General features: G+C 33.9%; 55 protein-coding genes, 9 tRNA genes and 1 other annotated feature. Of the genes, 20 read left to right on the forward strand and 44 right to left on the reverse strand.

All coding sequences use genetic code 11. The features are described 5' to 3' along the window. The coding region (locus Q3907_RS02770; RefSeq protein WP_367881491.1) for an NTP transferase domain-containing protein at positions 1-208 on the reverse strand (208 nt) is incomplete at its 3' end. A 69-nt stretch (positions 209-277) separates the two neighbouring features. After that, on the reverse strand, positions 278-1,102 hold the full coding sequence (locus Q3907_RS02775) for a DegV family protein (protein ID WP_301897145.1): 825 nt from the start codon (positions 1,100-1,102) through the stop codon (positions 278-280). A 147-nt stretch (positions 1,103-1,249) separates the two neighbouring features. Here Q3907_RS02775 and Q3907_RS02780 point away from each other — a divergent pair. From Q3907_RS02780 to Q3907_RS02800, 5 genes are all read left to right on the forward strand, one after another. Further along, positions 1,250-1,325, forward strand: a tRNA-Glu gene (locus Q3907_RS02780). 143 nt (positions 1,326-1,468) lie between these two features. After that, positions 1,469-2,833 (forward strand): sodium-dependent transporter, encoded by a 1,365-nt coding sequence (locus Q3907_RS02785; protein WP_295647410.1) that lies wholly within the window; start codon positions 1,469-1,471, stop codon positions 2,831-2,833. Positions 2,834-2,898: 65 nt separating this feature from the next. Beyond that, complete coding sequence (locus tag Q3907_RS02790; RefSeq protein WP_295647411.1) at positions 2,899-3,441, forward strand: TIGR00730 family Rossman fold protein; 543 nt, start codon at positions 2,899-2,901, stop codon at positions 3,439-3,441. After that, positions 3,438-4,349, forward strand: coding sequence for a 1-phosphofructokinase (pfkB, locus tag Q3907_RS02795; protein ID WP_295647412.1), 912 nt, complete (start codon positions 3,438-3,440; stop codon positions 4,347-4,349). The genes Q3907_RS02790 and pfkB overlap by 4 nt, the downstream gene beginning before the upstream one ends. A gap of 103 nt (positions 4,350-4,452) precedes the next feature. After that, positions 4,453-4,528, forward strand: a tRNA-Glu gene (locus tag Q3907_RS02800). Positions 4,529-4,641: 113 nt separating this feature from the next. Here the strand turns inward: Q3907_RS02800 and Q3907_RS02805 are convergent. The 16 genes from Q3907_RS02805 to Q3907_RS02880 form a co-directional block, all read right to left on the reverse strand. Further along, entirely contained in the window at positions 4,642-6,006 is a 1,365-nt protein-coding gene (locus Q3907_RS02805) for an MATE family efflux transporter (protein WP_301897146.1), read from the reverse strand. A gap of 37 nt (positions 6,007-6,043) precedes the next feature. Continuing rightward, the gene (locus Q3907_RS02810) at positions 6,044-6,880 is read right to left on the reverse strand and encodes an ROK family protein (protein ID WP_295644374.1); all 837 of its coding nucleotides are present in this window, start codon (positions 6,878-6,880) and stop codon (positions 6,044-6,046) included. Continuing rightward, on the reverse strand, positions 6,877-7,599 hold the full coding sequence (locus Q3907_RS02815) for a GntR family transcriptional regulator (protein ID WP_295644376.1): 723 nt from the start codon (positions 7,597-7,599) through the stop codon (positions 6,877-6,879). Before Q3907_RS02815 ends, Q3907_RS02810 begins: the two co-directional genes overlap by 4 nt. Positions 7,600-7,629: 30 nt before the next feature. After that, complete coding sequence (locus tag Q3907_RS02820; RefSeq protein WP_301897147.1) at positions 7,630-8,250, reverse strand: metallophosphoesterase; 621 nt, start codon at positions 8,248-8,250, stop codon at positions 7,630-7,632. Positions 8,251-8,294: 44 nt separating this feature from the next. After that, positions 8,295-8,807, reverse strand: a complete 513-nt coding sequence (locus Q3907_RS02825) for a DUF1307 domain-containing protein (protein ID WP_295560454.1) — start codon at positions 8,805-8,807, stop codon at positions 8,295-8,297. Between the two features lie 28 nt (positions 8,808-8,835). After that, the gene (locus tag Q3907_RS02830) at positions 8,836-9,927 is read right to left on the reverse strand and encodes an aminotransferase class I/II-fold pyridoxal phosphate-dependent enzyme (protein ID WP_301897148.1); all 1,092 of its coding nucleotides are present in this window, start codon (positions 9,925-9,927) and stop codon (positions 8,836-8,838) included. Continuing rightward, positions 9,924-10,655: an amino acid ABC transporter ATP-binding protein gene (locus tag Q3907_RS02835; protein WP_295644383.1), complete on the reverse strand. Its 732-nt coding sequence runs from the start codon at positions 10,653-10,655 to the stop codon at positions 9,924-9,926. The genes Q3907_RS02830 and Q3907_RS02835 overlap by 4 nt, the downstream gene beginning before the upstream one ends. Then, on the reverse strand, positions 10,648-11,331 hold the full coding sequence (locus tag Q3907_RS02840; protein WP_295644385.1) for an amino acid ABC transporter permease: 684 nt from the start codon (positions 11,329-11,331) through the stop codon (positions 10,648-10,650). The genes Q3907_RS02835 and Q3907_RS02840 overlap by 8 nt, the downstream gene beginning before the upstream one ends. Positions 11,332-11,351: 20 nt before the next feature. Further along, a complete protein-coding gene (locus Q3907_RS02845) occupies positions 11,352-12,119 on the reverse strand; it encodes a transporter substrate-binding domain-containing protein (protein ID WP_295644386.1) in 768 nt (255 codons plus the stop codon). Positions 12,120-12,222: 103 nt separating this feature from the next. Then, positions 12,223-12,430, reverse strand: a binding site (T-box leader). 95 nt (positions 12,431-12,525) lie between these two features. Next, positions 12,526-12,876, reverse strand: coding sequence for an Hpt domain-containing protein (locus Q3907_RS02850; protein ID WP_301897149.1), 351 nt, complete (start codon positions 12,874-12,876; stop codon positions 12,526-12,528). Positions 12,877-13,008: 132 nt separating this feature from the next. Next, entirely contained in the window at positions 13,009-14,364 is a 1,356-nt protein-coding gene (locus Q3907_RS02855; RefSeq protein ID WP_295560439.1) for a PFL family protein, read from the reverse strand. Positions 14,365-14,376: 12 nt separating this feature from the next. Continuing rightward, positions 14,377-14,646 (reverse strand): ACT domain-containing protein, encoded by a 270-nt coding sequence (locus Q3907_RS02860; RefSeq protein ID WP_295644389.1) that lies wholly within the window; start codon positions 14,644-14,646, stop codon positions 14,377-14,379. 11 nt (positions 14,647-14,657) lie between these two features. Beyond that, complete coding sequence (locus Q3907_RS02865) at positions 14,658-15,143, reverse strand: hypothetical protein (RefSeq protein ID WP_295644392.1); 486 nt, start codon at positions 15,141-15,143, stop codon at positions 14,658-14,660. A 16-nt stretch (positions 15,144-15,159) separates the two neighbouring features. Beyond that, positions 15,160-16,506: an aldehyde dehydrogenase gene (locus Q3907_RS02870; RefSeq protein ID WP_301897150.1), complete on the reverse strand. Its 1,347-nt coding sequence runs from the start codon at positions 16,504-16,506 to the stop codon at positions 15,160-15,162. A 2-nt stretch (positions 16,507-16,508) separates the two neighbouring features. Then, positions 16,509-17,711, reverse strand: coding sequence for an iron-containing alcohol dehydrogenase (locus Q3907_RS02875; RefSeq protein ID WP_301897151.1), 1,203 nt, complete (start codon positions 17,709-17,711; stop codon positions 16,509-16,511). Positions 17,712-17,804: 93 nt separating this feature from the next. Then, positions 17,805-18,698 carry an Rpn family recombination-promoting nuclease/putative transposase gene (locus Q3907_RS02880; RefSeq protein ID WP_301897152.1) on the reverse strand — a complete coding sequence of 298 codons (894 nt, stop codon included), beginning with the start codon at positions 18,696-18,698 and terminating at the stop codon, positions 17,805-17,807. Positions 18,699-19,014: 316 nt separating this feature from the next. Here Q3907_RS02880 and Q3907_RS02885 point away from each other — a divergent pair, with 316 nt between their 5' ends. The 3 genes from Q3907_RS02885 to Q3907_RS02895 are packed head-to-tail and all read left to right on the forward strand — an operon-like array spanning position 19,015 to position 20,824. Next, on the forward strand, positions 19,015-19,614 hold the full coding sequence (locus Q3907_RS02885; protein ID WP_301897153.1) for a YigZ family protein: 600 nt from the start codon (positions 19,015-19,017) through the stop codon (positions 19,612-19,614). Between the two features lie 47 nt (positions 19,615-19,661). Continuing rightward, positions 19,662-19,922, forward strand: coding sequence for a hypothetical protein (locus Q3907_RS02890; protein WP_301897154.1), 261 nt, complete (start codon positions 19,662-19,664; stop codon positions 19,920-19,922). Continuing rightward, positions 19,919-20,824, forward strand: a complete 906-nt coding sequence (locus tag Q3907_RS02895) for a GNAT family N-acetyltransferase (protein WP_301897155.1) — start codon at positions 19,919-19,921, stop codon at positions 20,822-20,824. The genes Q3907_RS02890 and Q3907_RS02895 overlap by 4 nt, the downstream gene beginning before the upstream one ends. 59 nt (positions 20,825-20,883) lie before the next feature. Here Q3907_RS02895 and bsh read toward each other — a convergent pair whose 3' ends face one another. The 4 genes from bsh to Q3907_RS02915 all read right to left on the reverse strand — a co-directional run bounded on the left by bsh (position 20,884) and on the right by Q3907_RS02915 (position 24,035). Further along, positions 20,884-21,834, reverse strand: coding sequence for a choloylglycine hydrolase (gene bsh, locus Q3907_RS02900; protein WP_301897156.1), 951 nt, complete (start codon positions 21,832-21,834; stop codon positions 20,884-20,886). A 291-nt stretch (positions 21,835-22,125) separates the two neighbouring features. Beyond that, positions 22,126-22,674 (reverse strand): chromate transporter, encoded by a 549-nt coding sequence (locus Q3907_RS02905; protein WP_301897157.1) that lies wholly within the window; start codon positions 22,672-22,674, stop codon positions 22,126-22,128. Continuing rightward, positions 22,667-23,215 carry a chromate transporter gene (locus Q3907_RS02910; protein ID WP_118011339.1) on the reverse strand — a complete coding sequence of 183 codons (549 nt, stop codon included), beginning with the start codon at positions 23,213-23,215 and terminating at the stop codon, positions 22,667-22,669. The genes Q3907_RS02905 and Q3907_RS02910 overlap by 8 nt, the downstream gene beginning before the upstream one ends. A 1-nt stretch (position 23,216) precedes the next feature. Beyond that, positions 23,217-24,035 carry a Cof-type HAD-IIB family hydrolase gene (locus Q3907_RS02915; protein ID WP_301897159.1) on the reverse strand — a complete coding sequence of 273 codons (819 nt, stop codon included), beginning with the start codon at positions 24,033-24,035 and terminating at the stop codon, positions 23,217-23,219. 311 nt (positions 24,036-24,346) lie between these two features. Between Q3907_RS02915 and Q3907_RS02920 the strand changes: the two genes are divergently transcribed. Further along, positions 24,347-25,531 (forward strand): IS110 family transposase, encoded by a 1,185-nt coding sequence (locus Q3907_RS02920; protein ID WP_217256933.1) that lies wholly within the window; start codon positions 24,347-24,349, stop codon positions 25,529-25,531. 242 nt (positions 25,532-25,773) lie between these two features. Here Q3907_RS02920 and feoB read toward each other — a convergent pair whose 3' ends face one another. Continuing rightward, on the reverse strand, positions 25,774-28,110 hold the full coding sequence (gene feoB / locus Q3907_RS02925) for a ferrous iron transport protein B (RefSeq protein WP_301897161.1): 2,337 nt from the start codon (positions 28,108-28,110) through the stop codon (positions 25,774-25,776). A gap of 144 nt (positions 28,111-28,254) precedes the next feature. Here feoB and Q3907_RS02930 point away from each other — a divergent pair, with 144 nt between their 5' ends. Then, a complete protein-coding gene (locus tag Q3907_RS02930; RefSeq protein WP_295561315.1) occupies positions 28,255-28,686 on the forward strand; it encodes a MarR family winged helix-turn-helix transcriptional regulator in 432 nt (143 codons plus the stop codon). Between the two features lies 1 nt (position 28,687). Next, positions 28,688-30,067, forward strand: a complete 1,380-nt coding sequence (locus tag Q3907_RS02935) for an MATE family efflux transporter (RefSeq protein WP_295646315.1) — start codon at positions 28,688-28,690, stop codon at positions 30,065-30,067. Here the strand turns inward: Q3907_RS02935 and Q3907_RS02940 are convergent. From Q3907_RS02940 to Q3907_RS02960, 5 genes are read right to left on the reverse strand one after another with little or no spacing between them, the layout of a single operon-like run. Next, on the reverse strand, positions 30,062-31,372 hold the full coding sequence (locus Q3907_RS02940; RefSeq protein ID WP_301897166.1) for a CCA tRNA nucleotidyltransferase: 1,311 nt from the start codon (positions 31,370-31,372) through the stop codon (positions 30,062-30,064). The two genes, Q3907_RS02935 and Q3907_RS02940, sit on opposite strands and share 6 nt — an antisense overlap. 41 nt (positions 31,373-31,413) lie before the next feature. Then, a complete protein-coding gene (locus Q3907_RS02945) occupies positions 31,414-32,187 on the reverse strand; it encodes an enhanced serine sensitivity protein SseB C-terminal domain-containing protein (RefSeq protein ID WP_295647385.1) in 774 nt (257 codons plus the stop codon). 2 nt (positions 32,188-32,189) lie between these two features. Further along, entirely contained in the window at positions 32,190-33,515 is a 1,326-nt protein-coding gene (locus Q3907_RS02950; RefSeq protein ID WP_301897169.1) for a TldD/PmbA family protein, read from the reverse strand. After that, positions 33,508-34,896 carry a TldD/PmbA family protein gene (locus Q3907_RS02955; RefSeq protein WP_301897170.1) on the reverse strand — a complete coding sequence of 463 codons (1,389 nt, stop codon included), beginning with the start codon at positions 34,894-34,896 and terminating at the stop codon, positions 33,508-33,510. Before Q3907_RS02955 ends, Q3907_RS02950 begins: the two co-directional genes overlap by 8 nt. Before the next feature lie 2 nt (positions 34,897-34,898). Then, the gene (locus tag Q3907_RS02960) at positions 34,899-35,588 is read right to left on the reverse strand and encodes an N-acetylmannosamine-6-phosphate 2-epimerase (RefSeq protein WP_295646887.1); all 690 of its coding nucleotides are present in this window, start codon (positions 35,586-35,588) and stop codon (positions 34,899-34,901) included. 179 nt (positions 35,589-35,767) lie between these two features. Here Q3907_RS02960 and Q3907_RS02965 point away from each other — a divergent pair. The 7 genes from Q3907_RS02965 to Q3907_RS02995 all read left to right on the forward strand — a co-directional run bounded on the left by Q3907_RS02965 (position 35,768) and on the right by Q3907_RS02995 (position 36,401). Further along, a tRNA-Arg gene (locus tag Q3907_RS02965) sits at positions 35,768-35,844 on the forward strand. A gap of 22 nt (positions 35,845-35,866) precedes the next feature. Beyond that, positions 35,867-35,943 (forward strand) — tRNA-Pro (locus tag Q3907_RS02970). Between the two features lie 16 nt (positions 35,944-35,959). Continuing rightward, positions 35,960-36,036 (forward strand) — tRNA-Met (locus tag Q3907_RS02975). Positions 36,037-36,049: 13 nt separating this feature from the next. Then, positions 36,050-36,126: transfer RNA gene (locus Q3907_RS02980), tRNA-Ile, on the forward strand. A gap of 11 nt (positions 36,127-36,137) precedes the next feature. After that, positions 36,138-36,228, forward strand: a tRNA-Ser gene (locus Q3907_RS02985). 17 nt (positions 36,229-36,245) lie between these two features. Next, positions 36,246-36,322, forward strand: a tRNA-Met gene (locus Q3907_RS02990). A gap of 3 nt (positions 36,323-36,325) precedes the next feature. Beyond that, positions 36,326-36,401 (forward strand) — tRNA-Phe (locus tag Q3907_RS02995). A 194-nt stretch (positions 36,402-36,595) separates the two neighbouring features. Here the strand turns inward: Q3907_RS02995 and Q3907_RS03000 are convergent. The 5 genes from Q3907_RS03000 to Q3907_RS03020 all read right to left on the reverse strand — a co-directional run bounded on the left by Q3907_RS03000 (position 36,596) and on the right by Q3907_RS03020 (position 40,674). Then, positions 36,596-38,107 carry a plasmid recombination protein gene (locus Q3907_RS03000; protein WP_301897171.1) on the reverse strand — a complete coding sequence of 504 codons (1,512 nt, stop codon included), beginning with the start codon at positions 38,105-38,107 and terminating at the stop codon, positions 36,596-36,598. Then, positions 38,100-38,420 carry a hypothetical protein gene (locus Q3907_RS03005; RefSeq protein WP_301897172.1) on the reverse strand — a complete coding sequence of 107 codons (321 nt, stop codon included), beginning with the start codon at positions 38,418-38,420 and terminating at the stop codon, positions 38,100-38,102. The genes Q3907_RS03000 and Q3907_RS03005 overlap by 8 nt, the downstream gene beginning before the upstream one ends. A gap of 148 nt (positions 38,421-38,568) precedes the next feature. Continuing rightward, complete coding sequence (locus Q3907_RS03010) at positions 38,569-39,681, reverse strand: site-specific integrase (protein WP_301897174.1); 1,113 nt, start codon at positions 39,679-39,681, stop codon at positions 38,569-38,571. A 3-nt stretch (positions 39,682-39,684) separates the two neighbouring features. Further along, positions 39,685-40,323 carry a hypothetical protein gene (locus Q3907_RS03015; protein WP_301897175.1) on the reverse strand — a complete coding sequence of 213 codons (639 nt, stop codon included), beginning with the start codon at positions 40,321-40,323 and terminating at the stop codon, positions 39,685-39,687. A 162-nt stretch (positions 40,324-40,485) separates the two neighbouring features. Continuing rightward, complete coding sequence (locus tag Q3907_RS03020; RefSeq protein ID WP_195233073.1) at positions 40,486-40,674, reverse strand: hypothetical protein; 189 nt, start codon at positions 40,672-40,674, stop codon at positions 40,486-40,488. Positions 40,675-40,840: 166 nt separating this feature from the next. Here Q3907_RS03020 and Q3907_RS03025 point away from each other — a divergent pair, with 166 nt between their 5' ends. Beyond that, positions 40,841-41,518 carry a hypothetical protein gene (locus tag Q3907_RS03025; protein ID WP_301897176.1) on the forward strand — a complete coding sequence of 226 codons (678 nt, stop codon included), beginning with the start codon at positions 40,841-40,843 and terminating at the stop codon, positions 41,516-41,518. Positions 41,519-41,612: 94 nt separating this feature from the next. Here the strand turns inward: Q3907_RS03025 and Q3907_RS03030 are convergent, their stop codons facing one another. The 11 genes from Q3907_RS03030 to Q3907_RS03080 form a co-directional block, all read right to left on the reverse strand. Next, on the reverse strand, positions 41,613-42,266 hold the full coding sequence (locus Q3907_RS03030) for a DUF975 family protein (RefSeq protein WP_301897177.1): 654 nt from the start codon (positions 42,264-42,266) through the stop codon (positions 41,613-41,615). A 72-nt stretch (positions 42,267-42,338) separates the two neighbouring features. Next, positions 42,339-42,581, reverse strand: a complete 243-nt coding sequence (locus Q3907_RS03035) for a hypothetical protein (RefSeq protein ID WP_301897178.1) — start codon at positions 42,579-42,581, stop codon at positions 42,339-42,341. Positions 42,582-42,647: 66 nt separating this feature from the next. After that, the gene (locus Q3907_RS03040; protein WP_301897179.1) at positions 42,648-43,004 is read right to left on the reverse strand and encodes a hypothetical protein; all 357 of its coding nucleotides are present in this window, start codon (positions 43,002-43,004) and stop codon (positions 42,648-42,650) included. 209 nt (positions 43,005-43,213) lie between these two features. Beyond that, positions 43,214-43,495, reverse strand: a complete 282-nt coding sequence (locus tag Q3907_RS03045; RefSeq protein WP_301897180.1) for a hypothetical protein — start codon at positions 43,493-43,495, stop codon at positions 43,214-43,216. 5 nt (positions 43,496-43,500) lie between these two features. Next, positions 43,501-43,779 carry a hypothetical protein gene (locus tag Q3907_RS03050; protein ID WP_301897182.1) on the reverse strand — a complete coding sequence of 93 codons (279 nt, stop codon included), beginning with the start codon at positions 43,777-43,779 and terminating at the stop codon, positions 43,501-43,503. A 1-nt stretch (position 43,780) separates the two neighbouring features. Next, positions 43,781-44,074, reverse strand: a complete 294-nt coding sequence (locus Q3907_RS03055) for a hypothetical protein (RefSeq protein WP_295759108.1) — start codon at positions 44,072-44,074, stop codon at positions 43,781-43,783. Then, positions 44,055-44,207 carry a hypothetical protein gene (locus Q3907_RS03060; protein WP_301897184.1) on the reverse strand — a complete coding sequence of 51 codons (153 nt, stop codon included), beginning with the start codon at positions 44,205-44,207 and terminating at the stop codon, positions 44,055-44,057. The genes Q3907_RS03055 and Q3907_RS03060 overlap by 20 nt, the downstream gene beginning before the upstream one ends. After that, on the reverse strand, positions 44,194-44,376 hold the full coding sequence (locus tag Q3907_RS03065; protein ID WP_118319957.1) for a hypothetical protein: 183 nt from the start codon (positions 44,374-44,376) through the stop codon (positions 44,194-44,196). Before Q3907_RS03065 ends, Q3907_RS03060 begins: the two co-directional genes overlap by 14 nt. A 4-nt stretch (positions 44,377-44,380) precedes the next feature. Further along, a complete protein-coding gene (locus Q3907_RS03070) occupies positions 44,381-44,512 on the reverse strand; it encodes a hypothetical protein (protein WP_256269302.1) in 132 nt (43 codons plus the stop codon). Positions 44,513-44,642: 130 nt separating this feature from the next. Next, positions 44,643-45,146: an antitoxin gene (locus Q3907_RS03075; protein ID WP_301897189.1), complete on the reverse strand. Its 504-nt coding sequence runs from the start codon at positions 45,144-45,146 to the stop codon at positions 44,643-44,645. A gap of 15 nt (positions 45,147-45,161) precedes the next feature. Next, the gene (locus Q3907_RS03080; RefSeq protein ID WP_301897190.1) at positions 45,162-46,016 is read right to left on the reverse strand and encodes a DUF3990 domain-containing protein; all 855 of its coding nucleotides are present in this window, start codon (positions 46,014-46,016) and stop codon (positions 45,162-45,164) included. Between the two features lie 170 nt (positions 46,017-46,186). On the opposite strand from Q3907_RS03080, the gene Q3907_RS03085 reads away from it, so the two are divergent. Then, on the forward strand, positions 46,187-47,284 hold the full coding sequence (locus tag Q3907_RS03085) for a hypothetical protein (protein WP_301897191.1): 1,098 nt from the start codon (positions 46,187-46,189) through the stop codon (positions 47,282-47,284). The last annotated feature ends 24 nt before the right edge of the window (positions 47,285-47,308 follow it).

Consider the following 47,308-nt stretch of genomic DNA (forward strand, 5'->3'; position numbering starts at 1 on the left):
GGATACGATTTCCAATAACTTCTTTGAATTCTTCTTCAATATCCTTACGAATAATAAATACGACTTTATCAAAGCCAGCTTCCTTGGCATCATAGATTGAATAATCCATAATGATTTCACCATTAGGACCCATCTTAGCCAACTGTTTGATTCCACCACCAAAACGCGAACCAATTCCAGCTGCCATAATAATTAATGTTGTTTTCATATTATCAAAAAATCTCCTTGTAAATCCGCATATCCATTATACTAAAATGTATGCGCCCTCACAAGTTAATTATAGTTTAGATACGAAACAAACCCCAAAAGCATTAGGCCCAATATGAACTCCAATTGTTGATCCAATACGAACACGATTCACATCTAAATCCAATTTTGATTCTAGTTTTTCAACATTCTCTAAACCATATGAATACAATGTATAAACTGGATACAATGTATCAACAATATCTGACTGCATCTTTTCACATACAACACTCGTTGCCTTATTTACACCACGTGTCTTACCAGCAACCACAACTTCTCCATGGTCTACACAAATAATTGGTTTAATACTTGCCAAAGTTCCAATAGCTGCTGCAGTCTTAGAAATTCTTCCACCTTTAGCTAAATATTCCAATGTATCTAAACCAGCATAAATATGCACATGCTCTTTTAGTTCTTCTAAACCAGACACAATACTCTCAACACTTCTATTTTCACCAATCCAGTTCATTGCCACTTCGCATAGTAAACGAATTCCTGCAACTGCTGTCAATGTATCAATGATAAAGATATTTTCATAACCCACCATATCTTTTGCCAGACAAGCACTTTGATAGGTTCCGCTCAATTTACTTGATAAAGATAAACATATTAATGTTTCTTGTTTTTCCTTCACTTTTTCAAAAATATCTAAAAATTCTTGTGGTGATGGTTGTGATGTTTTAAAAAATTCTTTTGAATTCATCATCTTCTCATAAAATGTTTCCTTATCAATATCAACACCATCCAAATAGTTCTTTCCTTCAATTTGAATTTGTAGTGGCACAAAATATAAATTTTTATTTTCAATCTCTTCTTGCGTATAATCACTTGCTGAATCTACTAATAATCGAATCATAATTTCCTCCGTTGTTAACTTTGTTAACTGTTCACATTATATACTATTAAAACAATCTGTCAAATTTTTAAAAAAATACTTGCATTAATTAAAATGTTGTAGTAATATAAATGAGCACTTGTCAAAGAAGACAAGTTTAATATACATGGCGCGTTGGAGAAACGGTTAACTCACATGCCTTTCACGCATGCATTCACGGGTTCGAATCCCGTACGCGTCACCATTTTTCAAATAAAGTCCGAAAGGACTTCTTTTTTTTGCTTATAATACTTTTTCAGAAAATTTAACACTTATTTTTTTCATTAATTTGCGTAAACCCTTTCACAAATGATATAATTTAGACCATTGAGGAAGGGTGTTTATATTATGCACAATAAACGTAGTACATTTTCTGGCAAATTAGGATTCGTCTTGTCTGCCGCTGGAGCCAGTGTTGGCCTTGGCAATATATGGAGATTTCCCTATTTAGCCGCTAAATACGGAGGAGGAATCTTCTTACTTATTTACATTGTACTTGCCTTAACTTTTGGTTATACAATGATCATAGCCGAAACAACACTAGGTAGAATGACAAAGAAAAGTCCAGTGGGAGCTTTTCATACTTTCGCAAAAACAAAGTTTGCGTCATTTTCCGGATGGATCAACGCCATTATTCCAATTTTGATTGTACCCTATTATTCTGTAATCGGAGGTTGGGTCATCAAGTATTTATTTGAGTATTTAAAAGGTGATGCAAAGTTACTGGCTACTGACACATATTTTTCAAACTTCATTTCAAACGGAGTATCTACAGAAATATGCTTTATACTCTTCACTTTCTTTACACTAGCTATTATCTATGCAGGTGTTCAAAACGGAATTGAAAGAGTATCTAAATTTATGATGCCAGTACTTGTCGTATTATCTATAATCATTGCGGGATATTCAATCAGTCGACCAGGTGCACTTGAAGGTGTTAAATATTTCTTGATTCCTAACTTTGACAACTTTTCATGGATGACTGTTGTTAGTGCTATGGGACAAATGTTCTATTCATTATCTATTGCGATGGGTATCTTGATCACATTTGGTTCTTATATGAAAAAAGACGTTTCTATTGAAGGCTCAACAGAAAATGTTGAAATCTTTGATACCGCCATTGCGATTATGGCAGGACTTATGATCATTCCAGCTGTATTCTCTTTTTCAGGTGGAGATATGGAAACATTAAAAGCCGGCCCATCCTTGATGTTCATTACAATTCCTAAAGTGTTCGCAAGTATGGGACTAGGCACAGGCATTGGTATCATTTTCTTCTTGTTGGTATTATTTGCAGCTATCACAAGTTCAATCGCACTAACAGAGAGTGCTGTATCTACATTTCAAGATGAATTACATTGGTCTAGAAAAAAATCTACAATCATTTTAGGTATTATTATGATTGGACTAGGAACACTTTCATGTTTAGGTTATGGCCCATTATCCAACGTAACAATCATCGGTATGCAATTTTTAGACTTCTTTGATTTCTTGACAAACTCCGTCATGATGCCAATTGCTGCGATCGCCATTTGTATTTTTGTTTCAAGAGTTGTTGGGTTAGAAAAAATCGAAGCAGAAATCACACAAGATGGAAATGCATTCAAGCGTAAGAAAATATTCAATTTCATGATTCAATACTTATGTCCAATTTTCGCATTCATTATTTTATTAAGTTCAATTGCGAACGCATTTGGATTTATTTCCATGTAAGCTTAGCTTGTGCTAAGCTTTTTTTGTGCACAATTTTAATGTAAACTAAGTACAGGAGGTAGTTTATGAACATTACAGTATATTTAGGTTCAACCTATGGAAATGATCCAGACTTTAAAACAAAAATAATAGAATTAGGAACATGGATTGCCAAAAACAATCATACATTAGTGTTCGGTGGATCTAAAACCGGATTAATGGGAGAACTAGCCAACAGCACCTTGAATGCAGGTGGCAAAGTAATTGGTGTAGAAGCACAAATGTTTGTGGATGAAGGTGTCCACATGGATAATCTTACCAAGCTATACATTGAAAAAAATATTGCCGATCGAAGAACAAGAATGATTGAACTTGGCGATGTCTTCATTGCCTTTCCTGGCGCAACTGGAACATTAGAAGAAGTCAGTGAAATCTTATCAAAACTTTCACTGTACCAACTTGAATGCCCATGCATTTTCTATAATGTGAATGGATATTACGATCATTTAAAAGCATTCTTACAGCACATGATTGATTGCGAGCTTTCTACTATAAAGAAACAACAATATGTATATTTCTTAGATTCATTAAATGAAATTAAAGAAGTGTTAAAGGAAGCACAATCATGATTTATACAATTACTTTTAACCCCTCATTAGACTACGTTATTCAAGTCGATCATTTTAAGCCTGGTATCATTAATAAAACAAAATTCGAAGAAATCCTTCCCGGAGGAAAAGGCATTAATGTTTCAATTGTCCTATCCAATCTCGGGCACGAAAGTACAGCCCTTGGTTTTATGGCAGGTTTTACTGGAGAAGAAATTGAGCATAAATTAGAAAGCTATGGAGCTAAAACCAATTTTATTCATGTAAAAAAGGGATTATCTAGAATCAATGTAAAGATGAAATCGGATGAAGAAACAGAAATCAATGGTATGGGTCCTGACATTCAACCAGAAGATATTCAAGAATTATTCAATCAATTAGATACACTAACAGAAAAAGATGTTCTCGTTATTTCAGGAAGTATTCCAAGCACTTTGCCTGATACTATGTACGAACAGATCATGGAACGAGTTCAGGAAAAGAAAATAAAAGTTGTTGTCGATGCGACAAACAACCTATTATTAAAAGTATTAAAATATAAACCTTTTTTAATTAAACCAAACAATCATGAGTTAGGTGAAATCTTCAATGTCGAATTAAACACTCGAGATGAAGTCATTCCTTACGCCAAAAAGCTACAGGAAATGGGCGCTCAAAACGTATTGATTTCTATGGCAGGACAGGGTGCCGTACTTGTAAGTGATAATAATGAAGTAATTCAAAGTAATGCACCAAAAGGAACCGTAGTAAATTCAGTTGGTGCTGGTGATTCTATGGTTGCAGGTTTTCTTGCAGGATATTTAGAAACAGGTAACTACGAAAAAGCCTTTATTAACGGTTTGTGTTGTGGTAGTGCAAGTGCCTTCCAAGTAGGTCTTGCCACAAAGGAAGATGTAGAAAACGTAAAGGAAACTCTTAGCGAAAACTAAGAGTTTCTACTTTTTAAAAAAAATTATTTTTTTACTTGCAATATTATAAATCTTATAGTATCATTAATTAGCACTTGTCAAAGAAGACAAGTTTAATATACATGGCGCGTTGGAGAAACGGTTAACTCACATGCCTTTCACGCATGCATTCACGGGTTCGAATCCCGTACGCGTCACCATTTTTCAAATAAAGTCTGAAAGGACTTCTTTTTTTTGCTCAAAATTATATTATAAATTACTTTACATAAAAAAAGGATCTCAGTTCATCCTATTACTGAAATCCTTTAGAACGCTATAATTCATTCACTATATTATGTACCCATATTCCTTTTTTAACCAATGTGATACCCAATATTGCCTTAGGAATATCCACACATTGAACTAATAAATACACATAAAATATTGGCAAACTTGTAAAACGAGTTAAACATAGCGCAACCATAAAAGTAAATATAAATGTATATCCACTGTCAAAGAAGAAAGTAAGTAATGTTTTTCCTCCTGCACGCATTGTAAAGTAACTGCTATAGTACAAAGAAATGATTGGAAGCATACAAGCCGAAACTCTTAATAAAGATGTTGCTAATGTCTTTACTTCTATAGACGTATTATAGATTTGAGGAATAAAAGATGAACATCCAAACAATGCCACACCAATGCATAAACACATCATAAAATTCATAAATACCATCTTTAAATCATAATCTTTGGCATACTCTATTTCACCAGCACCCAGTCTTTGCCCAACAATAATCGAAATCGAATTTCCCATTGCATAACAAATAATCATAAAGAAATTGGTTACAGTTGTCGCGATATTGATAGCTGCAACTGCTTCAAGTCCTCTTGTAGAATAACATTGAGAAATAAGTGCAATCGAAATCGACCATAATATTTCATTACACAATAGAGGCATCCCTCTTTTTACAACATTCATAAATATATCACCAGATATCTTATTCAAATGTATTGCATCCCTTAAATAACTATTCTTATAGCCAGCCGCTACATTTATGCCCATCTCTACAATCCTTGAAACAACCGTACCAATGGCCGCACCAATAACGTCAAGTTGAGGAAAGCCAAAGTGACCAAAAATCAAAATGTAGTTAATGCAAAAGTTCACAATAACCGCTATAACACTAGCCTTCATTGGTAAAACTGTATTTCCTGTTTCTCTTAATGAAGAAGAATACACTTGCGTAATCGCAAATGGAATCAATCCAATCAGCATAACATTCATATATTGCATACCATAATTCAACGTTGTCAAACTATCTGTTGGATTATCATTTAAATATAAAGATATCAATGAAGGACCAAGTAATTTAAAAACACAAATTGCCACTGTCGAAATCAAAACCCCAATAATCATTTTGATGCGAAAACAATTATGTACACCATCCCTGTTTCCACGTCCATAGAATTGTGCTAAAAATATACCAGCACCTGACATCGCACCAAAAACACTCACATTAAATACTTGAAACAACTGATTTGAAATAGATACACCACTCATAGATAACGTTCCAAGTTGTCCAATCATAATGTTATCTAATAAACTGGCAAGATTAGTAAACCCATTCTGTATCACAATCGGTATACACACAATCAAAACCATTCGATAAAACTTCTTATCACCAATTAACGATTTCATGCCCTTCCTCCCTCAATGTAAGAAATACCGAGAACATTTAATGATTCTCGGTATTTTTGTAGTAATACAATGCTCCTAATAAATTAGCATCATTGTTAAATTTACAAGCTTTGACAACCGGCATCTTTAATGTAGGAAACCATTGCTTCAAGCCTATCATATTTTCCTTGATACAATCAATTAATCTAGACTGTGCAGATATACCTCCGCCAATCAAAACTGTATCCACATCTAGAAGTAATTGAATATTACTTAACATCCAAGCAAGATTTTCACAATATACATTAAATCTAGCATTTACTTTTTCATCCTCCAAATTATCAAACAATTCTTTTCCAGTTAAACCAGTTATTTTTTCAATCCCGTCTTTTCCAAAATAAGCAGCCATTGTATTTTGAAATGTTTTCTTTGTATCCATATGTGCATCTGAATACTCACCCGCCAATAAATGTGAACCTTCATAAACTTTGTGATCAATCACAATGCCCATACCAATATATGTACCTAACACAACGACTATGGCATTTTTTGAATCTATCAGACTTCCAAATCCAAGCTCTGCCCACGTTGCACAACGACCATCATTTTCAATGGTCACTTTACATTTCTTGATTTCTTCCAACTTATCCTTTAATGGATAATTTGATAAAAATGAAAGTTTTCCTGTAATAAACGCCTTTGAGTGATCCTCATTCAATATTCCTGGCATACTAATCGCAATACCATTGTATTCAAATTGTAAATCACAAATAGATTGGACAATCCCTTCAGTCGTATCTAGAGTAGGATATTCTCCTTTTTGTTGAATATTTCCATTCTCATCACATAAGCCATATTTTATATTTGTTCCACCAATGTCTATAGTTAAAATCATAATTTATGAGATGTAGAAATGGTGTAACTATATAAATCACCACGATAGTAACACATTGTGTACTCCATTTCTTTTCCTTTTTTATCGAATGAAATACGCTTACGAGCTAGAACAGGCTGATCCTTCCGTATTTTCAATGCCAAACAAATCTCTTCACTCGGATTTATTGCTGAAAATTCCTCATCTATTCTTGTTGGTGCGCCAATCACCTCATAAATAGACTGTGTTTGTTCTTCCATATTTAAAGGAATATTTAAACTTAAAGGAAAATAAGAAACAAAATATACCAGCAATACATCATCTGCCGTACGAACACGTCGCACACAATACATCACTTCTTCGTTCAAGCCAAACAATTCTCTTGTGGCTTGATCCGGAATTTCTTTTGTTATATGAAAAGATCTAGTTCCAGGTGTTCTACCTAATGCCATCATTTCATCCGTAAAACTACGAATATGTGATAATTCTTCTTTGATTTTAGGCCTGTATGTCACAAACGTACCCTTGCCACGACCACGCTTCACCATACCTTCCTGTTCTAATTCAAGAATAGCTTGTCGAGCCGTAATTCTTGAAACATCATAAATCTGTTGAATTTCCATTTCACTATCAACGCGATCTCCTACAGCCAACACTCCATCATGGATATCCTTTTTATAAAATTCCTTTATTTGTTTATAGTAAGGAAGATGACCTGGCGTTGTATCCAATTTATGCATAATATGATCTCCTTATATTTGTTATAACAATTATAGGACACTTCTTCTTTTCTTGTCAATTTCAATCCACTCATCTAGTGTCATAGGTACATAATCACTATACATACAGAAGCAATTAATCAACTGACAAGGCACACTTTCCAATTGACCATCACTGATTCTTGGATGTTTTTGTTGATGAATATAATCTTGATAGACATCTAAAAATTGTTGATCTTGTGTTTTATGTATATGTCCATGCAACATAAATGTTTTGGGATTCCCATCTTCATCTCTTCTATACTGTCCGTTATAACACGCAATTGGATAATGCGATAATACCACTTTACGTTTGTTCTCATTTAACTCAGCATAATCTTTGATCCAAATAAATCTTGAAGCATCAAAATTTTTATCATCTAGAAAACGATCGTGATTTCCACGTATCAAATAAATCTTACCATTTAATTCATCCAGCACTTCAGTTGTTTCTTTCGCATTTCCCCATGAAAAATCGCCTAATACAACTACCTCATCATTTTTACGAACTTTACTATTCCATTGATCAATCATATAATCATTCATTTGCTCTATATCATCAAATCCTCTTTGATCCATCTTTTCATTCAATGAACGATGAAAAAAATGTGTATCCGCAATATAATAACGCATCTTTTTAACTCATCCTTTCAAACTAGAAAATAGCGGAAACTCCGCTATTTTGTTATACACGCATAGCCTTCATTTTTAAAAACATTCTGCGTCTTTTTTAAACTTACATAATCCGACTGTGCTTCTCCTTCGTCTAATAACTTATTTTCAATCAATGTATCTATATTTGCCTTTTTAAAATCCATTTCCAATGTCACTTCAACTTGTTGGTCACTAAGTTGAGTAGACACATGAACCCCTTCAATTGAATTATATTTATCATCCAATGAAGAATTGATTTTAGACTGAATTTGTTCAGAATTCATATCTTCTGTTATACCTAAATCAGAAAAACTCATCGTAAATTTTTGCGTCATCTTTTGAATTTTATCCCCTTTTGTTTCAAAAGTGACTTGCTGCGAAGAATCATTTTTACAATCTATAACCTTTATTTTATTCGTTTTTTTGGTTGTAGCCGGCGCTTTTTCAGGTGATTTGCTTTTTTGCTCTGTCAAATCACTTACCTTTGCACAACCACACAACAATAGACTTGCACACAATAAATATTGAATTCGCATAAGTATCCCCCCTATGCAACTCATTTTATCATGAAATTAAATGTTCATCCACAAAGTTTGAAAGTTCATCCAATCCATTTTTTAACTTGTTGCTATCTTGAGCTAAACCCAAGCGAAAATAATTTTCTTTATCAAAGCATGAGCCAGGTACAAAAAAAACACCTTTTTCTGCCAACAATAGTTTTGCAAATGTCTCACTCTTTAGATCAAATCCATATTTTAAAATACACACTGTTCCACCACTAGGCAATACACATTCAAAGCGAGGATTTTCTTTAAGCCATTCACGAACGATATTTTTATTTGTTGAAATAATATTCTTAGCCCTTAAAATCAATTCATCCTTATGTTTTAAAGCAAGCCTACCTAATGTATCCACTAAAGGACCTGTAGAAATCATAGAATAATCTCTTCTTACATTGATTTTATGAATCACATACTCATTGGCTTTGATCCATCCAAGGCGTAATCCAGCAAGAAAAAACACTTTACTTAAGCTTGATGTTGAAATTCCATTCTCATACATATCACTAATAGACACTTCGTGATTTAAGCCACGATACACTTCATCACAAAGAATATAAGTATCATATTGTTTGCATATTTCAATCAATTCATTTAGAAACTCATTAGAATATTCTGTTCCCGTTGGATTCGAGGGATTATTTAAAATAATCATTTTTGTTGAGGCATTCAGCATCTTTCTAAACTTTTTTACACCAACCTGCCAATCATATTCATCAAGTTCAATTAAACTTACCTTACATCCAATTGATTTTGGAATATCTACAAACTGCTGGTATCCTGGAACAATAGCTATTACCTCATCACCCTTTTCTAACAAAGTATTCATCACTAATTCATTGGCCTGCAAACAACCTTGTGCCGTTGTGATATTGTCAATTGTTCCACTCGCATATAAAGATAAAATTTCTTTTTTTAATTCAACATCCCCGGTGATTTGACCATAATCCAGTGTTAAATTCGAAAAATCAATATTCTCAAAATCTAACAGTTCCTGTAACGTAAGCGCTTTTACACATGTATCTGTCATATTATAGATGGCATCATTTTCATAATCATTCATCCATTGTTCAACTTTAAAATCTGGTAATTTCATTCGTAGAACACCTTACTCAAGAAATCTTTTGCACGTTCAGATTGGGGATTTTCAAAGAACTTTTCACTTGTGTTTTCCTCTACAATTTCTCCTTGATCCAAAAAAACAACTCGAGTTCCTACCTTTCTTGCAAATCCCATTTCATGCGTAACCACGACCATTGTCATACCTTGCTTACCAAGATCTTTCATTACTTCAAGTACTTCTTTGATCATTTCAGGATCCAACGCACTTGTAGGCTCATCAAACAACATAATATCAGGATTCATACACAAGGCTCTTGCAATCGCAACACGCTGTTTTTGACCACCAGATAAATTATTAGGATACGCATCCTTTTTATCTAATAACCCAACTTTATCTAAATATTCTAAAGCTGTTTTTTCTGCTTCCTCATTCGTTTTATTTAAAACTTCAACTTGAGCTAATTTACAATTTTGTAAAACCGACATATTCGGAAATAAATTAAAATGTTGAAACACAAATCCCATACGATTTCTTTGCGCACGAAATTTCTTTTCATCATTTGGATTCATCCATTCATCATCCATATAAATTTTACCTGTATCCACATGTTCTAAGCCATGAATGCAACGTAATAATGTACTTTTACCTGAGCCACTGGGTCCAATCAATGAAATAATATCTCCTTTATTGACTTCTAAGCTCACATTCTTTAGGGCATGTGTTTTATTAAAATTTTTTGAAACATTCTCTACTCTAATCACTTACAGCCAACCTCTTTTCCACTTTACTTCCAATATAAGAAACAACACATGTCATAAACAAATAGAATATTGCCGCAAGCATATATGGCGACATTACATCATAATATTCAGCCCCAATAACTTGTGCACCTTTTAATAGTTCAACCGCTCCAATACAACTAATCAAAGAACTATCTTTAATTAGTGTAATAAATTCACTAATTAATGGTGGAATCACACGTTTAAAAGCTTGAGGTAAAATCACGAGTTTCATCGTTTTCCAATTGGATAATCCCAATGTTTCACAAGCTTCCCATTGGCCTTTATCAACACCATTAATACCTGAACGCAAAAGCTCAGTTTGATAAGCACCAGAGTTAATGCTAAGGGCAATCATACCAATCACAATCGGATTAATTCTTAATACGTTGCCTGTAAAGGCTGTATAAATTGATGGAATAACAGAGAAGATAATTAAGATTTGTAGAAGCAATGGCGTACCACGAATAATCGTTACATACACAAAAGCTATACCTCTAGGCAATTTGTGCTTACTTCTTCTTCCGCTCGCTCCTAAAATTCCTAAAACTAAACCTATTAAAAGGGAAAGCGCTGCAATCGCAACCGACAACAGCGCACCCTTTGCCAAATAGAGTATATTCTCTAATGTAAATACCTGATCAATCGCAACAAACATACACTTTCCTCACTTTTCCTTTACTTTGTTTCTAATGGAGACAATTCGTATTTTTTACATAACTTAGCATAATCATCACTTGCCAAGAATTTTTTAATACATGTATTCATCTTTTTAATCACATCTGTATTTCCTTTTTTCGCAATAATATAGTTTTGTTCATCCATTAAAGATTCATCTAACATTTTAAATTCGCCACTCTTTACATAATTTTTTGCAACACCCAAGTCAACGATGGCCGCATCATATTGATTTGCACTTAATGCATTCATGATATCCTGTACATTCTTTAATCCTGTAACTTTCGCGTCTTTAACTTCTTTTGCAGCAGCCTCACCAGTAGCTCCTGTTTGTGCTACTAATGATTTGCCTTCTAAATCTGAAACTGATGCAATTTCTGAATCATTAGGAACTACCGCAACCTGACTTGATCCTAAATATGGATCTGACCATTCTACTTTACGTTTTGAATCATATGTAAATCCAGAAATACCTACATCAATTTGGTCTCCTTGAAGCTGAGTAATGATATTATCAAAATCCATCTTCTTCATTTCTAATTTATAAGTAACTCCTTCTTCTTCACTTAAATATTCTTCAAAACACTTCATCATATCGGGATCAAATCCAACGATATCTCCCTTTTTATTTTCAGACTCATAAGGTGCATAGTCAGGTGAAATACCTACTGTTAAAACTTTCTCATCACTTGATTGTGAACCACTTGAACATCCTGCCATTGTTAATGCGGTTAAAGCCGCCATACCTAATTTAATAATTTTTTTCATTTTAAATTCCTACCTTTCTTCATGTGTAAATCAAAAATTATTCTATATCGTCGATCACTTTCCATTCACACACACCCTTTCCAATAAAAAAACGCCCAAATATATATTGGACGTAATAAACGCGGTACCACCAAAATTCCATCTGCCTATACAGATGACACCTTGTTCTTAACGCGAATTCACGATTTAGCCTCAAATCTTCGACCAAATAACTCCAAGACACGTTCCAAAAGATTTTTCAATAACTTGCACCACCCGTTATCTCTCTTAATAAAAATTACTTTTGTACTTCTTCTTTTCTTCGTTTATGTAAATTATTATATTCGTTTTCTGAAAACTTGCAAGATAAAATTGAAATTATTTTACATTTATTTACAAGCAATAAAAAAAGACCTCTTCTAGAGATCTATGCTGCAAATTCATTTAAAGCTGCAATTGTTTTAGAATATTGCTCTTTCACTGCATCAAATTGTTGTAAAGCCAAATCCAAATTACTTGCACGTAAACTTTCTGTGATTTCAAAACTTGGCTTATACAAATGATCAAAGCCTAAATTCATGCATACTCCTTTTAAAGTATGTGCGGCTCTAAAAGCCAAATCCACTTGTTTTTCATTCAAAGCCGTTTCTAATTCTTGAAAACTCGTGTCTTCTCTAAATTTTAGTGCAAATTTCTCAATCATGCTAACACTTGGTAAACGCTTAATAACATCTTGACAATTAGCGCCCATTTTTTTATAACATTCTTCAATTGTCATTCTATTTTCCTCTCTAAAATATAACTGAATATTAAATTAACATTTTAATTAAAGCTTTTTTTTAAACATTTATATTCTATAATCTAACCAAAGAAAAAGCAATATAAAAAAAGGAAGTGCAACACTTCCTCATTAGTTCTTTAACGCTTGTAAAGGAGCTGGGATTCTTCCTCCACGATTGATCATGACATCATTTGAAATCTGAGAAATTGGCATTACAGGACCTGCTCCTAATAAACCACCAAAGTCTAGTTCATCACCAACGTCTTTTCCAATCGCAGGAATCACACGTACGGCTGTCGTCTTTGTATTAACCATACCGATTGCAGCTTCATCCGCAATAATTCCTGAAATAACATTTGCACTTGTTTCTCCTGGAATTACGATCATATCCAAACCTACACTACATACAGCTGTCATTGCTTCTAATTTTTCTAATTTCAAAGCTCCTGTTCTTGCAGCATTGATCATACCTGCATCTTCACTAACAGGAATAAAAGCACCAGATAATCCACCTACATTACTTGTTGCCATAACGCCGCCTTTTTTTACTGCATCATTTAACATAGCTAAACAAGCCGTCGTACCATATGCACCACAAGTTTCTAATCCCATTTCTTCTAAAATGTAGGCAACACTATCGCCAACAGCCGGTGTTGGAGCTAAAGATAAATCAACGATTCCAAAAGGAACACCTAATTTTTCACTCGCAACAGTTCCTACTAATTGTCCCATACGAGTAATTTTGAATGCTGTACGCTTGATTAAATCCGCAATTTGATCCATGCGCAAAGATTTGTCGGCTTTACTCAATACCGCACGAACAACACCAGGTCCAGACACACCAACATTGATTACACAATCTGCTTCCCCGACACCATGGAAGGCACCTGCCATAAATGGATTATCTTCTGGAGCATTACAGAATACTACTAATTTTGCAGCACCTAAGCAATTATCATCCTTTGTATATTCAGCACAACACTTCACAATACGGCCCATTTGTGCAACCGCATCCATATTGATTCCGGCTTTTGTACTTCCAACATTAACACTTGCACAAACATGCTGTGTTTTAGCCAAGGCTTCAGGAATCGATTCAATCAATGCATTATCCCCTGCAGCATATCCTTTTTGTACTAATGCAGAATATCCGCCAATAAAATCTACACCCAATTTTTGTGCACAACGCTCCAAAGTTAAGGCATATTCAACCGGATTTCCACCAGAACAAGCTACTAACATCGCAATTGGAGTTACACTGATTCGCTTATTAACTACCGGAATACCATAAGTCTTACTGAAGTCATTTCCTACTTTTACTAAGTCTTTAGCTAAGCGGCAAATCTTTTCTTCAACCTTTTGACATGAAACATGAATATCTGGATCCATACAATCAAGTAAGCTAATACCCATTGTGATTGTACGAATATCCAAGTATTCTTCGTCAATCATCTTTATTGTTTCTAAAATTTCATTTGTCTGCATGTGAACACCTCATTAAATCTTGTGCATAGAATTGAAAATATCCTGATGCATACAACGAATTACTAAGTTTTTCTCTTTTCCTAAGCTTTCCATTCTTTCCGCAAATTCATTCAATGGAATACTCATTTCATCAATTGCCACTATCATAGTCATGGTAAACATAGAATCAACAATCGTTTGTGTTACATCCAATACATTTAAATTGTAGTTTGCGCACTCATTGGCAATCATAGCCAAGATTCCTACTTTGTCTTTTCCAATTACACTAATAACAGCCTTCATCATCATTCTCCTTATAGTTTTATTGCACATTTTTCAAAACGCACTAGCTCATATGGTTCATATGCACTCTGGATTCCTTGCACATTCACATCATATTCACTTGGCATAAAGGATACCTTATTTTGTTGATTTAGACAATCCTTAATAATTTGACTTTGTTCTTTTGTCAAAGTTTTTGACTTTTTAAAACAAATTTCATTGGCTTTATTCAACAAAATGATATCGATATCTAAACAGTCTGCCGCAAACAAATGATTTTTCCAGTCACACTCTTGAATATTGAAGTAAAAATCACTGGAATCAATATCGCCACCTTCAAGCACAAATACGGCAATATCATTTGTGTAACAAAAATGAAGATCGATACCGCTATTTAACATATCAATTTCCTCCTGTGTCCAATCCTCATCTTTTATTACTAACATAAAACGGTTTTCTACATAGTCCATGATGGCACCTAAATCAATGTCATACTCAAATTTTTCTCTTTTTTCCATACACTCATTATAAAGATTATCTTAAGAAAAAGCGAATCAATTTCTCATTCAATTTTGTATAAGGCTGATAACGCATAGGTAAATCAATAATTCTCTTCTTATCCACAATACTCTTTGTATGACTAAACGTATCAAAACCATGTTTTCCATGATATGAACCCATACCACTTTCACCTACACCCCCAAAGCCCATATTACTTGTAGCTAAATGAATCACTACATCGTTGATACAACCACCGCCAAACGAAACTTCACTCGTTACTTTCTTTGATACTTGTTTATTATTTGTGAAAATATATAAAGCTAATGGACTAGGCATAGAATTGATTTTATCGATGATCAAATCTAAATCAGAATATGTTAATACTGGCATAACCGGTCCAAATATCTCTTCCTGCATTACAGGATCTGAAAAATTCACCCAATCCATCACTGTAGGTTCAATTTGTAAGTCATGGTGTTTTCCACCATAAACAACCTTATCCATATCTATCAACCCTAAAATTCTATTATAGTGCTTATCATTAATGATATGACCATAATCATCTAAATTTGCGTATTGTCGTTTGATTTCAGATATAACACAATCTATAAAACAATTCTTTATAGATTCATGCACCAATATATAGTCTGGAGCCACGCAGGTTTGTCCACAATTCAAATACTTTCCAAAAACGATTCTTCGTGCTGCTAGTTTAATATCTGCATCCTTATCAACGATACAAGGACTTTTCCCGCCCAATTCTAAAGTAACTGGTGTTAAATATTGGCTTGCCTTATTCATCACAATTTTCCCTACACGTTTTGATCCTGTATAGAAAATATAGTCAAATTTAGAATCTAGTAATTTAGAACTCACTTCACTATCTCCAAGTATACAGGCCACATATTCTGAATCAAAATATTCTTCAATCATATCTTTGATAACTTGTGATGTATACGGACTAAATTCACTAGGTTTTAATACAACTGTATTCCCTGCCGCAAGTGCATCAATCAATGGATCAATAGAAAGTAAAAAAGGATAATTCCAAGGACTAATGACTAACACCACACCATAAGGACTTGGCTTCTCAAAACTGCGCGACAAAAATTGTGCCAATGGTGTATATACCGTTTTTTCTTTTGAAAACTTACGAACATGTTTTTCCATATAAGTTAATTCACTTAAAGCTAACCCTACTTCACACATATAAGTGTCAAAATTTGATTTTCCAACATCCATTTTAATTGCTTCATTAATTCTATCTTCATAAGCTAAAATTGCCTTTTTTAAAGTTTTTAAAGCATTTATCCTAAAATTAATATCTAAGGTTTTGTGTGAATTATAAAATTCTCTTTGTTCTAAAACAATTGGATCCATACTCAATCCTCCACTACTAAAGCATACACTTTTTCTAACTCTTTTACACCCCACAAAACAGGAACCGGATACAATGGATTGGCTTCATGATCTGCATATAATGCCAATTCATGAATATCTGATTTTTTTAATTCACTAAATGTTGATGAAATGCCAAAATGCTTTTTCATTAAAGTGATTTGTTCTATAAAACGCTCAGCCCCAACTTTATAGGAATCATTCGCATTACAGATTCCACAATACAAAGCCATTTCATAGAGTTTCTTATACACACTTTCTCCATATTGTCTCAACACAACATCAAGTAAAGCCGCATTAGCTAGTCCATGCGCAATATTATATTTTCCACCTAAAGAATGGGCAATCGCATGTACATATCCAACATAAGATACCGTAAAAGCATGTCCCGCATAATAGGCAGCATCCAACATATTGCTTCTAGCTTCTAAATCATTTCCATCTTCATATGCTTTATATATATTTTCAAATATTAGTTTTGTTGCCATTAACGCATATTCACGCGTTCTTTTTGTAGTGGAATTACCAATATAAGCCTCAATCGCATGGGTTAAAGCATCCATACCCGTACATGCCGTAATAAATGGAGGCAAAGATAATGTGGGTTTAGGATCTAAAACTGCATAATCCGGGATCAAATTAAAATCATTGATCGCATACTTATGGCGTGTTTTTGAATCTACAATGACAGCCGCAAGAGTAGTTTCACTTCCCGTTCCAGCTGTGGTAGGTACACAAATAAGTAATGGTAGTTTCTTCCATATTTTTAAGATTCCCTCCATCTTTGATAGTGGTTTCTTAGGACGAGCAAGTCTAGCTCCAACGGCCTTAGCACAATCCATGCTGGATCCTCCACCAAACCCAATTAAAGCCTGACAATTCGAAGATAAATATAATTTTTTTGCTTCTTCTACATTATCACTTGTAGGATTTGCGACCGTCCTATCGTAAATTACATATGAGATAGAATGATGATCTAAGTGTTCACACATACGATCTAATATTCCCAATTGATGCACAGTAAAATCTGTAATCACCATCACTTTAGATATATGATTATCCATGCAAATATGAGAAATTAAAGATGTACTCTTTAATATTTCTGGTGTTCGATAAGGTAAAACTGGAATCACGAGTTTAAAACAATTCTGAAAAATTCGACAATATATTTTTTTGAATGTATTCATAAAGTACCTCCGTTTAGTTAACTTTGTATACTTTATATTCATTCATTCACTTTGTCAACTATAAAAAATATGGACACGTTCATGTCCATACCTTTATGCTTTCTTCAACAGCTTTCGAATCGATTCTTCACTTACCGAGAAAATGGATGCGATACTTGAAACACTAAATCCTTTGTCTATCATCGTTCTATACATTTCTTTACGATTATTCTTACTGCCTTGTTCAATGCCTTGTTCGATTCCTTTTTTTATTCCTTCAGCTTCCCATTCCTTTGACTTTACCTCAAGCCATCTCTTTTCAGCTTCACACATTTCAATTTCCTCCTTTTCCTCTAATTCTTCTAAATCCAACCATTCTACATCTGTTAATGTCTTGACGACTTTTAACACACTGCTTTTCACAAACCCAAAGTCATTGATTGTTCCTTCATAAATAGACTGATCATAAATACTTCGACATATGTAGAATAGATTATGTACGTCTTCTTCATTAAAATTATATGAAGTATTTCCTGTGATTTCAATCAGATTCATTTGGTAGTCATGGAAATAGGATTCAAACCTTTCATCCACCTCGACTAACTCAGAAAGCTGTCTAGCTGCATTCCAAGGCCTTTCGCCTGTATAGAATACCAGAATGTGCACCATGGGTAGTTTCTCATCTTTCCTATTCTTCTTTGACTTCTTTAACATTCGATCATAAGCTACATACTCATATGTTGCAGCTCTTACAACCATCGAAGCATCCACATAACTTTGATTCTCAATAATGAATGCACTATAAAAATTTCCATCATTATACTTACGAATTACATCCACATGCTTTTCTAGATCCATATTTGAATCATTCATCTCTGAATCAAGTTCCATACAGTTTTCAGGTTTAAGAACTCTTTCTCCATCAAAGAAGTACGCATTAAAGAAGTCGACAAAATAGGCATTGTTTTCTAGAAATTCTTTCATTGTTTTATCTTTTGATTTATTCATGTGATTTCATCACCTCCTATCTCATATACGAAATAAATTGAGGTTTTTCAAAAAAAGATGCATATTTTGATAATTTCACATAATTCAATCTGATTTCACAAGATTTACCAAAGTTATACTAAAATTATGACAACAAGGAATGTTATTCTATAAGTGCCTTAAAGATAAGGCAATGAATATAGAAATAAACCAATATTCATATCTCTCTCCTAAAAAAAATAATAAACAAAAAGAGACCATTCTAGACGCCAACACTAGAATGGTTTCTTTGTTACTAAACTTGTAGAATACAGCAATTTTTTGTTACAATACAACTATGCCAAGAATTCAAAATGACTGTATAAATACAATAGAAATTAAAAAAAGCAAATTTATTACCTATCTTCATAGAACGCAAGATGAACAAGAGGCAAAGGATTTTTTAAAAGCTATAAAAAAAGAACATCCAAATGCCAATCATCATTGTACAGCTATGATCATTGGAAACATTATGCGATCTAATGACGATGGTGAACCAAGCCGAACCGCTGGACATCCCATGTTAGACGTTTTAATGCATAATGATATGCAAGATATTCTAGCCGTTGTGGTTCGTTATTTTGGCGGAATCAAACTTGGAACTGGAGGCCTTGTAAGAGCCTATAGTTCAAGTGTTTCTGAAGCTTTAAAAGCGGCAACACTAACAACTGTTACAACCCTTCAAGAATATCAAATTTATTTTTCTTATGATTTGATTGGAAAGGTTGATCATTACTTTAGAACACAAAATATTGAAGTCATTGAACAACAATATGAAGAAGATGTAGTCTATCATTTCCTTGTTCAAGAAGATATTTCTAAAGATTTAATGGAACTTACAAACGGAAAGATACAAATTCAATATATACAAGATATAGAAACAGAATGTGTGATTTAATTTACGCACAATGAATATGATATACTTTAGAAAAGCGAGGTACATTTATGGATAGTATTCTTACCCTTATAGCATTTTTCGTAGTCATCTTTATTTTTTGGACGTTAGCAAGTTGGCTGCTTCCATTTATTTTACCAATCATCATTGTCTTCTGGATTATTTCCCTATTCACACAAAGAAGACATGTACATTTTCACACCTATAACAACGCTCAAAATAATCAAGAAGAACAACCAAAATCAACTCCAAAACATGGAGCTATAGACGTCGAATATACGGAACATGAAGATGATGGAGATGAACAATGATTTGTCACAACAGTGTGGGTTATGATGCACAAATCAAAGACTTACTAATCAAATCCGCATTTAATATGGATGAAAAAGAAATTGATGTCTGGATGAAATATCAATATGATCCACACCACATGTTCTGCTTCTGGCAAGATGATAAAATCACTTCTTGTCTTCAAGTCACAAAAAGAAATATGATGTTTTTGGACCAACAAATGCGTGTATCTGTGATTAGTATAGCTGCAACCTTACCTGATTATAGACAGAGAAAACAATTTTCTAATTTATTAGATGCAGCTATTTCACAAGCTACATATAATGATTTACTTACAATCACATACACAAATATGCCAAAGTTATTCGAATCTAAAAGCTTTCAACATATTTCGAACACAAAAGAATATTGGATTGGTGCTCCTTTATGTAAAAGTGGAAACCCATTCCACATCAAACAAAAAGCAAAGAATTTATACCCATTATATTTCCAATTTATGCAGTATTTTGATGGCAGCGTTCTATTAAGTGAAGATGAATTCGATCAACTTATTCAATACCATCAAAATTTAGGAAAATCCATTGTCACAATAATCAATGAAGATAAACAACCAAAAGGATTTGCGATATATTCTACAAAAGAAAATCAGGCTCACGTAGAAGTTTTAGTTTACTTTGATTCTCAAGCCATCCAAGATCTTCTTAGTTATTTATCCATAAGCAATGAAGTTACATCCATTCTCATCAGTGAAAGTGAAAGATTCGATAAATTATTCCCGCTTCATTTTCCTAGAACCGATAAAAAATTAATGGTAAGACTCAACAATTATAAATTATTTGATAAATTCTCTAACACAAACGTTAGAAACGCAAAAGCAGCTTATGAACTATTAGAAAAGCCTACATGGAACCACTTCCAGTAGGCTTTCTTTCTTCTCTTTTAAACAAAATATAACCAATAAAAGTTCATGTCATCAAGAAATTAATTCTGCATATGAATCATTTCTTCTTCAAGTATTGGATACGAAATAAGTACTTCACTATCCAAATTTTCATTAAACATATTTACACCACTGATTTGATGATTATTGTATGTCGTGTAATAGTAAATTCCATTTCTTAAGTCGCAACAAGACGTATAAATTGTATATTCATACTTACCTGGTTCTACTTCACAAAGACCTTTTTGTTGCTTGACACTACCTATAATGTGGAAATATTGACTTAAATCATTCTTATCACTAGTCGCATTTGCTCTTGTATAGGCAACGCGCACAAATCTAGATCCACTCGATAAGTCTCCAGGAAGTCCCATAGCTCCAAACCCACGTGAATAGGCAGTTAAATCCAAGCCAAAATTATTTTCAGGTTGTTTATTTGATAAATACATATAATCATTCAAGCGAAATAACTGCATAGGAAATGGCGGATTGTTTGTCAAAACATGCGTAGGATTATCATATACATGCATACCATCTTCCATACACTCAACGACAATGCTTTCATTTTCATCACTAATCATATAGTGTAATTCAGCTACTGGAAAGTGTTCATTAAATGGTGTTGCACAAACATTTGTATTTTTCAATACGGACTTTGCCTCTTTGACACTTGCACATTGTGATAAGATCCAAGGAATAAATTCAAAGGCAGCCACATTGTTCTTGTCTTCTTTGACTTCATAAAACTTTGCATTCCCAACAAAGTTTAATCCAGCCATTCCCAAGCCCTTCTCATTCATGGCATCATAATATAATGGATACTCTTCAAATACGTGAGCCATACCAATCAAAGCGTAGTGACTTTCATGTTTATCTAAATGTCTAAAATGAAAGTCATAATTACGTGGAGCCACAGCTACTTGTTCTCCATATGAAATTTCATAATCTAAATTCCTTCCAAAAAACTGATTAAAGCTTAATGCGGTACACATTAAAATCATCTCCTTCTACTTAGTAGCTTAACACAAACTACAAAAAGATTACACACATAATAATGTACAAATCAAAATATGTGTTCATTGCGTTAAGTACCAAAAAAATATATATTTTAAATGTCATAAGAAATGCCTTATCTTATGATTAACCCTTTGGAAAATTATTCAACCCTATAAACTCAAGATACACTTTTATCTTAATAATTTTCCTCTCCCTAAAGCAATGTCAAGCCCGGACATTGCTTTTTATTTTACCTAAAAGAAAAAAGCCATAAGTTTCCCTATGACTTAAAACGCAAATACAATTCCTACAACCGCACTAGCTACAATAAACCAGATTGGATGTAATTTAGGTTTATACTTACTAAACGCTAGTAATACGAATAAACAAATAAATTGTTTCCAATGAAATGTGGAGAAAGTATAATCACCAAATAAAGTTGTAAATAAAATATCAATAGTAGCTACGGCAATAAAGGCAACTACAGCAGGTTTTAATCCGGCAAAGATTTGTTGAACCAGTTTTGCCTCTTTAAATTTCTCTAAGAAATTCGCAATGATACAGATAATAATCAAACTTGGTAAAACCAGACCGAGTGTTACCACAATCGAACCCAATACACCATATTGACTAAAACCTACATAACTAGCCATGTTTACACCCATTGGACCTGGTGTAGATTCACTTACGGCAATCATTGTAGACAAATCACTCATGGTATACCAGCCATAACGAACGCCAATCTCTCTTAAGAAAGGAATAGTCGCAAGACCTCCTCCTACCGCAAATAGTCCAGTCTTGAAAAATTCTAAAAACATGAGTAATAATTTAGTCATTTTTCTTTAACCACCCTATTCTAGAAAAGACAACACCCGCAATACCAGCACCAATCACAAGTAGTACAGTAGATACTTTAGTAAACATCGCAAAAATAAGGGCCACCGCAAAAATCAAGAAACCAATCTTATTTTTAATATTCCCCTTACCTAGTTTTAATACGGCATTGATCATCAACATACATACAGCTACACGAATACCATTTAGAGCATGTTGCACGATAGCTAAACTTGAAAAGTTTGTGATCAAACCTGCAATTATACTAATAATGATAATAGATGGAGTAACTACACCTAAAGTAGCGGCAATCGCTCCTGGAATACCGGCTTGATAGTATCCAATGAAAGTCGATGTATTGACCGCAATAACGCCAGGTGTACATTGACCAATCGCATAATAGTCCATCACTTCATCTTCTGTAGCCCAATGATACTTTTCAATAACTTCCTTTTGAATCATTGGCAACATGGCATATCCACCACCAAAAGTAAATAGACCCATCTTAAACCAAGAAACATATAATTGAATAAGTTTCTTCATTTTACTCTCCTTTTAATACAAATTTTTCAATGACTTCACAAACAGCACCTTCTTCACAAGTAGCCGTTGTGATATAGTCGCAATCTGGTTTAATACCAGGTGCAGCATTTTGTACTCCAACACCTAAACCAGCATCTTTGATCATAGATAAATCGTTATAGTTATCCCCAATCGCAATTGTATCCTGAATATCAATATGTAATAGATTGGCTAGTTTTTTAAGTCCAGCCCCCTTATTTACACCCTGATGATTAAATTCAATATAACGATTACTTGAATATGAAACATCCATATCAAATGTAATATCCTTTAGATCACGATCAATGCTTTGAAGATACTCAAAATCTGTATTTGTATATAATACTTTTACAATGTCCTGTCCCTTTAAAAAATCAAGATTCTGATCAAACACCTCAATCATTTCCTGACGATTCTGCACATATCTTTTTTCATCTTCCGTTAAGTTATATGCATACACTGCATCTTTAGTATATACATGAATGACTACATCATATTTCAATCCACGCTTATACAATTCTTGAGCTTTTTCAAAAGAAATACCTTCAAAATGTAAAAGTCGATTGTCTTTATTTTCCGTGATAGCCCCACCATTATATGAAATCACATATTGATTCGCTTCATCGAAAAGATCCAATTCCTTTAATGTACCCTGAACTGTGTTATAGCCTCTTCCTGTTGCCAGTACAAATTTAACACCTAAATCTTTCAACTTCTTAATAGCCTCAATATCTCTAGAATCAATTGTTCGATCGGGTTTAATCAAAGTTTCATCTAAATCACACGCAATTAACTTATACATAAGTAAACACCCTGGTATATTGTAATTGACCCATCTAGCTGGTCATTTACAACATACATCTCCTTTCTTTCAACCTTTAATAACCGTAGTTGAAGACGGTTTTGTTAATTTGTAAAATTGAATATGTGAATGTGGATTTGTATATTTATACCCTGTAGCTTGACTACTTTAGGGAGGTTCTTACCACACCTTATTCCAAAACAGTGATTAGTTAGATGAGTCTTTGAATTCGTATTTTGAACCAGGTTTTGTGGTCTAAGTGTTGTGGATAACCATTTTCACAAATTTTAATCAAGAAAGGATGTTTATTTATGAAATTAGTTGGTATCGATGTTGGAAAGAACAGTCACCACTTCTGTGTTATGGACAAGGAAACTGGTGAATTCAATGTTACACCTTCTTCTTTTTCTAACAACAAAGAAGGATTTGACTTTCTGATCAACTCTCTTAAACCATATTCTAAAAAATCAATTCTATTAGGTATGGAAGACACTGGGCATTACCATGTTGCTCTTCTTAAATTTCTTCTTAGCAACGGATATACGGTTGCCTTGATCAACCCTAAAACCACTGATCTCACACGCAAGATGGAAGGTGGCATTACTAAGAATGACAAACTGGATACAATCACCATTTGTGATGTTCTCGATACTCCTGAGCGCAAGAAACAGTATCGTATTACTAAAGTTGACCGTTTTGATTTATATGAACAAAGACAATTGACTCGTCATCACCATAATCTAAAGGAAGAACTCAATATATACTGTAATCGACTACAGAAATCAATTGATCTTGTTTTCCCTGAATTCAATACCTTATTCGGTTCTAAATATGGTGTTGTTTACATGAATCTTCTTAAAACGTTTGGCAGTGCTGAAGCTATCGCTTCTACAGATATTCGTACAATTCGTAAATGTTTTGAAATCAAAGGTAGAGGCGGCCGCATTTCATTGACTGCTGAAAAGTTAAAAGAATGTGCTAAGAATTCTATCGGAATCTCTTCTGAAGTTGAAACTATACAGATCAAACACTTGGTAAGCCAAATCATGCTTATTAAAGAGCAAATCGCTGAAATAGATAAAAAAATAGAAGAGTTCTCGATCAAAAACAACTCTCCTATCCTAAGCATTCCAGGGATTTCTCATTTCTCTGGTACTTCTATTTTAGCCGAATTAGGAGATATTGGCAATTATTCCAAGCCTTCTCGGATCATTAAATTTGCAGGAGTAGCCCCCTATCACTATGAATCGAGTCAATACAACGCCCAGCACACTGCCATAACTAAGAAAGGATCTAAATATCTTAGAAAGACTTTGTATCAAGTCATACTGCCTGTAATTAACAATAATCCTGTATTTAAGAAATACTATCGATTGAAGATATCTCAAGGTAAAGGACACCGTTGTGCTCAAGGTCACTGCATTAGAAAGCTGCTTAGAGTCATTTATCATTTACTAGAAACAGGACAATCATTTGATCCTGCATTATTAAGATAAGACATATGCATCTAAAGCATCTGAACTTTTAAAAAATCATATTTTAAAAGTTCTTTTCGTCATGCCTAAATTTAATCCAATATTCACATTTTCAAAGATCAATTTAAAACTAACTAAAAAATCTAGTTATTTTGTATTTTCAAACTTTTTCATAAAAAATACTTGAATTTTATATAGTTAGCTCCCTTAGATATGAAAAAATTATAAACCATTTTTCAAAAAAAAAGTAGCATTAAAGCTACTTATAATACAGAACCAATCACATGAACAATAAAGGCTAAAATCCACGCAAGTACACATTGCCATGCAACTACACCGACTGCCCATCTTGCACCGAGTTCTCGTTTAATAGATGCGATAGCCGCAACACATGGTGAATAAATCAAGCAGAATACAAGTAAAGAAGCAGCGGATAATGTCGTTAATGCACTATGTACACCACCTACAAATAATACTTGTAGTGTAGAAACAACACTTTCCTTAGCCATAAATCCACTGATTAAGGACGTCACAATACGCCAATCTTGAAGTCCTAATGGCGCAAACACAGGGGCAATCCAACCGGCTACCATCGCCAAAATACTTTGACTCGAATCTTTGACCATGTCAAATTGTAAGTTAAAGCTTTGAAGGAACCATACAAGTACAGTGGCCACAAAAATAACGGTAAAAGCTTTTTGTAAGAAATCCTTCGCTTTTTCCCACAGCAATTGACTTACATTTTTTAATCCGGGCAAACGATAATTTGGAAGTTCCATCACAAATGGAACAGCTTCCCCTTTAAATAAAGTACTTTTAAATAAGAACGCAATCAATATACCTACGGCAATGCCCAAAACATAAAGTCCTGTCATAACTAAACCACCTTGTTTTGGAAAGAATGCATTCACAAAGAAAGCATAAATAGGTAATTTTGCGGTACAAGACATAAATGGCGTCAACAAAATCGTCATCTTACGATCTCTTTCACTAGGCAAAGTACGTGTTGACATAACGGCTGGTACCGTACATCCAAATCCAATCAATAAAGGAACGATACTTCTTCCTGATAATCCAATTTTTCTTAATATTTTATCCATAAAGAAGGCTACACGCGCAATATATCCACTATCTTCCATCATAGATAAAAAGAAGAATAGTGTCACAATGATTGGTAAGAAAGATAATACAGAACCAACACCCGCAAAGATACCATCAATCACTAAACTGTGTACGGCATAGCTTACGTGAGCACTTGTCATCCATGCATCCACTACTTGTGTAATCCAATCAATACCAAGTTCTAATAAACCTTGAAGCCATGCTCCAACTACATTAAATGTTAGATAGAATACAAGTAACATAATTCCAATAAACATAGGAATTGCAGTATATTTACCGGTTAAAATACGGTCAATTCTTTCACTTCGAACACGCTCTTTACTTTCTTTAGGCTTTACTACGGTTTGTTCACAAACCTTTTCAATAAAGGAAAAACGCATATCGGCAATAGCTGCACTATGATCGAGTCCACGCTCTTTTTCCATTTGAAGCACAATGTGTTCAATCATTTCTTTTTCATTTTTATCTAAATCCAAACAATCAAGAATCAAATTATCGCCTTCAATAATTTTACTAGCCGCAAAACGCAATGGAATATCTGCCTTTTTGGCATGATCTTCAATTAAGTGGCAAATAGAGTGAATACAACGGTGAACGGCTCCTCCAAAATCATCCTCTCCACAAAAATCTAAACGACCGGGTCTTTCCTGATACTTTGCAATATGAATCGCATGTTCAATCAATTCATCCACACCTTGGTTTTTAGCTGCAGAAATAGGTACAACTGGTACTCCAAGCATAGCCTCCATACCATTGATATCAATCGAACCTTGATTATTGGCAACCTCATCCATCATATTTAACGCAACAACTATCGGAATATTCATCTCTAATAATTGCATAGTCAAATATAGATTTCGCTCAATATTTGTGGCATCTACTATATTGATAATAGCCTTAGGCTTATCGTTTAACACAAAATTACGTGATACGATTTCTTCACTTGTATAAGGTGACATCGAATAAATACCCGGTAAGTCGGTCACCATTGTATTTGGATAGCCTTTAATTGGACCATCCTTTCGATCCACTGTTACGCCAGGAAAGTTTCCAACATGTTGATTTGATCCAGTGAGTTGGTTAAACAATGTGGTCTTCCCACAGTTTTGATTTCCTACCAAGGCATATGTCAAACATGTACCTTCTGGTAAAGGATTTTCATCTGCCTTTACATGATATTTACCATCTTCACCAAGTCCAGGGTGAACCGTGTTATTTATATTTTCTGCACTTCCATGTTTTCTTGTTCTCTCATCAATTAATTCAACTAATATTTTTTCAGCTTCATCCAAACGAAGCGACAATTCATAACCATGAATCTGTAGTTCCATTGGATCGCCCATAGGCGCAAACTTTACAACGGTAACCTCAGCACCAGGTATAACTCCCATGTCTAGAAAGTGTTGTCTTAATGCACCTGTTCCTCCAACGGCCTTAATCAATGCACTCTGTCCTATTTTTAACTCTTTTAACGTCATGCATATCCCTCCCCCAATTAGTTAAAATTATAATCATCTTACTCGAGTAGTCAATTATTGTACAGTATATTTTTTCTCTTCGTTGACAGAATACTTCTATTTGTTTACAATTGAACCGTTCACAAGTAAACATTAGGAGGACATATGTTGACAATTGAAGAATTTTTACGTTTATCCAATCGATTGCGTGAATATTACGGCAAACAAATCAAAGATCGATTTTCAGAATACACTTTTTCCCCAAATGAAATTTCGATTCTGATTTTACTACAAAACAACACATCCATTACGACAAGCACACAGCTTCGTGTTGTACTCGGTGTTTCAAAAGCTTTGGTTTCTCGAAGCGTAACGAGTTTGGAACAAAAGGGATTGATCACAATGAAGAAAGTTTCAGAAAATAGAAGGATTTCTTATATTGAATTAACGGAAGAAGCGATTCCTGTATTAGAAAAAATCTCTATTGAGATTGATAAAATCAATCAAGTTTTATTCAACGATATTCCTACAGAAAATATTCAATGCATGATTGATACAATGAATAAAATGAATGAAAAAATAGAAGGAGCAAACTAAAATGAAATTTACAACAGCGTCCGAAGTGGATTTAGGACATGAAAAAGTTGGTAAGTTACTCTTTATGTTGGCGGTTCCTGCCATCTTAAGTCAAATTGTTAACTTACTCTATAATGTAGTTGACCGCATGTATATTGGTCACATTCAAAATGTAGGAGCTACTGCCCTAACAGGCGTAGGCGTTTGTCTTCCAATTATAATGATTGTATCCGCTTTTGCGTGTTTAGTCGGTATGGGAGGTGCACCAAGAGCTAGTATTTATATGGGTAAACAAGATAATCCAACGGCAGAAAAAATCATGGGAAATTGTTTTATCGCATTGATTGTGATTTCATTAACTCTAACTGTATGTTTATTGGTTTTTCAAATCCCATTACTACAATTATTCCAGGCAAGTTCAAAAACAATTGTTTATGCCAAACAATATATGGGTATTTATGCCTTAGGAACCATTTTTGTTCAAATGACACTCGGAATGAATGCCTTCATTTCTTGTCAAGGATTCTCAAAAACAAGTATGATGACTGTTTTAATTGGAGCTATCTTAAACATTATTTTAGACCCTATCTTTATCTTTGGATTCAATATGGGAGTAAGAGGGGCTGCACTAGCTACCATTATTTCGCAAGCCATCAGTGCAATCTGGGTTATTCGTTTCTTGAGTGGTAATCAAACGGTTCTTAAGTTAAAAAAAGAAAACTTTAAAATTGTTCCAAGCCTATTATTTCCTAGTTTAGCTTTAGGTATCGCACCCTTTGTGATGCAGTCAACAGAAAGCTTGATTTCTTTATGTTTCAATATGCAATTATCTAAATTTGGTGGGGACGTTGCGATTGGAAGTATGACCATTCTAACAAGCGTTATGCAGTTTGCGATGATGCCAATACAAGGATTAACGCAAGGTGGACAACCCATCATCAGTTATAACTTTGGTGCTAAAAATGGCCAGCGCGTTAAAAAAGGCTTTTTACTTCAAACACTATGTTGTTTCACATACGCAAGTATCATCTGGATTCTAGTGGAATTATTTCCTCAAGTATTTATTTCTATTTTCACTAACGATCCAGACTTAATGGCAATGGCAAGTTGGGCCATTCGTATCTATATGGCATGCGTATTATTGATGGGACTTCAGATTTCTTGCCAACAAACCTTCATTGCGTTTGGAAACGCTAAGATTTCAGTTTTCTTAGCAATCTTTAGAAAGATCATTGTCTTAATTCCATTGATTTTTATCTTACCAAACATCTTATCCAATCATATCTTTGCGGTATTTGTTGCAGAACCTATCGCAGATTTTATTGCGGTAAGCACAACAGTAACGTTATTTATTAAAAACTTTAAAAAGACATTAGCACAAATGAGTTATGAACGATCATAACTCATTTTTTATAATATTCAATAATTCTTCTTTCCTATTCTTTTCCGGATGATAAAAAGCGTATTTTAAACACATATTCAAAGCTTCTTGAATCTGTTTTCCCCTTAAATTTGTAGCTTCTATAATATCTTTTCCATTCAATGCAAGTTGAGATATACTCATACAGCGATTTCTATTTTGGATGTAATACACATAGAAAAGTTCTACGTCTTTAGCTGATTTTTGTCCCAATTCAGAATGGGCCATCGCATCACAATAGCGTATTTGAAGTAAGTTCAACAAGTGTTCTTCATCCAAATGATATGTAATGCGATACTTATAAATACAGTCTAAATCACAAGTAAATTTATCATCATGATGTAAGACATAGAATGGAATCCACTTTCTTTGTTCATTTGTAAGTTTAAAACGTCGACAAAGCTCTTTCGATAATTCACTTCCTACCTGCGCATGATGCTTAAAATGATCCTTTCCATTCGAATCCGTTGTTTTTACTTGTACTTTGCCTAAATCGTGGAATAATAGCGCAAAAGCCAAAGTTTCATCATATGGTTTTAAATAGCACATCGCATCTAAAGTATGATGCAAGACATCGGTATAGTGATAGATTGAGTTTTGACTACACCTCAATGCCAAATCCAACTCATTAAATACAGGTTTTAAAAGAAGTGTCATACTCGCCAATACTTGTGGATTTGTTTCCATGATTTCTTTTAATTCATGCACAATTCTTTCTATCGATACATATTGAATCAAAGATGCATTTGTATCGATGGATTTTTTAACTGTTTCATCCATCGAAAAGCCAAGTTTTGCACAAAAACGATAGGCACGAAGCATTCTTAGAGCATCTTCATTAAATCTTCGATCCGGACTTCCAACACATCGAATCACTTTCGCTTTAAGATCAAATTGTCCTTTATACGGATCAATCAAGCCACGACTTGGATGATAGGCCATCGCATTCACAGTAAAATCACGTCTTGATAAATCTTCTTCAATTGTAGAAACATATTTCACACTATCTGGATGACGATGATCCTTGTATTCACTCTCTAAGCGAAAGGTTGTGATTTCAACTGGGGAATCCGATAAGACTGTTACCGTTCCATGTTTGAGTCCTGTTCCCACACTTCGATCAAATAGGTTCAATATCACTTCGGGCTTAGCACTTGTACAAATATCATAATCATGAATCGGACGATTTAATAAATAATCTCGGACGCAGCCTCCTACCACATACGCTTCATATCCAATATCATTTATTGTATTTATGATTTCTAATATATATTCAGGTAATTTCATACTTTTATTATATAAGAAAAAGGTGCTGAATTGCACCTTAATTACTTTGTAACCTTTACATATGTTGGAATGGTATCCGCCATAATTTTCTTGGCGATTTCCATACTTCCAAACATAAATTCAAAACCTTTTCCATAACTTGCAGGCGTACAGAAGTTTCCTAGATCTTGTAGTGTCTGCTTATCATCATTGATCATATCCACAACTAAAAACCAATGGCTAGGCTGATCTTTGACCATTCTTTCTTTCAAATAAATAGAAAGAATGTCTGGGTGAGAGTCACCAAATTCACAGATAGCTCTTTGAAGTTCTGTTACACTTGAAATAGGATCACGAAGCTTTAAACTATCTCCTTTATGAATTGGATTTTCACTCACTTGTGAACCACGACTTTTATCAAGTTCAACCAATAAGTTGCAGTCTAATAAAACATTCGCTCCAAATGGATCAATCACAATGCCATGAATCTGGTTTAATGCCATCTTCACAAATGGCATATATTGATTATAAGTCATAACCAAGGAATGTATTTCACTATCTTGATCCCATTTTTTCAATTGATCCATACTTGAGAAGACTGGAAAGAAACTATCTCCCTTATCATTTTGAATCAAAGACAATTGGAATTGTGTATTTGGTTCAAAGACTAAGACTCCCTTTTCATTGCGAGAAGGATTTTTATCCCATTGTGCTGGAATTAGAAAATTAGTCGAAATAAACGCATCCAACAAATTTCTAAATGCTGAATCTGTTTTTTCTCTATTAAATACAATTAATGTTTCTTGTAGTTTTTCATTTTTAAATTCATTTACCATAATTATTCCCCTGAAATTGTGCACTCAACAAAAGCGATACTTGGACTTACGACCTGATGATAACTCCAATCTAAATCGTTACCCACACTAATTACGTGTTTCATCATATTTAAGAAATTATTTGCGACGGTAACCAAGGTAACATTCTTATCTCTTTTACCATCCTTTACCCAGAAGCCTGAGCATTGTAGTGAGAAGTTTGTAGAAACAAAATCAAGTCCAGCATGAAGTCCAGCTAAATTCTGTACGACAAAGCCATCCTTAATTTTTGTACATAAATCCTCAAAACTATCATTTCCAGGTACAATATAACAATTCATTGGTTGTACACTTACGCTAGATGCATAGCCCGATTTAAAACCATTTCCTGTACTATTTGTATGCATTCGATTGGCACTTCTTGTGTCATGAAGCATCATAACATATTTTCCGTGATCCACCAAAGTTTTTGAAGAAGTTGGACAACCCTCATCATCAAAATTGGCAATACTTAAACAATCTGTATTCTTTGGATCATCAACAATTGTGATTTGTTCAGAGAAAATTTGTTCGTTAAACTTATCTTTTAAAGGTGAAATTCCCTTATACATTAATTCCCCATTAAATAAACCAGTAAAGGCGGCAAATAAAGATGTCATCGCATCCTTTTCAAAGATAACTGGGCATGTACAGCTTGAAATTGGTGTTGCCCCTAATTTATTGAGAGCCTTGTCGCAAACACGAGAAACAAATGAATCTAAATCATACTTTTCAAAGTCATATACAACTTCAACTAAACTAGCATCCTTGATTTCTTCATTTTCTTTAACGACAACACTGGCAACAATGTATTGCATTTCATCAGCATCTTGCACGTCCATACCTAAGCTATTCACAATACTGCGGCTTCCACTGCCTTGTGAATATCCTAAATATCCAACTTGAATGACACGTGGATCATAGGCTAGAATCTTAGTTTCTAAGCTTTGAAGAATATCCTTCACACATTCTGTACTAGCCATATTCCAAGTCACATCTTCTTTTACATAATCAATGGATTCAGGCTTTCTTAATGAATCGGTTTCTTCATTTGAAATAATATGTGCTTGTTCAATCAATGATTTTAATATGATTTCGCATTGATCATCGTTTACTTCTTCCAATGCCATATTGGCCATTTTTCCATCTACAATTCCACGAATACTTGTACCTGTCACTTTGCTGGATACTAAAGTGTCCATTTGGCCTTGAAACCAAGTCATTTCTTTTTCAACCGTTGTAGATTGATAGATTTCAAATTCCTGAATACCTAGGCCAAGTGCTTTTTCAATCCATAATTGTTTATTCATTGGCCGTACCTCCTACTGTAATTTGTGAAACACGAATGGCTGGCTGACCTACATCTGTAGGAATTGAACCCGAACTAGAGCCACACATACCTTGTCCACGCTCTAAGTTTTTGCCAACGCGATCAATATTAAATAGGATATCCGCACCATTACCAATCAAAGAAGCTCCTTTTACTGGATAAGAAATCTTGCCATCTTCAATTAAATAACCTTCTAATACGGCAAAGTTAAATTCTCCGGTTTGTGGATTTACACTTCCACCACCCATTTTCTTCGCACACAATCCGCGTTTGATTCCTTCAAACATTTCGTCAAAATCATCATTTCCAGCCGCAATATATGTATTTGTCATACGCGAAGTTGTTTCAAATTTATAAGACTGACGGCGTGAACTTGAAGTCGATTCCAGTCCCATTCTTCGACCATTCAAACGATCGACCATATAACTCTTTAAAATACCATTCTCAATTAATACACGTTTTTGTTGGGGATTTCCCTCATCGTCTACATTTTGTGAGCCCCACGCATTTGGAATTGTGCCATCATCAATAGCCGTAACTTTATCACTTGCGACTTTTTGACCTAATTTATTACAGAATACACTCTGATTTTTACTGACTGAACTTGCCTCTAGAGCATGTCCACAAGCTTCATGGAAAATAACACCGCCAAAGCCATTATCAATAATGACTGGCATTTTTCCCGATGGACAATCTTTCGCTTCTAATAATACTAAGGCAATACGGCTTGCTTCTTTTCCAATAGATTCTGGAGTTCTTTCTTCAAAGAATTCTAAGCCTTTACTTGCACCTGGTGCTTCATAGCCAGATTGCAAGTTTTGACCATCCTGGGCAAAAGAGGATACAGACATACGACAACGAATTCTTGTATCATGTACGAGTCTTCCTTCACTATTTGAAATCTGTACATTTTGGCATACACTTGCCAACCCTACAGATACTTTTTGAATTTTATCTGAATATGCCTTTGCCGCATCACTTGCACGTACCATTAAGGCAACTTTCGTTTCTAATGAAGCTTTGACAGGATTTTCCTTGATTGGATGACGATTTTCATGTTTTTCTTCAACCAAAGAGATCGATACAGATTTAGATTCTATGCCAAAACCTCCACGCAAATCATCCACTAAAGCATTTAATGATTCTTCACTTGTTTCATTTGTGTATCCATATACAGATTGCACACCTTTATATAGACGAATTCCAATACCAGCACGAATCAATACATTTGTATCTTCTAATTTTCCATTCAACATGGATAAAGATTCGGTTGTACCTTCTTCTTCAAAGATTTCGGCAAAATCACAAGAAGAAGCCATACAACGTTCTAATAATTTTTCTAATTGTTCCTTCTTTAACATATTTATCCCTCAATGCAATCTACAAATCGTTTTGTGATTAATTGAGGACGAGTAATAATAGATCCTACTACAACACTAAAGCATCCAAGTTCTAATACACGGCGTGCCTTTTCTGGTGTATCAATATTTCCTTCGGCAATCATTGGTACGTTAGATTGTTCTAAATATTTACGCATTAACTCAAAATCATTCGTTTCAACTTTATCGCCCTTACTTTCTTCTGTATATCCAACTAATGTTGTTCCTACAAAATCAAAGCCTAATTGGGCCGCATGTAGACACTCTTCTAATGTAGAGCAGTCTGCCATTAATTTTTGTTCTGGATACTTAGCACGAATATCCGCATACAATTCATCTAAAGTTCTTCCATCTGGACGAACACGACAAGTTGCATCTAAGGCAACGATTTCTGGATGTGCTCCGTCAATCAATTCATCGATTTCTTTCATTGTAGGTGTAATGAATACTGGGCAGTCTCCATATACTCGTTTAATAATTCCAATAACTGGTAAATCAACTTCTTTTTGAATTTCATTAATATCCTCTACAGTATTAGCACGAATACCTTTAGCGCCACCCCATTTAGCAGCTCTAGCCATACGTCCCATAATAAATGATGAATGTAAAGGTTCATCTGGAAGTGCCTGACAAGATACGATCAAGTGTCCTTTTACTGATTCAATGTTATTCATGATTTAAATCTCCTTTTTTTTAAAATTATATATATAGGTAATTATACTACGTATATAGGTTGAAAAACACGAATTTAAAAAAAATTAAAAAAATTTAAAAAAAGTGCTTGCAATCATTTTAAAGTGATGGTATATTTAATGGGCACTGAGCGAGACACAAAAGCTCAGTTGAAATAAATGCGCCCATAGCTCAACTGGATAGAGCGTTTGACTACGGATCAAAAGGTTGTGGGTTCGATTCCTGCTGGGCGCGCCATTTATTTTTTTTCTAAAAATATCGGGATGTAGCACAGCTTGGTAGTGCACTTGATTTGGGATCAAGGGGTCGCAGGTTCAAATCCTGTCATCCCGACCATTATTTTATTTAATTCGGCTGGGTAGCTTAGTTGGCTAGAGCATCCGGTTCATACCCGGAAGGTCGTGAGTTCGAGTCTCACTCCAGCCACCAACGAGTTTAACTTGGACCCTTAGCTCAGTTGGTCAGAGCATCCGGCTCATAACCGGCGGGTCGTAGGTTCGAGTCCTACAGGGTCCACCAATTATACATATGCAGAAGTACCCAAGTGGCTGAAGGGTCCGGTCTTGAAAACCGGTAGGTCGTGCGAGCGGCGCCTGGGTTCGAATCCCAGCTTCTGCGCCATCTTAATTAATTCACATCGCGGGATAGAGCAGTCTGGTAGCTCGTCGGGCTCATAACCCGGAGGTCGTTGGTTCAAATCCTTCTCCCGCAACCATGTGGTCTCATAGCTCAGTTGGTAGAGCAAAGGACTGAAAATCCTTGTGTCGTTGGTTCGATTCCGACTGAGACCACCATTTGTCAAAGATTGCACCTAGCATTTGCCAGGTGCTTTTTTTATACCTTATTTAAAGCATATTCTCACATTATGGTTATATTCCATATCTATATAAACCAATAAAACAAGTGTTTTTCTAAACAAAATTCGCAAAAAAATCGCAAAAAATTTTCAAAGCATATTAAAAACGGATAGTAAATTATCCGCTTTTTTTCATCGATTTCGACTGTTTTTATTTCCCTCTAAGTCCATTGCTTTTCTAACCCTTGTCTTATCTTCAGGACTTAGTTTATTTATTATTGCATCATATACCGTAATGCTTTGTCCATTTTTTAAGTGAATCTGATTTCTCGTTGTTTCTTTCACAAATCGAGTTAGTGCAATATTTCTAGCTTCAGACTTATTCAGCTTCTTACTCATTGTCAACATACTATGGTTATGATCATTCACTTTAGTCTGTAAAACTGAATTCTGTTCTTTCACATCATCTAGTCTAATCTTCAATAACCTATTATCATTCTTATACTGAACCAATTCATTCTTTGTACTATCCAGCTTGTTATTTAGCGTCTTGTTCTCATCTTTCAAGCTATCTATTTTATCACTCATCAATTTGATACGTTTCAACAGGGCTCCAATCATTGACTTTAGTTCATGAATAAACGTTTTAAGCTGATCAAACACATGATATTCAACAACGATCTTATTCTTATTCAATCTTGATTTTGGTGAATTCTCCATTTCCACCAATTGTGAAGATACATTTTCCAACCTCTCATACGCATACACAATATTCTTTTCATCCACAGTGTCTTGTTTCAAAAAATCCTTTGCGACATTCATATTATGCTGCATTTCTAATGTTTTATCCTTTGTATCTTGCCACTGGCTCAGTGGCATATTTACCGATGCATCTTTTTCCGGTTCCTTAATACTTGTAGCTCCATACATCAAATATAAATCGTTCTCATTCATAATGGTTTCCATGTTTTTATACATCTTATTTCGCATCGCATTAAATAAAATTGGAACTTTATCTCTTTCATTGATTATAGACTGTTCCGGATTATATCCCATGCGTACTAATGTTTCATCCAAACCCGTACCACAGCGCAATCCCCCACCATGTTTTTGAATATATTCCATATCTTCTGCTCGTTCATAAATAGGCTTAAAATCGAGGTGCATATGGTAGAACCCAGATTCATCTAAATGTACAGTAGCTCCTAATACATGGAAATAAGGAAAATCCTCTTTAAATTTCACAAGAAATTCATTAAAAATATGAAGTGCTTGTTCTTTCGTTATCTTGCCATTTTCACGATCACTCTTATCGCCCAAACCAATGATTAAAGAACGAAACATCTTTATTTGTTCCATTTTATTCGTTTTTGGATTCCGCATCTGATCGTGCAGATGCTGCGTATAATAATCATTTCCAATCAATGGATAATCCCGATTACGTGGCTTTGTCTTAATTTGGCCACTATTATATCGATCCCAAGCGGCAGCCTTGCGTTTCAGAGTATAATCATTACGTTCTTTAATATACAGTTTCATCAATTCATTAATTTGTTCCTTATAGCTTTTTTCATAAGGCACAAGCTCAATCACTGTATCTTTGCCCGTATCATGCGTATGCTCAAGTTTCGAGCGATACTCCAAGCCATGATTATGTTCTTCACATCCTTCTCCAGCCGTAATCGTAACCGACACTTCATTCATGCAAATCACCCGATTTCAATATTTTATACAATGTTGTACGACAAACACCATACTTATTGCACATCTGTTCAAAAGTCATTTCCTGTTTTTCTGCTCTAAGAACATCCACACTGGGAAGTTTTTTCTTAGGTCTTCCAGTGTTTGAAACCTTTTCTTCAATAATCACTTCCAAATTGCCATTATATGTATTTCGATATGTCCCATTGAAATGTTTAAAAAGTATTTTTATACATTCCTTTTGATGTTCAATATTCGTATCATTTAAATATAATTTAAATCGATTCATTTGCGTATCCCCCTTATTATTGTTCATTAATTATTTCCACACATTCTTTTGAGCAAGCCTTGCTTGCCATAATTACCAGCTTGATGGTAATGCCCTTCCCTATTGAACCCCACTACCGCACTAAAGGCGGTAATGAAGTTCAATGACGGGCAACTGCGTTGAGCTTTTAGCGACATCATTCGAATTGAGAATCAATGATGTCGATCAGATCCTGCTCGGAATTATTGAAGAACTTAACGTAAGTCTTCAAACATTCCGTTTGTGTATGACCCAAGCGTTTTGCGACCAATGATACAGGTGCATTCGCATTACATAGAAGTGATGCATTGCTTCGTCTAAACCCATGAATCTTGATCATGCGAATTCCTGATCTTTCGCAGGCAATTGCCATACGCTTCTTCACAACTTTCGCAAGAACGGGTCTGTCCACTCCAAACAGAAATGTATCTTTTGTGATGCAGTACAAGTCTTTGTACCAATCCAAATATTCCTGCATGATGCATTTCATTCGTTTGGGCATCGTTATCGTTCGAATACTGTTCCTTGTCTTTGGCGGAGTAACCAGATACGATCTTCCCTGCACATACCTAGCTACTGTCTTATTGAATCGAATTGTCCCCTTGTCCATATCAATATCGTTCATTGTTAGTGCAACACATTCGCCAAATCGACATCCCATAAAATACAAAAGATTCACAATGACATAACAGACGTATTCTCCGTTTTCTTTATTTCTTGGAAAACATTGAATGAACTGCTCAAATTCATCCGGAGTATAGAAATCGTCTTCATCAATGATCTTGTCCGGTCTTTTGTATTTGGGAATTCTTTTGACCGGATTAAACTGTACATATCCCATTTCGAGTCCATAGTTAAATATCTTATTCAAATATGTCAGCATCTTATTTACATATTCTTCACTCAAGCCTTTTTTAAATGCAGCATCCGTAATCTGTTTGATCTGTCCAGATGTTAGAGATTGAATCTTTTCATCATACAAAGATTCAAAGTATTTTGAAATATATGTATTACTTTGTTTTGTACTTGACTTTAATTGATTTGCCTTAGCCAGATCATATACGTCAATAAACTCTTTCAATGTATAAGAATGACTTTCAAAAGTGTTTGTTTCTGCATTAAAAGATTCTTTATATTTCAATTCAAACTCACGCGCATCATTGATGGAATTAAAAGTCTTTCGAAAAGAATAACGATGATATTTACCAGTAGATAGAGTAACCGTACCTCGAATTTCATATTTCTTATTCCCTAAACGTTTTACAGACATAGACTACACCTCCACATGCCCGTCTCTTCGCAGCATGTCAAAGATCTTGATAAAGAACTGATTAGGAGCATATGCAGAATACTGTTTGTGAAGTTGATACATTTCAATATGTGAATCCAGTCTATTGATATATTCATCCGCATATTCTTCCGATTCAATAAGCAATCGATCATACAGTTCATCATTTAGAATAACATTTCCATAAAGTCCAAAATGCTTCACTTCTAAAGAGAGTGTATTATCTTCTATATTATCTTCTATATTATTAGGACAACTGAGTTGGCTACCCTGGCTAACTGAGTTTGCCACCCCACCTAACTCTGTTGACTGGTAGCTAACTAAGTTTGCCACCTCTTTTGCGACATAAATACAATTTTTAACACCATGATTTACAAAGTCTTTCTTCTCTAACAAATTCTTTTGTATTAAACTTTTTAAAGCTTTATCTACACCAGCTTTAGTTGAATTTGTAAAATCTGCCAAATAACTACGACTGCCTGTAAATGCACCACAATGATCACGCGAAAATCCATAGATAATCGCATAAATACTCAATTCCAATCCTTTTAACCCCAATTCATTTATCATCCAATATTGAATAGAATAATAGGAATTGGGTTTAATCTTCTTATTATTTTCCATAAAAAAACTCCTTTTACCTCATTACGAAACAGACTTTCTGAATAAGCATTCAAAAAGCCTCCAAAAAAAGATAAAAAGGAGGCCACATTTTGTATAATGTGCTATAATATACGTGCTTAGGGGTATATTACATGCCTCCGGTTTAATTTGGTGCCAGCCAAATTAAGCCTTTTTTTCTACCTTAAAATCAAAAAAATCCTTCACGACAACAACCGGAACTTTTCCTTTTAAAAGTCGCCGTTCATCCAGCTCATACTCATCCTTCATAACCTGAATGAATTGGTATGCCTTGGATTTGCTGATGTTCGCATAAGCTGCCACATCCGTGGGACCCCAATATAGTTTTTCCATTTTGAATTTCCCCTTTCTAGAAGTTATTTATAAATACGACTTATAACTTTCATATTTATCATACCATTTAATCCGGAAATTGCAACTGCATAATGCGCATATTTCCGGATATCTTTTTTTATGTACTTTACCATGTTAATATATTTATAGATTTCGGAGGGGTACTATGTCTGTAAAATCCTATATAGATTCTTTATGTTCAGAAAGAAATTTAAACATGAAACAACTCGCTGAACAGGTAGGAATCAACTATAAAACATTGAATACTCTAGTAAATGAAGATGGTAGACTTATGAATCCTAAACAGTTGGCTTTATTTTCAAAATACACAGGCAAGTCAAAACAGGAAGTATTCTATGACAATTTAAAAGATGATGATTTATCAGACGCATGTACAAAAACTGCCCTTCTATATATCGGTAAGAAAACATGTGAAGGATGGATTGCCAATATAGATATTCGTCTTGATACAAAGATATCAAATACTCGTACTGCCAACTATGCTGGTATACTGCATAAAAAAAGATCCGGTAACGGATTAACTGTAGTGGAAGACTGGGATCAGCTAAAAGTTGACTTTTGGGAGTTCTACTATAAAGGTAAGTTAAAGGATGAAGAAGAATACGGCAGAGACACAATTGCCCGTACGTTTGCCAATGAAAGAAAGTACATATCCAGTGTATTATTCTTTGGCCTTCAAAGACTATGCACAACAAACCTAAATCCAGTCAACTATCATATCGTATTCAACCGAGATACTGAATATTATCTAGTAAAAGATTATTTTCCAAAGAAGATGAATATGGGCTTTGATTGTATCTACGTTGATGAAAACGAAAAATAAACAGTCAAAAGAGTATCACCATAAACAAGTGATACTCTTTTATTATTCATCATGGATTTATATTGTTATATTAATCAATAAAGTTTTTTCATTTCTAATCACTTTGAATATCCGTTGCACACTCATCCTTCTTTACAGAATCTCTCAGAATCAAATATACCTCTGTAAACGCAGCTACATCGTATGGCTTCACAAACAATGCTCCAATTCCAAAGCAAAGAAAACCTAGAACATACCATCCTAGAAAAGATAAATCTAAGACAAACAGATTCATCTTTTGTCCCGTAGTCATTTGTTTGGATAACGAGAAAGCTTCATCTGTAGTAATATTAGGATTTTCTGCCAATAAATATGGAATCATAGAATATTCATACGCCTTTATAATTCCAGGAACTACAAGTAATAAAAGCCAAAGCATTATTTTTAATTCCATGATAAGCATGATTTTTACCACATTTAAATAATTCCCTTTAAAGCCTTGAAATATTTCATTTAACGCTGGATTTCCATAATGATTTTTAATGAAATAATATGGTTCTCCGACTCTAATGGCAAAGCCAATAAAGATAGAAAATAATAATCCTACAATAGATTCCATTGATAAAAATGAAAGGATTGAAGAAAACATACTTGGCAATACAACATCAGGTACTAAACCTTGTACTTCTTGAATAACAGTCACATAATTAGTACTCAATATTCCTGCAATCAGCGTAACCAGAAACATTTTCCAATAGTTTCGTTTCATGATTTGTTTAGCTTGTTCTTTAACTTGTTATCGATTCCACATATTATTTCACCTTACTTTCTTTATACGTCATTATACATCTTCCATATATTTTGCCTTAAACGCAATACAACTTCTCTCTTTTCCAAACAATCCTTTGGATTCCACACGCCCAAGACCATATGCCCAGAATGTAACAGTTTGACCTTCTTTAAAATCAAATTCTTTATTGTAATCAAGTACACAAACATACGACTTATCATCAAAGATACTGATCATGTATCCTCTAAAATCTTTATCATCTACGCGAGCTATGATTTTTCCTGTATATGTCAATTTCTTTCCATACCACTTAGAATGTGTAACCTCTAAATCCGATTGATCTGGTGATTGTGACTCTGCCTAAAAAAAGGCTTCATCCACTTCACTACATTCAACCATAATCGTACTTTCTAATCCCCGATATTCAACAGTAACCTCTGAAGTCTTTCCAGCTTCTAATGTGACAGGCTCTTTGACAGTCCATCCTTCCGTAATGAATTCTTTTGTACCATCCTCATAATAGGCCCATACACCAATTTTCGACTTATTATCTATCGTTTCATTCGCTTCTGCAAGACCCGTATATAAGGCTGTCATATTCTCTAGCTTTTCCTGACTAACCTCTACTTTTTCTTCACTATTATTCTCTTTTGGTATTATATTAGAACATCCACACACCAACAATACACTTAGCAATGCCGCTGCATACTTCTTCATAGGTCCACCTCCTTTTTTAATTTCATATCAGCATATCTGTAATCATTTTCATGCAGTTTTTATTTGTTTTCATTCAAACGTATCATTTGTTATTTTCCTACGTAAAATACATTAATCAATGAATCGTTCAATACTAAATTTCTATTCAAAAAGGAATGCTACACATGCTGCAATAGCCCATCTTTTATATTGGATTCAATCCAATATGATTATATCCACAATTCCAAAAGAATATAGATTACAACTCCAACTATAATACCAATTCCAACCTTCTTCTTATCATTCTTTGCGTAGATCGAATTATAGATTTCAAATAATAAGAATCCAAATAGAAATGCATTTTTCGTAAAATAGTAGATCAAGAAACACACCACAAATAAGCCTATATAAATCATTCCTTTAGAATATTCCACCATGGATTTATGTCCTTGATTTAATGATTTATTATCCTTATTCAATTTATCAATAATGTTTTTCTGTTTATCATTCATAATCATTACCTATACTTTCTTCGTAGCCAGATATAGAAAGCGAGTGCACAAATCACGATTATACCCGCAAGTCCATATTGCACTATTGCCTGTTTATCACCTAATACTCTTCCTAGAAATTGTGCAATTCCATAACTACATAATAAGCATAAAGCTACACACTTCATCCAGAAAGTAGATTCCTTCTTTCTTTTTGGAGTTGTATCCAATAAGTCTTCATCTAAATATTTTTGAAGATCTTCATTCATATCCTCTTGTAATCTTTGAATCCGATTTTTTTTCATATCATTGTCTCCAAAACAATGTGGTTTTTAAATAATGTACATAAGACGCAAATATTAAGAGGATGATCAACAATATAATCTCTCCATAATAGATATATTTTTCTTTGTATCTAAAGTCATACAATGGTTTATCCAAATATACACGACCATCTACTTGTACTAATAATTGAGAATGTACTAAAGCTTCTATTGTATTATGATCAAACTTAGAAATCTCAATTGCCCTTTCTTCATTGAATATTCCATTCTTAATGAAATATCGAATGACTTTGAATTTATTTATTAAAGTGTTCATACGCATGCACAAAAAACCCAATATCTGCAACACACATCATTTCTTGTAAGTAATCATGGATATAAAATCCATAAATAGTTCCACCTACAAGTAGAACAACCATAGAAATGAATCCCCATTTAGGAAAGCTCATCTGAAACATGAACTCCATCACAAGTACTATGATGCATATTACACCTATCCTCGGATTTATCCCCCTCTCTAGTTTTAAAAATTTGTTTTACCTCTTCTTCCGTCATTTCAACAGGAATCAACGGAATAAAAACATTTTTATTATTCTTTTTTCTCTGTCTCTTTTTCATAATCTTACTTTGCGTCTGGATATGTGTCTTCAAATTTATCGGCATATCGATTGTGCTTTTTATACTTGAAGAACATACCAACTAAGAAAACAACAACTACTACACCTAATACGTAAACTAGCCAATCTAATGTCATCTTACTATGTCCTCCTTTTCTAATTTCATATTAACATGTCTGAAATCGTTTTCATACAGTTTTTTATTCCATTTTCATCCAACGTATCAAATGTTAAAAAACGGATATACACTGTATCCGTTCACTTTAATCATTTATCTTTCTTACTCATTCTTATTCTTTTAAATATTTCATACTGACGCTGTAGCTCTGTCTCTTCATCAATAAACATTCCTTTTGCCTCTAGTATTCTCTCAATTGCTTGAGATGGATCCATTGTATGATATGGTAAAAACAATCCTCTCAATTCTTTTGGTTTTATAATTTTGTAAACTTGTGAAGAAGATAAATCGTAGGTAAATGAAAAATATCTATAAATATATCCAATCCAATACATTTCATTATGCGTATATTTTACAGAACCATAATCAGTAGCACCATATTCTTCATCTACTAACGCTAAAATATCATTTGCCTGAATATTACTATCTAAAATCGATTGATTATCCAATCTTTTTGCAATCTTACTTTTCATAAATCGCCTAATAAATATTTCTGAACTTGACTCCATCTTATCAATAGAATTTTCAAAAGCTTTTGCCTGAAGCTCGCACAAAAGCAAACCATCCCTATTTATTTTCTTTATTTCCCTCATGCATCACACCTCTTTTTATACTAAGATTTCATCGATATATTTTCCTTTTCCTCTATACTGCTTTCTCGCTAATTTAACCTTATTATCTCCTAACCTTGACTCTTCTAGTCGAATATTTTTATAGTATTCTTTTTCATTAACCGAAATATAGCATCGCTCTAATGGTTTAATCTGAGACAATGACTTTTGAGTTTTAAAAATATATTGCATTCCAAGATTTGTTGCAGCCAAACAATGCTTACACTGCTCATCTGTAATCTCACCATCGATAAAAGAATTAATAATTTGAAACATACGATTATCAGCAATAGGAGCAATTATATAATCACAATCCTTTGTATCTTCTATAAGTTTTTTTATTTTAGGATGATTTTTATATTCATCAAGTGCACCTCTATAGTACGCAATAGTCATCATCCATTCTTGATCCACTTTATATCTCTTGCATTTCAAATTACTGTCATCAAAACAAAAATAATATACAGAAGAATGTTCAAATCCTGAAACAAAAGAAATAGCTTGTTCATAGCTTTCACCTGTATAGAATCCTTGTCCAAAATCATTATTATATCGACCTTTATGAATGTCTATATCCCCAACTATTTCACTTTTTGCTCCATGGAAAAGTAATTTTTCATTTTGAGTTAAGTCATCTCGATAGAGCATTTCCTTTAATCTGTTAATTTTAATATTTTGTGCAAACGCAAAAGCATATACACCCTCCAATAAATTTGCTGATGCATCTAAATCATCTAATTCATTTCTTGAAACAGTAACCTGCTCAACTCCAATCTTATCTGCAAATTCGCTTTGTGAAAGTCCTAAAATTTCTCGAATTGACTTCAAATCCTCTGAAAACCTATATTTCATCCTAATCACCATCCAACTTGTTTATAACATATTACTTAAACAAGTTCAATATAAACTTGTTTATATCACATTACTTAAACAAGTTTGATTCACTTTTTAAAACAATCTATGTTTTAGACATCGATAATGTCAATTAAGATGATATGGTTGGCTTGAATGAGGGCTCGAACATGAACAAGAACATAATGGGGTATTTTAAATCTATCCAAACGTTTATTAGAAGTTTATTCTATAAACATGAAGAACAAACACAACAAAATAAATGTACACTCCAACAAGAAAAGTACTTAAAAATTGGAGCTAATATTTGTAATATTGGATTTAAATCCAAACATGCCTATGAAGATTGGCAAGAAGATATTTTTAATCAGATATCTGTTGGTAATTTAGTATATTGCACAATGCCAGTGACAGATAAAGCTTTAAAAACCATTCCTGAAGGACACACAACAAGGCCTTTTTTGATTGTAAAAAAAGGAAAAGATGAACTTTATGGATATGCATGTGCTACACATCCTAAAAGCTTAAGATCTTACGAGAAACATATATTTACCAATGAAGTATATGATTCTCAAAACTCTCGATACAAAGATTCTGTTGTGCAATTTGATTGTGCTTATGTCATTCCAATTGCACATATCCAATATATTTATAAAGAATTGGATGAATATTGTGTACGTCAGATTGCCAGAGAATTAAAAGCCTATGCCAATATTCGAAATAAAGCAATATTAAATTTTAATATGGAAATACCCATTCGTAAAGGTGATATCTTTAAAATCAACAAGTCTTACTATTACTTCAATGACATAAAGGATAATAAATACGAAATGTATAAGTGTATAAATGGTGGTGACTTAACCGATTCTAAATATTTTCGGTTCAAAAACATTCCACGCTCTATTGATTTATCTAATACATATACATTTGAAGATTTAGATATTAATAATTTAATTGAAGTATCCTGCACATATCGAAATGACTGGGTAAATAAACAATTAAATAAACCTAAACCAAAAGAAAAGAAAAAACAATATGAACGTAAATTAACACCTGGAACCATTATTTTTGAAGAACCATGGATCATCTATCTATTTGATTGTGATAACACATCTTATGGTATTGACTACAACAAATTTAAAAATCACACATGCGAACTTGTTGAATTTAAACTTGATATGGATAAAGCCACTCATATTGTATTTACCGAACAACAATGTGCTTCTATCTACAAAGCTGCATATGACGGAAAAATGGTGCGCGTGTAGCGCACCATCGGTGTATCTGTAGCG

It is taken from the genome of uncultured Holdemanella sp., assembly GCF_958348295.1.
Taxonomy (GTDB): Bacteria; Bacillota_I; Bacilli_A; order Erysipelotrichales; family Erysipelotrichaceae; genus Holdemanella.

Bases quoted from the DNA above. Each gene is read 5' to 3' on its own strand.
- Q3907_RS03040 (WP_301897179.1), bottom strand. From the start codon at position 43,004: ATGAAGAAGTATGCAGCGGCATTGCTAAGTGTATTGTTGGTGTGTGGA.
- Q3907_RS02955 (WP_301897170.1), bottom strand. From the start codon at position 34,896: ATGTTAAAGAAGGAACAATTAGAAAAATTATTAGAACGTTGTATGGCT.
- Q3907_RS03045 (WP_301897180.1), bottom strand. From the start codon at position 43,495: ATGAATGATAAACAGAAAAACATTATTGATAAATTGAATAAGGATAAT.
- Q3907_RS03065 (WP_118319957.1), bottom strand. From the start codon at position 44,376: ATGAAAAAGAGACAGAGAAAAAAGAATAATAAAAATGTTTTTATTCCG.
- Q3907_RS03070 (WP_256269302.1), bottom strand. From the start codon at position 44,512: ATGACATTAGATTGGCTAGTTTACGTATTAGGTGTAGTAGTTGTTGTT.
- Q3907_RS03015 (WP_301897175.1), bottom strand. From the start codon at position 40,323: ATGGAAAATAATAAGAAGATTAAACCCAATTCCTATTATTCTATTCAA.
- Q3907_RS03060 (WP_301897184.1), bottom strand. From the start codon at position 44,207: ATGAGCTTTCCTAAATGGGGATTCATTTCTATGGTTGTTCTACTTGTA.
- Q3907_RS02935 (WP_295646315.1), top strand. From the start codon at position 28,688: ATGAAATTTACAACAGCGTCCGAAGTGGATTTAGGACATGAAAAAGTT.
- Q3907_RS02850 (WP_301897149.1), bottom strand. From the start codon at position 12,876: ATGACAATTGAAGAATGTTATAAAAAAATGGGCGCTAATTGTCAAGAT.
- Q3907_RS02915 (WP_301897159.1), bottom strand. From the start codon at position 24,035: ATGTATAAGTTAATTGCGTGTGATTTAGATGAAACTTTGATTAAACCC.
- Q3907_RS03025 (WP_301897176.1), top strand. From the start codon at position 40,841: ATGTCTGTAAAATCCTATATAGATTCTTTATGTTCAGAAAGAAATTTA.
- Q3907_RS02840 (WP_295644385.1), bottom strand. From the start codon at position 11,331: ATGTTTGTTGCGATTGATCAGGTATTTACATTAGAGAATATACTCTAT.
- Q3907_RS02930 (WP_295561315.1), top strand. From the start codon at position 28,255: ATGTTGACAATTGAAGAATTTTTACGTTTATCCAATCGATTGCGTGAA.
- Q3907_RS02815 (WP_295644376.1), bottom strand. From the start codon at position 7,599: ATGCATAAATTGGATACAACGCCAGGTCATCTTCCTTACTATAAACAA.
- Q3907_RS02830 (WP_301897148.1), bottom strand. From the start codon at position 9,927: ATGAAATTACCAGATTTTAAAGTTGAACAATGGATGAATGATTATGAA.
- Q3907_RS02870 (WP_301897150.1), bottom strand. From the start codon at position 16,506: ATGGATCCAATTGTTTTAGAACAAAGAGAATTTTATAATTCACACAAA.
- Q3907_RS03000 (WP_301897171.1), bottom strand. From the start codon at position 38,107: ATGAATGAAGTGTCGGTTACGATTACGGCTGGAGAAGGATGTGAAGAA.
- Q3907_RS02775 (WP_301897145.1), bottom strand. From the start codon at position 1,102: ATGATTCGATTATTAGTAGATTCAGCAAGTGATTATACGCAAGAAGAG.
- Q3907_RS02890 (WP_301897154.1), top strand. From the start codon at position 19,662: ATGGATAGTATTCTTACCCTTATAGCATTTTTCGTAGTCATCTTTATT.
- Q3907_RS03030 (WP_301897177.1), bottom strand. From the start codon at position 42,266: ATGAAACGAAACTATTGGAAAATGTTTCTGGTTACGCTGATTGCAGGA.
- Q3907_RS02825 (WP_295560454.1), bottom strand. From the start codon at position 8,807: ATGCGAATTCAATATTTATTGTGTGCAAGTCTATTGTTGTGTGGTTGT.
- Q3907_RS02785 (WP_295647410.1), top strand. From the start codon at position 1,469: ATGCACAATAAACGTAGTACATTTTCTGGCAAATTAGGATTCGTCTTG.
- Q3907_RS02875 (WP_301897151.1), bottom strand. From the start codon at position 17,711: ATGAATACATTCAAAAAAATATATTGTCGAATTTTTCAGAATTGTTTT.
- Q3907_RS02805 (WP_301897146.1), bottom strand. From the start codon at position 6,006: ATGAAATCGTTAATTGGTGATAAGAAGTTTTATCGAATGGTTTTGATT.
- Q3907_RS02905 (WP_301897157.1), bottom strand. From the start codon at position 22,674: ATGACTAAATTATTACTCATGTTTTTAGAATTTTTCAAGACTGGACTA.
- Q3907_RS02790 (WP_295647411.1), top strand. From the start codon at position 2,899: ATGAACATTACAGTATATTTAGGTTCAACCTATGGAAATGATCCAGAC.
- Q3907_RS03055 (WP_295759108.1), bottom strand. From the start codon at position 44,074: ATGAACACTTTAATAAATAAATTCAAAGTCATTCGATATTTCATTAAG.
- Q3907_RS02960 (WP_295646887.1), bottom strand. From the start codon at position 35,588: ATGAATAACATTGAATCAGTAAAAGGACACTTGATCGTATCTTGTCAG.
- Q3907_RS02945 (WP_295647385.1), bottom strand. From the start codon at position 32,187: ATGGTAAATGAATTTAAAAATGAAAAACTACAAGAAACATTAATTGTA.
- Q3907_RS02940 (WP_301897166.1), bottom strand. From the start codon at position 31,372: ATGAAATTACCTGAATATATATTAGAAATCATAAATACAATAAATGAT.
- Q3907_RS03005 (WP_301897172.1), bottom strand. From the start codon at position 38,420: ATGAACAATAATAAGGGGGATACGCAAATGAATCGATTTAAATTATAT.
- Q3907_RS02950 (WP_301897169.1), bottom strand. From the start codon at position 33,515: ATGAATAAACAATTATGGATTGAAAAAGCACTTGGCCTAGGTATTCAG.
- Q3907_RS02895 (WP_301897155.1), top strand. From the start codon at position 19,919: ATGATTTGTCACAACAGTGTGGGTTATGATGCACAAATCAAAGACTTA.
- Q3907_RS03010 (WP_301897174.1), bottom strand. From the start codon at position 39,681: ATGTCTGTAAAACGTTTAGGGAATAAGAAATATGAAATTCGAGGTACG.
- feoB (WP_301897161.1), bottom strand. From the start codon at position 28,110: ATGACGTTAAAAGAGTTAAAAATAGGACAGAGTGCATTGATTAAGGCC.
- Q3907_RS02880 (WP_301897152.1), bottom strand. From the start codon at position 18,698: ATGAATAAATCAAAAGATAAAACAATGAAAGAATTTCTAGAAAACAAT.
- Q3907_RS03085 (WP_301897191.1), top strand. From the start codon at position 46,187: ATGAACAAGAACATAATGGGGTATTTTAAATCTATCCAAACGTTTATT.
- Q3907_RS03080 (WP_301897190.1), bottom strand. From the start codon at position 46,016: ATGAAATATAGGTTTTCAGAGGATTTGAAGTCAATTCGAGAAATTTTA.
- bsh (WP_301897156.1), bottom strand. From the start codon at position 21,834: ATGTGTACCGCATTAAGCTTTAATCAGTTTTTTGGAAGGAATTTAGAT.
- Q3907_RS02820 (WP_301897147.1), bottom strand. From the start codon at position 8,250: ATGCGTTATTATATTGCGGATACACATTTTTTTCATCGTTCATTGAAT.
- Q3907_RS02865 (WP_295644392.1), bottom strand. From the start codon at position 15,143: ATGGAAAAAAGAGAAAAATTTGAGTATGACATTGATTTAGGTGCCATC.
- Q3907_RS02855 (WP_295560439.1), bottom strand. From the start codon at position 14,364: ATGCAGACAAATGAAATTTTAGAAACAATAAAGATGATTGACGAAGAA.
- Q3907_RS02910 (WP_118011339.1), bottom strand. From the start codon at position 23,215: ATGAAGAAACTTATTCAATTATATGTTTCTTGGTTTAAGATGGGTCTA.
- Q3907_RS02885 (WP_301897153.1), top strand. From the start codon at position 19,015: ATGCCAAGAATTCAAAATGACTGTATAAATACAATAGAAATTAAAAAA.
- Q3907_RS02845 (WP_295644386.1), bottom strand. From the start codon at position 12,119: ATGAAAAAAATTATTAAATTAGGTATGGCGGCTTTAACCGCATTAACA.
- Q3907_RS02920 (WP_217256933.1), top strand. From the start codon at position 24,347: ATGAAATTAGTTGGTATCGATGTTGGAAAGAACAGTCACCACTTCTGT.
- Q3907_RS03075 (WP_301897189.1), bottom strand. From the start codon at position 45,146: ATGAGGGAAATAAAGAAAATAAATAGGGATGGTTTGCTTTTGTGCGAG.
- Q3907_RS02860 (WP_295644389.1), bottom strand. From the start codon at position 14,646: ATGAAGGCTGTTATTAGTGTAATTGGAAAAGACAAAGTAGGAATCTTG.
- Q3907_RS02810 (WP_295644374.1), bottom strand. From the start codon at position 6,880: ATGATTTTAACTATAGACATTGGTGGAACAAATATAAAATATGGCTTA.
- Q3907_RS03050 (WP_301897182.1), bottom strand. From the start codon at position 43,779: ATGAAAAAAAATCGGATTCAAAGATTACAAGAGGATATGAATGAAGAT.
- pfkB (WP_295647412.1), top strand. From the start codon at position 3,438: ATGATTTATACAATTACTTTTAACCCCTCATTAGACTACGTTATTCAA.
- Q3907_RS03020 (WP_195233073.1), bottom strand. From the start codon at position 40,674: ATGGAAAAACTATATTGGGGTCCCACGGATGTGGCAGCTTATGCGAAC.